The sequence below is a fragment of the Brenneria tiliae genome (assembly GCF_023347575.1).
GTDB lineage: Bacteria > Pseudomonadota > Gammaproteobacteria > Enterobacterales > Enterobacteriaceae > Brenneria > Brenneria corticis.
This window is the reverse complement of sequence record NZ_JAKPCB010000087.1, coordinates 57,672-114,919: the sequence shown is the minus strand read 5'-3', so window position 1 is coordinate 114,919 and position 57,248 is coordinate 57,672. Positions and strand designations below refer to the sequence as shown.

The 57,248-nt window shown below is 52.4% G+C and carries 49 protein-coding genes and 2 pseudogenes (1 of these 51 only partly in view); 26 read left to right on the top strand and 25 right to left on the bottom strand.

The window, feature by feature from the left end; translation table 11 throughout:
• Together MFP24_RS03245 and MFP24_RS03240 are read right to left on the bottom strand one after the other, a co-directional pair.
• Positions 1 to 304, bottom strand: a 304-nt coding sequence (locus MFP24_RS03245; protein ID WP_249229063.1) for a transposase, incomplete at its 3' end; no start/stop codon positions are given.
• 88 nt (positions 305 to 392) lie between these two features.
• On the bottom strand, positions 393 to 590 hold the full coding sequence (locus MFP24_RS03240) for an ATP-binding protein (RefSeq protein ID WP_407061969.1): 198 nt from the start codon (positions 588 to 590) through the stop codon (positions 393 to 395).
• Positions 591 to 843: 253 nt separating this feature from the next.
• On the opposite strand from MFP24_RS03240, the gene MFP24_RS03235 reads away from it, so the two are divergent.
• The 9 genes and pseudogenes from MFP24_RS03235 (at position 844) to MFP24_RS23975 (ending at position 17,350) form a co-directional block, all read left to right on the top strand.
• Entirely contained in the window at positions 844 to 1,461 is a 618-nt protein-coding gene (locus MFP24_RS03235) for a DUF6088 family protein (protein WP_136165675.1), read from the top strand.
• On the top strand, positions 1,461 to 2,528 hold the full coding sequence (locus MFP24_RS03230; protein WP_136165676.1) for a nucleotidyl transferase AbiEii/AbiGii toxin family protein: 1,068 nt from the start codon (positions 1,461 to 1,463) through the stop codon (positions 2,526 to 2,528). The genes MFP24_RS03235 and MFP24_RS03230 overlap by 1 nt, the downstream gene beginning before the upstream one ends.
• Before the next feature lie 179 nt (positions 2,529 to 2,707).
• Entirely contained in the window at positions 2,708 to 5,035 is a 2,328-nt protein-coding gene (locus MFP24_RS03225; RefSeq protein ID WP_249229064.1) for a tellurite resistance TerB family protein, read from the top strand.
• A 3-nt stretch (positions 5,036 to 5,038) separates the two neighbouring features.
• A complete protein-coding gene (locus MFP24_RS03220) occupies positions 5,039 to 6,355 on the top strand; it encodes an ATP-binding protein (RefSeq protein WP_136165678.1) in 1,317 nt (438 codons plus the stop codon).
• Positions 6,352 to 8,550 (top strand): DEAD/DEAH box helicase, encoded by a 2,199-nt coding sequence (locus MFP24_RS03215; protein WP_249229065.1) that lies wholly within the window; start codon positions 6,352 to 6,354, stop codon positions 8,548 to 8,550. The genes MFP24_RS03220 and MFP24_RS03215 overlap by 4 nt, the downstream gene beginning before the upstream one ends.
• Positions 8,551 to 8,560: 10 nt before the next feature.
• Positions 8,561 to 13,261, top strand: coding sequence for a hypothetical protein (locus MFP24_RS03210; RefSeq protein ID WP_249229066.1), 4,701 nt, complete (start codon positions 8,561 to 8,563; stop codon positions 13,259 to 13,261).
• Positions 13,258 to 15,489: a hypothetical protein gene (locus MFP24_RS03205; RefSeq protein WP_249229067.1), complete on the top strand. Its 2,232-nt coding sequence runs from the start codon at positions 13,258 to 13,260 to the stop codon at positions 15,487 to 15,489. Before MFP24_RS03210 ends, MFP24_RS03205 begins: the two co-directional genes overlap by 4 nt.
• A gap of 445 nt (positions 15,490 to 15,934) precedes the next feature.
• A pseudogene (locus MFP24_RS03200) lies at positions 15,935 to 16,582 on the top strand (tyrosine-type recombinase/integrase); the annotation flags it as partial.
• 645 nt (positions 16,583 to 17,227) lie between these two features.
• Positions 17,228 to 17,350 (top strand): hypothetical protein, encoded by a 123-nt coding sequence (locus MFP24_RS23975; RefSeq protein WP_263458389.1) that lies wholly within the window; start codon positions 17,228 to 17,230, stop codon positions 17,348 to 17,350.
• A 47-nt stretch (positions 17,351 to 17,397) separates the two neighbouring features.
• Here MFP24_RS23975 and MFP24_RS03195 read toward each other — a convergent pair whose 3' ends face one another.
• The 7 genes and pseudogenes from MFP24_RS03195 to MFP24_RS03170 form a co-directional block, all read right to left on the bottom strand.
• Positions 17,398 to 17,730, bottom strand: a complete 333-nt coding sequence (locus MFP24_RS03195) for a type II toxin-antitoxin system PemK/MazF family toxin (RefSeq protein WP_121588643.1) — start codon at positions 17,728 to 17,730, stop codon at positions 17,398 to 17,400.
• Positions 17,731 to 17,988 (bottom strand): AbrB/MazE/SpoVT family DNA-binding domain-containing protein, encoded by a 258-nt coding sequence (locus MFP24_RS03190; RefSeq protein ID WP_121588677.1) that lies wholly within the window; start codon positions 17,986 to 17,988, stop codon positions 17,731 to 17,733.
• Between the two features lie 367 nt (positions 17,989 to 18,355).
• Positions 18,356 to 18,457 (bottom strand): annotated as a pseudogene (locus tag MFP24_RS24460) (transposase); the annotation flags it as partial.
• Positions 18,458 to 18,603: 146 nt separating this feature from the next.
• Positions 18,604 to 19,092, bottom strand: a complete 489-nt coding sequence (locus tag MFP24_RS03185) for a GNAT family N-acetyltransferase (RefSeq protein ID WP_249229068.1) — start codon at positions 19,090 to 19,092, stop codon at positions 18,604 to 18,606.
• Positions 19,089 to 19,394, bottom strand: coding sequence for a type II toxin-antitoxin system TacA family antitoxin (locus tag MFP24_RS03180; RefSeq protein WP_249229145.1), 306 nt, complete (start codon positions 19,392 to 19,394; stop codon positions 19,089 to 19,091). The genes MFP24_RS03185 and MFP24_RS03180 overlap by 4 nt, the downstream gene beginning before the upstream one ends.
• A 153-nt stretch (positions 19,395 to 19,547) precedes the next feature.
• Positions 19,548 to 20,462, bottom strand: a complete 915-nt coding sequence (locus MFP24_RS03175; RefSeq protein ID WP_249229069.1) for a LysR family transcriptional regulator — start codon at positions 20,460 to 20,462, stop codon at positions 19,548 to 19,550.
• 195 nt (positions 20,463 to 20,657) lie between these two features.
• Entirely contained in the window at positions 20,658 to 21,395 is a 738-nt protein-coding gene (locus MFP24_RS03170) for an SDR family oxidoreductase (protein WP_249229070.1), read from the bottom strand.
• A 530-nt stretch (positions 21,396 to 21,925) separates the two neighbouring features.
• Here MFP24_RS03170 and MFP24_RS03165 point away from each other — a divergent pair.
• From MFP24_RS03165 to MFP24_RS03155, 3 genes are read left to right on the top strand one after another with little or no spacing between them, the layout of a single operon-like run.
• A complete protein-coding gene (locus MFP24_RS03165; protein ID WP_249229071.1) occupies positions 21,926 to 22,339 on the top strand; it encodes a GNAT family N-acetyltransferase in 414 nt (137 codons plus the stop codon).
• A 28-nt stretch (positions 22,340 to 22,367) separates the two neighbouring features.
• Positions 22,368 to 23,057 carry a helix-turn-helix transcriptional regulator gene (locus MFP24_RS03160; protein ID WP_249229072.1) on the top strand — a complete coding sequence of 230 codons (690 nt, stop codon included), beginning with the start codon at positions 22,368 to 22,370 and terminating at the stop codon, positions 23,055 to 23,057.
• 19 nt (positions 23,058 to 23,076) lie between these two features.
• On the top strand, positions 23,077 to 24,348 hold the full coding sequence (locus MFP24_RS03155) for a cytosine permease (RefSeq protein ID WP_249229073.1): 1,272 nt from the start codon (positions 23,077 to 23,079) through the stop codon (positions 24,346 to 24,348).
• 61 nt (positions 24,349 to 24,409) lie between these two features.
• On the opposite strand, the gene MFP24_RS03150 is transcribed toward MFP24_RS03155, so the two are convergent.
• Both MFP24_RS03150 and pcaB read right to left on the bottom strand, forming a co-directional pair.
• On the bottom strand, positions 24,410 to 25,831 hold the full coding sequence (locus MFP24_RS03150; RefSeq protein WP_249229074.1) for a DASS family sodium-coupled anion symporter: 1,422 nt from the start codon (positions 25,829 to 25,831) through the stop codon (positions 24,410 to 24,412).
• Between the two features lie 40 nt (positions 25,832 to 25,871).
• Positions 25,872 to 27,224 (bottom strand): 3-carboxy-cis,cis-muconate cycloisomerase, encoded by a 1,353-nt coding sequence (pcaB, locus tag MFP24_RS03145; protein ID WP_249229075.1) that lies wholly within the window; start codon positions 27,222 to 27,224, stop codon positions 25,872 to 25,874.
• Positions 27,225 to 27,466: 242 nt separating this feature from the next.
• Here pcaB and MFP24_RS03140 point away from each other — a divergent pair, with 242 nt between their 5' ends.
• Complete coding sequence (locus MFP24_RS03140) at positions 27,467 to 28,201, top strand: GntR family transcriptional regulator (RefSeq protein WP_249229076.1); 735 nt, start codon at positions 27,467 to 27,469, stop codon at positions 28,199 to 28,201.
• A 17-nt stretch (positions 28,202 to 28,218) separates the two neighbouring features.
• Here MFP24_RS03140 and MFP24_RS03135 read toward each other — a convergent pair whose 3' ends face one another.
• Positions 28,219 to 29,103 carry a LysR family transcriptional regulator gene (locus tag MFP24_RS03135; RefSeq protein WP_249229077.1) on the bottom strand — a complete coding sequence of 295 codons (885 nt, stop codon included), beginning with the start codon at positions 29,101 to 29,103 and terminating at the stop codon, positions 28,219 to 28,221.
• 108 nt (positions 29,104 to 29,211) lie between these two features.
• Here MFP24_RS03135 and MFP24_RS03130 point away from each other — a divergent pair, with 108 nt between their 5' ends.
• From MFP24_RS03130 to ydfZ, 3 genes are all read left to right on the top strand, one after another.
• A complete protein-coding gene (locus MFP24_RS03130) occupies positions 29,212 to 30,291 on the top strand; it encodes a tartrate dehydrogenase (protein WP_249229078.1) in 1,080 nt (359 codons plus the stop codon).
• Positions 30,292 to 30,408: 117 nt separating this feature from the next.
• A complete protein-coding gene (locus tag MFP24_RS03125) occupies positions 30,409 to 31,770 on the top strand; it encodes an esterase-like activity of phytase family protein (RefSeq protein ID WP_249229079.1) in 1,362 nt (453 codons plus the stop codon).
• Positions 31,771 to 32,019: 249 nt separating this feature from the next.
• Entirely contained in the window at positions 32,020 to 32,226 is a 207-nt protein-coding gene (gene ydfZ, locus MFP24_RS03120) for a putative selenium delivery protein YdfZ (RefSeq protein ID WP_136167047.1), read from the top strand.
• 117 nt (positions 32,227 to 32,343) lie between these two features.
• Here ydfZ and MFP24_RS03115 read toward each other — a convergent pair whose 3' ends face one another.
• The 10 genes from MFP24_RS03115 to MFP24_RS03070 form a co-directional block, all read right to left on the bottom strand.
• A complete protein-coding gene (locus MFP24_RS03115; RefSeq protein ID WP_249229080.1) occupies positions 32,344 to 33,030 on the bottom strand; it encodes a GntR family transcriptional regulator in 687 nt (228 codons plus the stop codon).
• A 180-nt stretch (positions 33,031 to 33,210) separates the two neighbouring features.
• On the bottom strand, positions 33,211 to 34,494 hold the full coding sequence (locus MFP24_RS03110) for a TRAP transporter large permease (RefSeq protein WP_249229081.1): 1,284 nt from the start codon (positions 34,492 to 34,494) through the stop codon (positions 33,211 to 33,213).
• Positions 34,491 to 34,970 (bottom strand): TRAP transporter small permease, encoded by a 480-nt coding sequence (locus MFP24_RS03105; RefSeq protein WP_249229082.1) that lies wholly within the window; start codon positions 34,968 to 34,970, stop codon positions 34,491 to 34,493. Before MFP24_RS03105 ends, MFP24_RS03110 begins: the two co-directional genes overlap by 4 nt.
• Before the next feature lie 69 nt (positions 34,971 to 35,039).
• Complete coding sequence (locus MFP24_RS03100) at positions 35,040 to 36,068, bottom strand: C4-dicarboxylate TRAP transporter substrate-binding protein (protein ID WP_249229083.1); 1,029 nt, start codon at positions 36,066 to 36,068, stop codon at positions 35,040 to 35,042.
• An 88-nt stretch (positions 36,069 to 36,156) separates the two neighbouring features.
• Positions 36,157 to 37,647 carry a mannitol dehydrogenase family protein gene (locus MFP24_RS03095; protein WP_249229084.1) on the bottom strand — a complete coding sequence of 497 codons (1,491 nt, stop codon included), beginning with the start codon at positions 37,645 to 37,647 and terminating at the stop codon, positions 36,157 to 36,159.
• 54 nt (positions 37,648 to 37,701) lie between these two features.
• Complete coding sequence (yiaK, locus tag MFP24_RS03090) at positions 37,702 to 38,715, bottom strand: 3-dehydro-L-gulonate 2-dehydrogenase (RefSeq protein ID WP_249229085.1); 1,014 nt, start codon at positions 38,713 to 38,715, stop codon at positions 37,702 to 37,704.
• A gap of 151 nt (positions 38,716 to 38,866) precedes the next feature.
• Entirely contained in the window at positions 38,867 to 40,237 is a 1,371-nt protein-coding gene (locus MFP24_RS03085) for an MFS transporter (RefSeq protein ID WP_249229086.1), read from the bottom strand.
• Positions 40,238 to 40,452: 215 nt separating this feature from the next.
• A complete protein-coding gene (locus MFP24_RS03080; RefSeq protein WP_249229087.1) occupies positions 40,453 to 41,472 on the bottom strand; it encodes a Zn-dependent oxidoreductase in 1,020 nt (339 codons plus the stop codon).
• An 11-nt stretch (positions 41,473 to 41,483) separates the two neighbouring features.
• Entirely contained in the window at positions 41,484 to 42,698 is a 1,215-nt protein-coding gene (gene manD / locus MFP24_RS03075) for a D-mannonate dehydratase ManD (protein WP_136167038.1), read from the bottom strand.
• Between the two features lie 204 nt (positions 42,699 to 42,902).
• Entirely contained in the window at positions 42,903 to 43,814 is a 912-nt protein-coding gene (locus tag MFP24_RS03070) for a LysR family transcriptional regulator (protein ID WP_249229088.1), read from the bottom strand.
• Positions 43,815 to 44,051: 237 nt separating this feature from the next.
• Here MFP24_RS03070 and MFP24_RS03065 point away from each other — a divergent pair, with 237 nt between their 5' ends.
• The 6 genes from MFP24_RS03065 to MFP24_RS03040 all read left to right on the top strand — a co-directional run bounded on the left by MFP24_RS03065 (position 44,052) and on the right by MFP24_RS03040 (position 50,679).
• Positions 44,052 to 45,029 carry an alpha/beta hydrolase gene (locus MFP24_RS03065; protein WP_249229089.1) on the top strand — a complete coding sequence of 326 codons (978 nt, stop codon included), beginning with the start codon at positions 44,052 to 44,054 and terminating at the stop codon, positions 45,027 to 45,029.
• Positions 45,030 to 45,632: 603 nt separating this feature from the next.
• Positions 45,633 to 46,337 carry a 4Fe-4S dicluster domain-containing protein gene (locus MFP24_RS03060; protein ID WP_249229090.1) on the top strand — a complete coding sequence of 235 codons (705 nt, stop codon included), beginning with the start codon at positions 45,633 to 45,635 and terminating at the stop codon, positions 46,335 to 46,337.
• Positions 46,330 to 47,289 carry a cytochrome c nitrite reductase subunit NrfD gene (nrfD, locus tag MFP24_RS03055; RefSeq protein ID WP_249229091.1) on the top strand — a complete coding sequence of 320 codons (960 nt, stop codon included), beginning with the start codon at positions 46,330 to 46,332 and terminating at the stop codon, positions 47,287 to 47,289. Before MFP24_RS03060 ends, nrfD begins: the two co-directional genes overlap by 8 nt.
• Positions 47,290 to 47,296: 7 nt before the next feature.
• On the top strand, positions 47,297 to 48,673 hold the full coding sequence (locus MFP24_RS03050) for an MFS transporter (protein WP_249229092.1): 1,377 nt from the start codon (positions 47,297 to 47,299) through the stop codon (positions 48,671 to 48,673).
• A 77-nt stretch (positions 48,674 to 48,750) separates the two neighbouring features.
• On the top strand, positions 48,751 to 49,104 hold the full coding sequence (locus tag MFP24_RS03045) for an FMN-binding protein (RefSeq protein ID WP_249229093.1): 354 nt from the start codon (positions 48,751 to 48,753) through the stop codon (positions 49,102 to 49,104).
• A 48-nt stretch (positions 49,105 to 49,152) separates the two neighbouring features.
• Positions 49,153 to 50,679, top strand: a complete 1,527-nt coding sequence (locus MFP24_RS03040) for an FAD-dependent oxidoreductase (protein ID WP_249229094.1) — start codon at positions 49,153 to 49,155, stop codon at positions 50,677 to 50,679.
• Positions 50,680 to 50,754: 75 nt separating this feature from the next.
• Here the strand turns inward: MFP24_RS03040 and alkB are convergent, their stop codons facing one another.
• Together alkB and ada are read right to left on the bottom strand one after the other, a co-directional pair.
• Complete coding sequence (alkB, locus tag MFP24_RS03035) at positions 50,755 to 51,411, bottom strand: DNA oxidative demethylase AlkB (protein WP_249229095.1); 657 nt, start codon at positions 51,409 to 51,411, stop codon at positions 50,755 to 50,757.
• Entirely contained in the window at positions 51,401 to 52,495 is a 1,095-nt protein-coding gene (ada, locus tag MFP24_RS03030) for a bifunctional DNA-binding transcriptional regulator/O6-methylguanine-DNA methyltransferase Ada (RefSeq protein ID WP_249229096.1), read from the bottom strand. The genes alkB and ada overlap by 11 nt, the downstream gene beginning before the upstream one ends.
• Positions 52,496 to 52,697: 202 nt before the next feature.
• Between ada and MFP24_RS03025 the strand changes: the two genes are divergently transcribed.
• Positions 52,698 to 53,378, top strand: coding sequence for a DNA-3-methyladenine glycosylase family protein (locus MFP24_RS03025; protein WP_249229097.1), 681 nt, complete (start codon positions 52,698 to 52,700; stop codon positions 53,376 to 53,378).
• A 40-nt stretch (positions 53,379 to 53,418) separates the two neighbouring features.
• Here the strand turns inward: MFP24_RS03025 and MFP24_RS03020 are convergent, their stop codons facing one another.
• Positions 53,419 to 53,883, bottom strand: coding sequence for a multidrug/biocide efflux PACE transporter (locus tag MFP24_RS03020; RefSeq protein ID WP_249229098.1), 465 nt, complete (start codon positions 53,881 to 53,883; stop codon positions 53,419 to 53,421).
• Between the two features lie 140 nt (positions 53,884 to 54,023).
• Between MFP24_RS03020 and MFP24_RS03015 the strand changes: the two genes are divergently transcribed.
• The 3 genes from MFP24_RS03015 to tehB all read left to right on the top strand — a co-directional run.
• A complete protein-coding gene (locus MFP24_RS03015; protein ID WP_249229099.1) occupies positions 54,024 to 54,902 on the top strand; it encodes a LysR family transcriptional regulator in 879 nt (292 codons plus the stop codon).
• A 436-nt stretch (positions 54,903 to 55,338) separates the two neighbouring features.
• Entirely contained in the window at positions 55,339 to 56,982 is a 1,644-nt protein-coding gene (gene fumA, locus MFP24_RS03010; RefSeq protein ID WP_249229100.1) for a class I fumarate hydratase FumA, read from the top strand.
• 205 nt (positions 56,983 to 57,187) lie between these two features.
• Positions 57,188 to 57,248, top strand: partial view of an SAM-dependent methyltransferase TehB gene (tehB, locus tag MFP24_RS03005; protein ID WP_249229101.1) — the 5' end (the start) only. It continues 800 nt past the right edge of the window; 61 of the gene's 861 nt are visible here — the first part of the coding sequence; it begins with the start codon at positions 57,188 to 57,190; the stop codon falls past the right edge of the window.

Here is a 57,248-nt window from a genome sequence, read left to right as displayed (position 1 = left end):
TCTGCTCAATCTCGTCCGACAGGGTGGTCTGGTGCTTTTTGACAAGTTGAGGCTCGAATGTGCCGTTGCGGTCACGCGGGGTGGCCAGTTCAAAAGAGCCGGTAGTGGCTTTGACGGTTTTCTTTCCGGAGCCATTTTTTCGATTAGCTTGAACATCCTGAGCCAGATGGGAGTCAAGTTCCGCGGCCAGCGCCGCTTCGGTTAACTGTTTGATTAATGGCGTTAAGATGCCATCTTTCCCGGTCAGCGCCTGACCAGACTGGAGCGCTTTCAGCGCTTTGTCGAAATCGAAAGGTTGGGTCATGTATCATTCCTTTTTTGAATATATTACTGGAATGACACAGAATTTCTAACACTCCCGATTTTGCAGGCGCGGGTAAAAGATATCGCGATCAATAATTGACAGCAAGAAATTTTACATCCAGCGGAGGTTGCAAACCACATTGACCATAATCTGATCTGCCATGTTTATAAAAATACCCGGAAACTGTCGACTTACCTGAGCCGTTTTGTCCATAGATAAGAGTGACATACTTCCTCAAATCAAACTCTACTGGTTTTTCGCCCTGGTAGCTGCGAGCGCCGTGGATAGAGAGATAGTCATGCTGTACCCGTCATACTTCAAGCTGCAGGTGCGTTGGCTACGCTCAGTCACCCGAATCACTTACTTGAGGTATGCCCTATGCCCTACAACAAGCCGATTGGCTGACAGTTGCTGCCCGATACATTCAAAAATTATAATCATATTATAATAGCTACTGACATCATTATCCTTGTATTCCATGTTATACAAGGAGTATGATAAATTCACATATAAATTAAAACGTCAGTACAGGATAATAAATGTCCGTTGCCGCCCTGGCCCGCCAGCGGGTACACCGCATGAAGCGTGGTGTACCATTTTCCATCAGCGGATTTTATTCGCTGGGAAGCCGTGCGTCGGTGCAACAGGCAATGAGTCGTCTGGTAAAAGAAGGTCTGCTGGTCCGGGTTGAGCGCGGTTTCTACTCACGGCCGAAACCGTTGAGGAACATCCCCTCTGTTAAGGTTGTTGCCAGCGCCAATGATGTTGCCGCAGCATGGGCAAAAGAACGCGGCTACAAAATCGCCCTTCAGGGACTGGAAGCCGCTTACCGGTTGGGGCTGCAAACGCAGGCTCCGGTTAAACGCATCTACTGGTCCAACGGTCCTACGCGAGAATTCCGTGTCGGCAATGAGTTAGTACGGATCCAGCATAAATCAGCAAGCCGGTTACGTTGGCTGAACCGGCCTGAAGGAGAGTTGATGCGCGGTTTGCTGAGTCTGAATCAGGAACATACCCTCCCGGAAACGCTGAAGAATGCTTTCCATCGGCTGAGCATCCCGTCCGCTAAAGCGCGACAGATTGCCGGAAAATTAATGAATGAGCCTGCGCTTCATGCGTGGCGCTTGCAGCTTATGACGCTGCAAAAGGCGCTCTGATGAACATTTTCGATTATTATCGGAGCGCATCACAACGCCGCGAGCTTCAGGAAATCCTCTCTTACGCTGCACAGCAGCATCCCTCCGGGCTGGGAGCCAGCTTTCTGGAAAAGGATCTCTGGGTAACGGAGATCCTTCGGCTGCTTTTTAATAAGGATCTGCTGGGTGGTTTATCTGTCGCGTTTAAAGGCGGAACGGCGTTAAGCAAATGCTGGAACGTGATCGAGCGCTTTTCTGAAGATATCGATCTTTCTGTTCACTGGGCAGATCTGGCGGGTCACTCAGAAGAGGAAGAACAACAGGCTTGGGAGCAAAGCACGCGGAATAACAGCCAAAATCGTCGGTTCAGAGAGCAGCAGCAAGCTCGCTTAACAGAATGGACAAGAGCTCTGGTAGAACGGCTAAATCAACGCCTTCAGGTTTATGAAATTCCAGGCCTTGAAGCAGAAATAGAACCCGACAGCGGCGGTGAAAAAGTAGATATCTATTTTCCACGGGTGAAGGAAGATAGTATGGCTTATCAACGCGATCATATTCTGCTGGAATTTGGCGGGCGAAATCGTGGTAAACCAACCGATCTGATGCCTGTAGTGAGCTACCTGTCCGCGATTGTAGGAATGGATGCACTTCAGCTACCTACCGCGACCGTAAATGCTTATGACACCGGTTATATTCTTTGGGAAAAACTAACGGCGCTGCACCAGTTCTGTACGCAAACCAGAGCACCAAACCCGGAGCGGCTGGCGCGCCACTGGTACGATGTGGATTGTCTGCTGCGTAATGATTTCGCCAGTCCGTATGAAACGCTGGAGGCAATGCATGATGTGGTTGAGATGAAGCAACGCCGCTGGTTTGTTCCGGGCGTTGATTTTACTCAGGTCACTGTCGGAAAATTGCTTCTGGTGCCTGATGACGCTAAACGGTTCGCAGCAATCTTAGGGGATCACCAGACGGCTGTTGAAGGTGGGATGTTTTTTCGTCAACCTGATGGATTTGCTGAAATTGCTAACCGTCTTCGCCATGTTCAGGATGAAATCAATTATTTTATGCGAGATTCGCGGACGTAACCTCTCATCTTCAGTTCCCCTGCCGTATGGCATAATCCTGCTGAATAATGCGTTTTTTATGCTTGTACTCCAGCCCAGTCGCGCTATGATTTTACGATCTATCTTCCAGTTTTATGCTTGCCGCCTTTGCCGATGGTAGAATAATGCCGGGAAGCGTCATCAGCGATTAAGGGCACGGAATGGGCTTCTGGATATTTGTTATTGCACTGGCTGTTATCTGGTTTCTGTTTTCCAAAAAGAAAAAGTCGCCGCCCGCCAGAATAAACAGCAAAAACATCAGCCCAATAAATAATACGTCACGACAAAAATCTCTCAATAAGCCAACCAATAGCGTAGCAAGTATGCATTCTCAGGCATCCGATGATGACGAACTGGCAACCTTTACTTTCGTTAATGGGCAGACCGTTGAATACAGCACCAGCCGCGAACAGTCACGAGAAACCGCAGCCCGGCGCAATATCACGCCAGCGCGATGGGTCAAACCGGGAGAAAGCGTTACAATTCAAAATGTCGTCATTAATCACGGTAATTTTTATTTCGGCGGACAGTTAAAAACATATTCATCAGGAGAATATGGCTATCTTTATAACGATGGTTCCGATGCTTCTCTGGTTAATGATGCTTTACCCATCGAGTATATTTCACGACATTATCAGGATGGGTCGCTGGGATACTGGCCCAGCTTTGCCACTCTCTCTCCTCGCTGTCGCGGCGCCTATCTTGACTGGCTGGCAAGCGACCGCAGCGATGCAAGCAGTCCTGTTGGTTATGTTTTTATCTATTTTTACGGTCTTGAGCGCCGCATACTGGCAGATGGCACACAAGAAGCTATTTCTGACAATGAATTCAAAGCGTTATTTGAAGAAATATCCCGCCTGAGAACCGTGTTTCAGGCGAGCGGTTCCTTCCGGCATTATGCAACACAGTTGCTGGAAATGATGATTATTCTCAGACCAACGCTCCTTTCGATAAACAGTGAAAACGAATATTTCTCGTCGAGGAGTTCATTACTATTCAGACTTAATCTGTCTACTACGGTTGATAAAGGACAACCTGTTTCCGCCGATCTGGCACTGGCATGGCTACACTATTTTCCTGACTACACACTGCGCACGCCTGCCCGTCGATGTCATTCTGAATTTTCTGCGTTATTCAAACAGCGCTATACACAAAAATATGGTGACGGTATTGTCGTCAAAGCCAATAAAACACGGTTGCATTTAAGCTATACACCAGCCAGCGGTACGCTCCGGGAGATCCAAGTCAAAAAACAGATGGACCTCCCCGATCCAAGCGTTTTAAAAGCACCGATTCAGAAATTGATCCCCATTGCAGAATCCTGCATCAACGCTCTGGATGCCTATAGCCGCTATCTCGGTAAAAAAGATGCATCAGGAAGCGATGTCGCCGCCATCATGCTTCTCCCCGATGAAATCCTGACCGAAGATGCAGAACACATGTTCGCTGAATTTAAACACTGGGCAGATGAGAGGATCCGTGAGAATTCAGGGCTGGCAACAGTTGCTGGTTTCTGGGCCAGACTGGATATGCCTGTGCCAGATAAGATCAATAAAAAAGAAGCCGAGCTGATGCAAAATTTCGCCAAGCGAGCAGGCTACGGCATTGCACCGGATATGCGCTATCACCTTGTCAGGCCAGAGCCAGAAGGTAATCTTGTTTTATTTCCAGAAGGGCACGCTGAATTCTACATACCATCTGCGGAATTTACGTCAGTCTCCGTGGCGCTTCGGTTGGGCGCAATGATTGCACAAATGGACAAGCGTGTGGACGTCGCTGAACAGGCTGCACTGGAGAGAACGATTGATCATAACGACACGTTGTCGCCGACTGAAAAACGCTCGCTGCACGCCTACCTTACCTGGCGACTCAATACGCCTGCAAGTCAGGCCGGTCTGAAAGGCAAAATCGAGCAACTCAGCAATAAAGAAAAGTCCACTATTGGCAACGTTATTATTAACGTCGCCTGTGCAGATGGAAAAATCGATCCGGCTGAGATTAAGCAACTGGAGAAAATTTACGCCAGCCTCGGTCTGGACAGCAGTACCGTCACCAGCGATATCCACCGCCTGTCAACCGCAGAAACAACCTCGACAGCTAGGTTACAAACCACATCAGAGACGAGCGGCACGTTTTCTCTTGATGAACGGACCCTTGCCCGTCACGAGTCCGACACAACGGACGTACGTCAGTTGCTGAGCACCATCTTTGCCGAAGATGAACCCGCAAACGAACCACCAGCAGAGATCCCGTCACATACTGGCACGGGTCTCGATGAAGCACATCACCAGCTCTACCTGCGTTTGCTGGAAAAAGAACGCTGGGCGCGAAACGAAGTCGCTGAGCTATGTCAGTCGCTTAATTTGATGGTGAGCGGCGCGATTGAGGCGATTAATGACTGGTCTTATGAACAGGTTGATGCCCCGGTACTTGATGATGACGGTGATATTTACGTTGACCTAGAAATAGCACAAGAACTCAAAGGATAACTTATGTCTGGCATTCGCATTCGTCTCAAAGAAAGAGACGCCATTATTCAATCACTAAAGTCAGGCGTTACGCCTAAAATCGGCATTCAGCATATTCAGGTTGGCCGGGTCAACGAGATAAAAGCACTGTATCAGGATATTGAGCGCATCACCGATGGAGGCGCGGGATTCCGTCTGATTATCGGGGAATACGGTTCAGGTAAGACGTTCTTTTTAAGCGTTGTGCGTTCGATTGCGTTAGAGAAAAAGCTGGTAACGGTCAGCGCGGATTTATCCCCGGATCGCCGTATCCACGCGACCGGCGGACAGGCGCGAAACCTCTATTCTGAGCTGATGAAAAATCTATCCACCCGAAATAAGCCAGATGGTAATGCTTTATTAAGCGTGGTTGAGCGCTTTATTACAGAAGCCAGAAAAGAAGCAGAAACGACAAACACACCGGTTCCGGCAATTATTCACCAAAAGCTCGCAGCCCTATCCGATATGGTTGGCGGTTATGATTTCGCCAAAGTCATTGAATGTTACTGGCAGGGCCATGAGCAGGATAATGAGACGCTAAAATCGAATGCTATCCGTTGGCTGAGAGGTGAATACACGACGAAAACCGACGCACGTAACGATCTGGGTGTGCGCACAATTATCTCTGATGCCTCTTTCTACGATTCGTTAAAGCTGATGAGTCTGTTTGTCCGTCACGCCGGGTATGCCGGTCTGTTGGTGAATCTGGATGAAATGGTCAATCTGTATAAGCTTAGTAATACGCAGGCCCGGGTTGCTAATTATGAACAGATACTGCGTATTCTGAATGACTGTCTACAAGGAACGGCTGAATATATCGGCTTTTTACTCGGCGGCACGCCGGAGTTCCTGTTCGATCCGCGTAAAGGGTTATATAGCTACGAAGCGCTCCAGTCACGGCTGGCGGAAAACAGCTTTGCTCAGCGAGCAGGGGTGATTGATTACTCATCCCCTTCCTTGCATTTAGCCAGCTTGACGCCGGAAGAGCTCTACATCCTGTTGAAAAACCTTCGTCACGTTTATTCCGGCGGCGATGTAGATAACTATCTGGTTCCTGATGATGCGTTGACGGCATTCTTACGCCACTGTAGCAATACCATCGGCGATGCCTATTTCCGTACGCCACGGAACACGATTAAAGCATTTCTGGATATGCTCGCCGTGCTGGAACAAAACCCGTCCATTGAATGGTCACAGTTGATTACCGGTGTCGCTATCGCAGAGGAAAAACCCAGCGATATGGATGAGATTAGTTCTCCAGAGGATGCCGATGAGGACGGACTGACCGATTTCAGATTATGATGAATGAATACCAGCGGCTGGATCCATGCATTCGGAAGTGGATATATCAGCAGGGATGGGCAGACCTCAGGGAACTGCAAAAAAAAGCCATTCCACCGATATTAGCGGGCGATCGGGATGTATTGATCAGCGCCGCTACTGCCGCTGGTAAAACTGAAGCTTTTTTCCTGCCCGCCTGTTCTGCTATCGCGGATGTTCAGGGAGGCTTTGGTATTTTATACATTAGCCCGCTTAAGGCCCTGATTAACGATCAATATCGACGGCTGGAAAGCCTCGGAGATGCGTTGGAAATGCCGATCACGCCCTGGCACGGAGATGTTGCGCAGAGCAAAAAACTAAAAGCGAAGAAAAATCCTGCCGGTATTTTGCTTATCACCCCGGAATCACTGGAAGCAATGCTGATCCGCAACGCGGGATGGTTAAAGCAGGCTTTCACTCCACTGGCTTATATCGCCATTGATGAATTCCATGCCTTCATCGGTTCTGAGCGGGGTATGCAGCTTCTTTCTCTGTTAAACCGGGTCGATCACCTCTTGGGAAGAATCAACAATCCAGTACCCAGGGTCGCACTAAGCGCAACGCTGGGAGAACTGGAACAGGTACCTTTATCTCTGCGGCCAAATCAACGTCTGCCCTGCGACATTATTACCGACAGTCAGACTCACGCTACATTAAAAGTGCAGGTAAAAGGTTATCTGGAACCGCTGGCCACCTCGGGCCAGCAACCCCCACTGTCGGCAGAGACGCAAATCTGCCATGATATCTTTCGCTTCTGTCGCGGTGACTCCCATCTGGTGTTCGCTAATAGTCGCAAGCGGACCGAAAGCATTGCCGCTACGCTTAGCGATCTTAGTGAAATGAACATCGTTCCCAACGAGTTCTTCCCCCATCACGGCTCGCTGTCCAGAGATCTACGTGAAACGCTGGAACAGCGGCTTCAGAAAGGCAACTTACCTACCACTGCGATCTGTACGATGACGCTGGAACTGGGTATCGACATCGGCAAAGTCAGTTCTGTCGTGCAGGTTACCCCCCCCCATTCCGTTGCCAGTCTGCGCCAACGAATGGGACGTTCCGGCAGGCGCGACTCTCCTGCCGTACTGAGAATGCTGATTGCCGAACATGAACTGACGCCAACGTCGGGCATTGTCGATCAGCTCAGGCTCCAGCTTGTTCAGTCGCTGGCCATGATCCGCTTACTTATCGGCAGCAAATGGTTTGAGCCTGCCGATACCCGGCAGATGCACTATTCCACCCTGTTCCATCAGATCCTGGCGATCATTGCACAGTGGGGAGGCGTACGTGCGGATCAGCTCTGGTCGCAGCTATGTCAACAAGGGCCATTTCAGAAAGTCAGAATCGATGATTTCAAAACGTTGTTGATGCATATGGGAGAACTCCAGTTTCTGACTCAGCTATCAAGCGGCGAACTGGTACTGGGCGTGGAAGGTGAGCGTCAGGTTAATCAATACACCTTCTACGCCGTGTTCAGCACGCCGGAAGAGTTTCGTATTGTGGCGGGGAGCAAAACATTGGGCTCTATCCCCGTTGATTCTCCACTGATGCCTGACCAACATATTATTTTCGGCGGACGACGCTGGAAAGTGATCGATATCGATAGCGATAAAAAAGTTATTTACGTCGAGGCGACAAAAGGCGGGCAGCCACCTTTATTTGGCGGGAAAGGGATGTCCATTCATGATGTCGTCCGCCAGGAAATGCTCACCATTTATCAGGAAGGTGACTACCGCATCACCATTGGCGATCGCAAGGCCGATTTTGCCGACTCCACCGCCAGAAGCCTGTTTGATGAAGGGCTACACTGTTTTCGCAACAATAATCTGGCTTCTGAATACTTTATTCAGCAGGGGCAGCATGTCTACATTCTTCCCTGGCAGGGCGATCAAATCGTAAACACGCTGTCGGCATTACTTATCCAGCGCGGTTTCAAGGCGGGCTCATTTGCTGGTGTGGTTGAAGTGGAAAAAACCACGGTCACAGAGATTAAACAAGCGTTAGCCTGCGCTCTTCAGGAAGGTTTGCCATCCGAATCTCGTCTCGCCGAAAGCATCGCTGAAAAGTGTCTCGAAAAATATGATGAGTATTTACCGGAAGGATTACTGACGCAGGAGTATGGGTTACGCGCTTTTAATGTTGAACGCGTTACGGAGTGGCTGCGGGGGCATTTACATTAAGGGGAAGAAAATGAGAAAGAACTGGACTATTGAGGAAGATTGTAAGCTGCTAACCCTTGTGCGTCAGCACTTTTCCGAACTGGTCAGCCATGAGCGTCTAAATGCCACGATGCCGTTTAGTCAGCAACTCCACACAGCATTTGACTCACCTGACCGCGATGCAGCAGCGCTGCTACATCGCTTCAGACTAGCTGGAATATTGGAGTTTGCCGGACGTCCGGGAGGCGATCCCGCTAAACAGCCGTTCCGCTGCCTGATAAACAATGATTTGGCGCTATACGATTACAGTCTCACCTTTCCGACGCTCAGGAAAGCATTGCATCCAGAGACCGTTGCAGCAGCGCTAAACTACTTCACGATTAGCAATCCGCACGAGCCACTATCCAATACTATCAATGAAATCGCAACAGCTCTGCATCTTGCCCCCATGCAGATAGAAAAGGTGCTAATCGAAAGCGACCAAATCACCCTCAATAACTATCGTCAATATGAACGCGTTGGCGAGAAAACGACGGATAATAACCTGAAAACTCTCATCTCCAGCCAAACGCCAGATACGACGCTGATTGAAGAGATTAACTCCTGTCGCGCCAGGGTTTCCCAGCTTTACGACGCCCATGAACGCGATGGCGCGGAGGTTATTTTCAGCTCAGACGGCACGGGGTTCGGCAAAAGCTATGGCGTAATTCAGGGATACGTCGACTATCTGACGCGCTTCGCCCAAACCCAGAAGCCAGATTACCTGTTTCCCGATGGTGGCTTTACCAACCTGCTGTTCATGTCACCGCAAAAATCACAAATCGACCTGGCCAGCAGCCAGAAAAATAACATTCTGGCTGCTGGCGGTGAGTTCATTTGCGTTCTCTCCCGTAAAGATATTGCCGACCTCGACTTTATGGACTGGGCCTCTGGCCTGAAAAACCGCAACCGCTATATTCAGTGGTACGAAGGGGCGAAAGGCAGCAAATATATCGGCGGCGCTATGCGTTCGCTCAATTATCATGTCTCGCAAATCGATCGTTGTGAAGAACAGCTAGCAAAGCTGGCGACATATAGCACCCAGGATACCCGCTACGACAGGGAAATGCTCGACGAGCAACTTAAAAACAGCCGTCACAATATCCGCGATGCGATTCAGTCAGCCTGTAAAGCACTCTTTGGGCCGGACAGTGAAGACACCTCCATTCAAGAATATATTCGCCGCGGACTGCTTGCTCGCAGAAAACGAGAGCTTAACGCGATGCAGGGGAAACCTGCAAAAATAAGCGTACACGAAGTCTACTTCGAGCTTATCAAGCAGGTATTGCCTTTCGAAGTTTGCCAGTACCGCCCGTCGGTGCTGTTAATGACCACCAACAAGTTTGACACATCAACTTACCGCCTGACGCCTCGTCAACGAGGCGAAGGCGTGCGTTTTGAGCCCGTGGATTTTGACCTGCTCCTTGGCGGCAAGCTGAAACCCAAAGATCCGCAGATCAGCACCGTTGCGGCAGCAGGTCACTCCGAACAGGCAGCTTACCTTCGCAATGAACATTTCAGACGCAATCCAGACTGCCCTTTTCGCCGCAAGAATATCCGCTTCACGGTGATAATCGATGAACTGCATGAAGCCTACACCCGCCTTGAAGAAACGTGCCATGTGAAACTGGTCACACAGGAAAATAACCTGGCGCACGTTATCTCCGTTGCAGGACGCATTCACAACGCGGTACTCAGCCTGGAGCGCCGAAACAAGCCTAAAGAAGCACAAACGACCTTTGAGCAAGAGATGGTCAAATTCATCTCCACTCTGCGCAATTTACTGGCAGAAAAGTGCGAACTCTCATCCGGTACAACGCTGGGATCGATACTGGAGATGTTTCGCGACCAGTTGGGGGCATTTGAAGTCAACGGCGATGCCGCCGAACGCATCATTTCAATCACCCGCAACGTCTTCAGCTTTAACCCCAAAATGTACGTCAATGAAGAGGGGCTGAAACGCATTCGTATGCGCAACAGCGAAGGCGACATAACGCGTACCGAGTTGTATTACGAAGTTGAAAATGATGCCAGCGACACTAACCCCACCCTGCATGATCTGTTCCAGTTAGTCTCCGTCATCCTTGCCGCCTGCTCTGAAATCACCAACCGCGACTTTAAGCGCTGGGTAAAAAATGGCGGCCAAGATAACTCCAGCAGCCAGAATACGCCTTTGGGCCAGTTTGTCGACGCAGCCAATAACGTGGCCGGCGTAGTGCGCCATATCTTCGATCGCACCACCGATGAAAACTTGTTGATTGATCATTTCTACACTTACCTGCAGCCCAAAACTGTATTCACGATGACGCCGATAGCTGAACTCAACTACGTGAACAGGGGAGCCGAGCGCACAATTATTCTGGCGTTCGAGATGGATCTGGTACAAGAGTTGCCCGAAGTCATGCTGCTGCGTTTATTAACCGGCACGCACAATAAAGTGATTGGGCTGAGCGCCACCAGCGGTTTTAGCCACACCAAAAACGGTAACTTCAATCGTCGTTTCCTGGCGCACTATAGCCGCGACTTTGGCTACCAGATCGTTGAACGCGAAACAGCAGATATCGATACGCTTAAGGCATTACGCGAGCTGAGGGCCCGTATCCGCAATGTCAATTTCAGGGTGTTTGATGATAGGCAGCTAAAATTGACCGATATCTGCCAGAACAGCGACACTTTTCATAAGGTGTATAACGACTTTTTCAAAGCACTAAAAGAATCGCTGGAATACGACCTGAACAATACCTACAAACGGCGTCAGTACTACCGGGAGTTGGAAGCATTATTGCTTGCCGCCTACGAGGGTAAAAACAGCCTGATTCTGTCACTTTCAGGGGCGTTTAAGCGGGCCTTTATCAGCGCCTGGCGCACGCATCAAACAGCATGGCGCAAAGAGTACGGTATGTACTCCCGGTGCGACGAAAAAACGGATAATAGTAAGAAACATGACCAGATCCTGACCTTTACCCCATTCAAAGGGCGTCACACTGTCCATTTGGTCTTTTTCGATTCACCGTTGGCCAATATCGAAGATATCAGGCGCGAAACCTATATCGATAGCAGCAACACCGTACTAGTTTTTATGAGCAGCTACAAAAGCGCGGGCACCGGCCTCAACTACTTTGTTAAATACCATGACGGCGATATTAATGATACAAGTGCGCCGCGTCTGGATGTCGATTTTCAACGCCTGGTACTCATCAACTCCTCGTTTTATAGCGAAGTAAAGGACAACAGCGCTAACCTTAATACATTACCCAACTACGTCACCGTGCTTAAACACTACGCCGATGACGATATTACCGTCCACAAGCTGGCCGATTTCAGCGTTAATTTCGCCCAGGGTGAAAATTATCGCCTGCTGATGGCCGAACATGATATGAGCCTGTTCAAAGTCGTCGTGCAGGCCGTAGGTCGGGTCGAGCGCCGCGATACTCTATTGAAAACAGAAATCTTTTTACCCCGCGACGTATTCCGTAATGTCGCATTCCAGTTCGCCACCCTCAGTGAAGACAGCGGCAACGAAGTGGTATCAGAAAGCATGTCCTTGCTTAACCACCGCCTCATGGAGGAGTGCGAAAAACTGAGTCAGAGCCAGTCATTTAGTGATGCAGAACAGCGACATGTGTTTGAACAGGCTATCGTAGAAAATGGTCGCCGCATCGATGCGGTTCACAAACGAGTCCTGAAAACCGACTGGATAAATCAGGTACGCGTGGGCAATGTCGATTATCTCGCACTGTGTAATTTATTCCGTGATCCTGACTCCTTTAGCGATCCCCAGCGCTGGCTGGAAAAACTCCAGGCTAATCCCTTGTATGCCGCCAATCGACAAATGCAATCTATCCACAATGCCCTGTTTATCGATCGCCAACAGGGCAGCCAAACTATTTTACTTTGCCACAAACGCGGCCCAGATGGACTTGCCCACGGCGATTATTCCGCTCTATCGGACTTTGCTGGCGGTGCCAGAGTATATCAGCCAGAACTCACCCTCTTCCCGCAGTACAGAAACGATGTCGATTATACCCCCGGCAACCTGGTGGGTGAGCTGATTAGTGAATGCGACAGGATTCAGAAAACGGCATTCGAAAAATGGGTGCCCAACCCCAGGCTGGTTCCGTTGCTCAAAGGCAATGTCGGCGAATTTCTTTTTGATAAGGTGCTGAAACATTATGGTGTACCCCCTCTTACCGACCAGCAGGTATTTGAGCGCCTTGCGCCGTTGGTCTATGAGTTTTTTGACCGCTTTATTGAAGTGGGTGACGACCTGCTCTGCATCGACGTTAAACGCTGGGCGACGCAGTTGGACGATTTGACGCGAGCAGAAGAAACGCTTGAGAAAAGCGGCAACAAGATTCGCCAGATCCGCAATATCGCCAACCAAAAGGCGGATACTGAGGGGCAGAAACAGATCCAGGCGACGCTGGCAGGTCGTTACGAACGTATTCGATTTATCTATCTGAACGTCGCCTACAGCCAGAACCCCAATAATCTGATGTGGCAGGATAACGTGGATCACACGATCCACTACCTTAATCTGTTGCAGACTGACTACCAGTATTATCAGCCCAAAAATCGAGAGAGCGGACGTTCTCAGGAAAGATCGAAACTGCGCACTACGCTGGACATTAACCCGATGTTACTAACCCTGCTGGGTATAGAAAGATTGCCGACTAAAGGAAAAGCGTCATGATCCCTAATCTGAATGAGCTGACAGATACCCCGATTGCCCGCACTAATTTGATCAAGCTTGGAGAAGATCAGCTGACGACCATCCAACGTCTATTGGCTCCGGTATCTAATATATATACGATAGACTTTATGGTTCAGGGCTTTACTAAAGAGCGAAAAGAAAAATCCGCTGATTACTATGCGCGTATCCATCAGGAGGTTAAATCCTGTGTGCGGCAGAAGCTTGGTCTGGATGCCGGGCAGGACGTAAAATATGAGCTACATCTCTTACCCAATTACCAGCACGTCTATTTTTTCCTGGCGCCTGCCGCTGCACCGAACAGCCCGGCTCATCGGACTTTGGCAGAACGCATTGAAACGCTTTGTCAGCAGCTCACCGCTGAAAATTATGACTTGTCTCGCCTGATTCAGGGATTGTTCAGTCTGCATTTAAAAATGGTAATGCTGGAACAAGCCAATGAACGCTTTTCGGTATCACCGACCTACTTCAACTCGACGCTCTATCTCAACGCTCGCCTGAGTCAGCCCGTCACGCAGAAAAGCGGCACTGGAGTGATGGAGGCATTCGAACTCGATATTTACGCATCAGAATATAACGAACTCGCCTTTACCCTGCACAAACGAAAATTTCTGGTTGAACCAGCGGATGAGTTGCATCTCCCTCTGGAAGATACTCACGTGTGGTTTAACATCGATAATCGTCGGCTCAAAGCCCGGCGTAAACTTGATGCCCGGGATAGCAAGCTGGACTTTTTCCGTGAACGCAGCGGCTATGGCGAATGCCAGGCCTACACCTATAACGTGGTCATGAATGCTGCCTGCGAGCAGCTCAGTGTACTAGAGATCCCGCACCAGCCTATCCCATTTCAGGCCACCCACGAGGTCAATCAGTTCACTACCGACCTAGATCAACAGCTGACTAATACGCTGTTGGTGGTTAATAACGGCGTCGAATTCAGCGCCACGCAAGAAGCTTGTTTCTTTGACGCATTAACCTGCCAGTTCCCCGGATATCAACTCTGGCCGCTGGAGTCGCTTATACATTCTCAGCAAACCGGCTTTTCTGAGCTGCCTGCCAATACGTCCATTCTGGTTCTCAACGCGGTAGATGAAGAACGAAGCAACAGTATCCGCCGGCAAGATAATGAATCTGTTGAGTATGGTGATTTCTATGCTGCCTTTGTCGACGCTCGGAAACAACCTGAACTCAACTGGGATACCTACACCCAGCTTAAGCTGGATCGTTTGCAAGGATGGTTAAATCAGCAGCCGCTGCCTGTTGTCTTGCAAGGTATGAATATTGATCGCAAATTACTGGATGCGATTGATTTTATTAATGAACGATCGGCTAACAACCCTGCTCAATACGAAATCGATCTTACGAAGCCTCGCAGCCATCTCAAGTCAGCAGTTACCTTACTAAACAGTAAGGTACGCCGAACAAAAACCGAACTATGGTTCAAAGAGAGCTTACTCAATCAGCACCATATTCCACTGTCAGACCTGACGGACGGCCACTATACCGCCTATGCGGTACGTAAAACGAAAGGCAATCTCCCTTTGCTTGGATATGTTGAACTGAAAGTAGAGCACGGCCAGCTTAGAGTGGTAAGTACCGGGATCGCTGAAGGTAAATTAGATTGGTTATCGGTTGATCATCCCCCACTGGGACGGCTAAAAAAAATATTCGACAAAAGCTTCTATCTCTACGACCACGCCGCAGACGTCCTGCTTACCACCTACAACAGCGCGCGCGTGCCGCGCCTGATTGGCCCTGCTCAACTTAATATCGTCGATTCATACGCTTATCAGGAGCAAGAAAAAGCGCTGACGGAGCGTAAAGGGGATAAATTTAACGGGTATACCATTACTCGCTCGGCAAAACCGGAACAAAACGTACTGCCCTATCTGATATCACCAGGCCGTTCGAAACACGACTCGCTGACCAAAGCGCAAAAGATGAAGCACCACCATATTTACCTGCAACCGCATGAGAACGGGGTGTTTGTTCTGGTGAGCGATGCTCAGCCTACAAATCCTACTATTGCACGGCCTAACCTAGTGGAAAATCTGCTGATATGGGATGCCCGGGGCAAAGCCGTAGATGTATTTAGCCACCAGTTAACTGGCGTTTACCTCAATAGCTTCACCCTGGATATGCTCAGGAGCGGCGAAAGCAGTAAGAGTTCGATTTTTACCAAGCTTGCCCGGTTGATGGTGGAGAACTAACGAATGTGGGGCGGTAATTCGTTATCGACGCCGCTCTGCCCCGGAGCTCCTGTGGATGTACAAGCAGGAAGGTATGTTCTTTTCATTTTTAGGACCCGCTATGTGGACATGACTCTACATATAACGAAGCCAATTCACTAAATGACTATTTTTCGTGATAACCATCACAAAAACAAAGCGATTTTTTATGGGGGCCTTAGTGGGGGCGCTGTTTCAAGAATTTCGCAATTAAAACAATAACAAACAGCATGTTAATCGTGGATATGATCCCGAGTCCGGCACCACCTTTCCTTTTTTATGCTTCCTTATAAATCCCTATGTGTATGTAATTCAATAGGTTGGCGTAAAAATCTTTCCCGATGCGTTTTGATTTATCCCTTCGTATCCGGAAAATTTGGGGTCAGATTGCGGGTCGTTCAGTTCGATGAACGAAGGAGACCCTCACATGGCCCTGAATGATAGTAAAATCCGCTCAGCCAAACCTCTCGCAAAATCCTACAAACTTACCGATTCGCAAGGTCTGTACCTGACGGTATCCACCAGCGGCGCTAAGTTATGGTATTTCCGCTATCGCTTCGGCGGTAAGGAAAACCGTCTGGCTTTTGGCCCCTACCCGCAAACTACGCTGGCGGAAGCCCGTGAAAAGCGCGACACGGCGCGTAAGCTGCTGGCGTCCGGCCTCTGCCCTTCCCTGATGCGCAAAACGGATAACACCGCCGTTGATGAATCCCGCACCTTTCAGTACATCGCCACCGCATGGCACACCAGTTGCCTTAAGCTCTGGTCGGACGCTCACGCCGATAAGATCCTCACCTGCCTGAAACGCTACGTTTTCCCCGCGATCGGTGCGATGGATATCGCGCAGGTTGAGACCCGACATCTGGCGCAGTTGGTTAAAACCATCGACGATAAAGGCGTGCATGACGTCGCCGGACGGGTGCGTCAGCATCTGACCAAAATCATGCGCCACGCCGTCCAGCACGGCGTAATCAAATATAATCCGGCTTACGATTTGGATGGCGTCGTGACCCCGGTGGTGACCCAACATCATCCCGCCCTGCCGCGCCAGCGTTTTCATTTCCTGCTCCAGAAAACTCATTTTTTTCATTTCCCCCTTTCATGATTGCCGCAACTCCAAAATCTGATACAACTTTTCCCCGGCGCGTAGGCCGATAGCCCTGAATGATGGGTCTGGCTACGAACGATACCTGAGCGCCGGGGCGGCAGCCGTTGAGGTGTTGTGGGGCTTCGGTTGTGCTCTCTGAGCAGCCGCCCGCTGGCGCGGGTTATCCCCCGGATCGTCCTGATCCCCCTCCGGTATCGGTTCAAGTTCTCCTGTGAGTGAAAGTGGGTGAAATCACGGTGTCAGAATCCCGCCGTGCGTTGGCGCAGTTGAATTGTCTGGTGCAGTGAAAGGACGTTGGTGCGTCACTTTCCCGCTCTACGCGGTTAAAGTGACGCACTGGACTGGCGCAGTGATTAAAAATTGGAATTCTGGTGCAGGATTGCGGCCACGCGACAGCAAAGCCGCTGTCTTTGCAGGCCGCAGTTCATAAAGGTTAGAGGCGCTGATAATCAGTTGGTCCGGAAATGTTCGGCAGCGTTAAGCCGTGGCAATAAATTGTCGTGTGTAACGTATGACCCCGACCGCGATGCGGTTCGGCAGTTTTCAGGGGCATTGCCGTATCCGGCGACCAGCCTGCATGTCAGGCCGCTTCTTGCAGGTCATGAAGCGTAGGTGTTGTCCGCAGACAACCTGTTGCATGGCAGAGCCTATATCGTCGCCACGATTGCTGAAAGTAAAAACTATCTTGGGGAAGAAAAGGTTATTCGCTGCCGGGACATCATTCAGTCCAAATAAGCAAGGGCGCTGTTGCAGCGCCCCCGTATAGTTAACATAAAACGCCATCAGCTAAGGATTGTTCCCAGTCGGGCCAGTACCTCGTTTACGATACTGTCAGGGATACGCTCCAGCCTTCTGCCGTTTCTGGCCCCCATATCAATGGTCCTGGGCTGGTCGCAGCGAACAACACCTGTCGTTTTCGTTCCCGCGCCATCCAGTGAAACGGCAAAACCCGCCGTTCGGGCAAAGTTTCCACCGCTGGTGACGGGAACAACCACCGGCAACCGGGTGATCTTGTTAAACGGCGCCGGTGAAACGATAAGCACCGGGCGTTTTCCGCTTTGCTCATGTCCGGCTGTGGGATCTAGTGAAACGAGCCAGATTTCCCCTCTGTCCATTTACAGGATCTCCTTCCCTGTGGCAGGCGCGTCAATCCATTCCCGCTCTTCATCACTTATTTCAGCATGTGGATCGCACTGCGCCAGTAGTTCGGCAAGCGAATAGTGAGGCCGTTTTTGAGGTTCAATGATGAGGCAGCCATTATCAACGGTCACGCCGACCTCGCTATCCGGCGACAAATCCAGCGTTTTCAGCACAGCGGGAGGCACTGCCAGCATGACAGATCCTCCGACTTTTTTCAGACGAGTGGTATACATTGAACACCTCCAGATATTATATTTTAATATAACATCCATGATTGTGGATGTACAATTATCAATCAGATTCATCATAAACTCCTTAACGTCACGAACAATGAAGCATCAACAAAATGCACCTGTTGGTTAAAGGGTGGGTTCGAATGCGGTGTTGATTACAAAGTAATGAAGTATGAGGAAGCCTTAATCCATCCAGCGACAGACCCGGCAGTTTTCAAAGGCGGCATTGCCGGTAAAAGGCGACCATCCTGATATATCAGGCGCTTCTTGCAGGTCGTGAAGCGCGGGCTGTCCATGGCCGCCTTTTAGAGAATAATAGCCAACTCCTGTTCCCACTCGGAAACGGTGCTTGCTAACGCAGGCCGCACCAGGCATAGAGTTGGGAGTCATGCAAACCTCGCTCACGGACGGCTTTAGCGACGCCGACACGGTCAGCGAAGGACAAAGCTTGCTGGCGGAACTCCGGAGTTTACTTATTACAAAATGCTGTCTTCACGGATTTACTTGCGTCATGGTTTACCTGTTAACGATTTTGCTCACTTAACAGTGTGTCCACTATTTGTAGATAGGACTAGCGCGGATTGCCACCAAAATTTCAGCAATACACAAGCAAATCTAAACGCTCCCCGCCAAATCCCCCAACGTCACCATCAGCATCATCGGGTCAATCGGCGAAGGCTCGAACCCCACCCGCAGATAAAATTCCTTAGCCTCATCAGACAGCGCGTGAACCAACATCCCACGAATGCCGATAGTTTCCGCTACCTGAATAACCCGTAGTCCGGCATCCCGCACCAGCGCCCGTTCGACGCCCTGACCGTGCAATGATGTATCCACCGCCAGACGGCCCAGCACCACCTCCGGGATCGGATCGGGCATATTGCGGCGAAAACGACCAGGCGCGCTGTTTGTCGCCACCGCGCTGGACGCCAGCGAGTAATACGCCATCACTTTCAAGCCGACACAGCAGACGAACGTTCGGGACGATCCGGTTAGCTGATTTTTCATCGCCCGCTGTTTCAGCCAGTTGTCCATAGAATCCACGCCGCAACACAATGAAGATAGTACATGTTCGGCGTGGATAGGCTCAGGGGCGGAGATCATTTTTTCCGTTCCCACGGCGCGGGCGTTTGCATGGTTTTACGCAGCGCGGCGTGTGGCGCAGGAGCCTGATCCAGGCGGACAAGAAATTCCTGATAGGCGTCAGGATCCGCCATAATGATGCGCTGCTCGATCAGCGCTTCTTCTGCGGCGGCGCGGGCGGCTTCCAGTACGAAATCAGTGCGGTTTTTCCCTCTGGCTTTCGCCGCCCGATCGATAAGCTCGCGCTCGGCGGGTTTGATGCGTAAATTCAATGTCTCACGTTTGACAGAAACGCGGTTCGCCGCCCGCGCGTGAGATCGTATCGGCAACGCCTTCCAGACGGTGTCGAGCGTGGACTGAGGATCAACAAATGCGCTCCGCAACTTGCGCTCCAGAATGGATCAGAGAGCTATCGGCAATTGATCGTCCTCGCAGCTGAGCACGTCCCGGGCGCCTAATGGGACGTGCGGTCGTCGCTAACCATTTCTCCCCGCGTTCAGCTCCTTGATATAGTCAACGAAAGCGCGCAGGGGCGATGGCATGTGCCGCCGGCTGGGGTAATACAGGTAAGGGCCATCGAATTCCTGCCACCACTCTTCAAGCAGCAGCACAATCTCTCCAGATTCGAGATGCGGGCGCAAAAAATCCTCGAAGGTATAGACGATACCCGCGCCGGAGACGGCGCAAGCGAGTTGCAGATCGATGGAGCTGGAAATCAGAGGGCCATCCGGCATAATGCGCAGCAGCTCGCCATCGCGCTCGAACACCCAGGGCCATATGGCTCCGCTGGAAAATCGGTTGCCGATAAGACGATGCTGAACAGGCAATGTCCGCGGGTGATCGGGCAGGCCGTACTTCTCGATATAGGACGCCGACGCCGCGGCAACAAAGCGCTGACGCCTTGGCCCGATGGGGATGGCGATCATGTCCTTGGCGATTCGCTCCTCGTAGCGAACACCGGCGTCGAACCCGCGCCCGATCACATCGCTGAAGTCATTCTCCATGACGACATCCAGGCGGATGCTGGGAAACCGTTCGAGAAATCCCGAAGCAATACCGGGCAGAACATGGCGGGCGATGGGTACGGGCACGTTTAGCCTTAGCGTGCCCAGCGGGCGGTTGGCGTCGTCCTGCAGGTCGTTGAAGGCCGCTTCGATCTCTGAGAATGCCGGTTTCAAACGTTCGATCAGCCTGGCGCCGGCTTCGGTTGGCGTGACGCTCCGCGTCGTGCGATTGAGCAGTCTTATGCCGAGGTCGGCTTCGAGCCGGCGGATCGCATCGCTGAGGGAAGAGGCGCTTGAGCGCCGCACCACGGCAGCGCCCCGGAAGCCGCCTGCTTCCACTACGGCGATAAGATCGCTCACATCTTTGAGATTTGGTACAGATTTCATGGTCGCCGCCGAAAGTCTCGCCCCTCGTCCCGTTCGCGAATCCTCGCTTACCGCCTTAGGGCTTTTTTTAATCTATCATGCAGTAATATATCCGACAACACAGCCCAAATCGAATAGGCTGTACGGTTGCCCGTACAATGGGAGCGAACGAAACCCGCGAACTCGCTAGCGGCAATCGGCCTCGGAAGGCGAGGCTCAGTTCATGCCGCCGTTCACAAAGATCGTCTGTCCGTTGATCCAGCGGGCGGGGCCGGCGAGGAACGAGATCACTTCGGCAATCTCGGGCGGCTGCCCGATCCGATTAAAAGGATTGAAGCTGGCGATCCGCTCGACGAGCGCCTCGTCCTTGCCGTTGAGGAACAGCTCGGTGGCCACGGGACCGGGACCGACCGCGTTAACGGTGATGTCGCGGCCTTTAAGCTCGCGGGCAAGGATCAGGTTCAGGCCCTCGACGGCGCCTTTCGACATGGCGTAGGGACCATAGGCCGGCAGGGCCTGGCGTTCGGCCGAGGTCGAGATGTTAATGATGGCGCCTCCCGCGCGCATCCGCCGGGCCGCCTCGCGCGACACGAGGAAGGTTCCGCGCACGTTGACGGCGTGCATACGGTCGAACTCTTCCATGGTGAAATCGACGACGGGCTTGGTCGTCATGAGGCCCGCGCTGTTCACGGTGACGTCCACGCCGCCGAATTCCTGCTCGGTGAAGTCAAAGAGCGCCTCGACCTGCGCCTCATTTGCGACATCCGCCTTGAAAGCCTTCACCTCGCCGCCGGCGGCCGCGATGGCGTCCACCGCCTCCCTGGCCGCTGCCTCGTTGCCGGCATAGTTGATGATGACGGCGAGCCCGTCCCTGGCGAGCCGCTCTGCCGCGGCTCGGCCAATGCCCCGCGAGGCGCCCGTGACGATTGCAACTCTCTTCTCGGTAGTATTCATGGTTGTTCCTTTGTCGAATAAGAGGGGCCTAGTGCGAATACCGGGAGCCGATGACCGTGCTTTTCAGGTCGCTGGCTAAGGTTAGGCTCGGTATCCAAATGGAATGGTAATGGAAGATGCCGTGTACGATAAGCGGGGTTACTCCGAACGGGGCGTTCGCCATTCCGCACAATCGAAGCGCGGGGGGTTATTTATGTTTTTGAAATGCGCGCCTATACGGTTAAAGTTGGTCAATTAGCAAATTATATAAAAATTGTTTGAAGAGTCTGGGATTCGGCGACACGGCATCCCCTTGTATCACATCTGAATATGTTCCCCTGGTGAAGGACATTATTCACACACTCAGGTTAATCTGACACTATATAAATATCTCTATCTTTGTATTTATAGCGCTGCTTACCATAGCGCAATACGCGAGCGTGAGAACGAGTGAAAAACCCTCTTGTTTCAGAAAAATATTTATGTTATTAGCCAATTCTGAAATTTGAAAAGATAGTTTTATATATTAATAATAAGGATGCGAATAATAAATGAATTTAAATATTACCGACAAGCCGGATCAAAGCGAACAAGACTTCGTTATTCAAAGCCTGTGGAAACACAATGAAAAATATGACGCCGTAGATATTCATCCATTATTTTTAAACTTCAGGGACGAGACCGGCGCCATCGTGGCCGGCCTGGTGGCCAGAACCTGGTGGGGAGGCCTTGAAATTCAATATCTGTGGGTCGGCGAAGAATACCGAAAAACCGGATTAGGCAGCCAACTGATGAAAAAAGCCGAAGAGGAAGCGCTCAAACGCGGTTGCCATCTGGCCTATGTCGATACCTTCAGTTTTCAGGCGCGAGGCTTTTACGAAAAACTGGGGTATCGCGAATACGGAAACCTGCCGGGATATGCCCACAGGCACACGCGGCACTATTTAGCAAAATCGATCCGCTGAGTCAGCATTAGCCTAAAAGGAGGACAGGATGCCATCGTCGCCTAAAAGTATGAATGATTATATCCGCAGTCTTATTACCATGATGGAGTGCTTGAATGAGCCATGGGGTATTAAAGACTTGAAATCCCGACATATTTATATGAATAAAGCGGCGTATCTTTATACCAACACTCCCCTGAATTTTGATGTTGAAGGGAAGTTTGATGACGAGTTTCCTGCCGATTGGGCTGAGTTATCCGATGACCTGAAAGAGCATGACCGCCGTACGGAAAATAGCGCGCAGCGCGTTACCGTTATCGAAACCCACTATTGGTATGGCAAAAAAACGCTAACGCCGTTCATTAGCGAGAAAATCCCCATCTTTAATACAGAGCGGATTTGCATCGCAACCATGTGGAACGCCAGGCAGCTTAATACGCTGTCGCCCTTGGTTTATATTAACCACGAAAAGCCCTCCACGCTGAACACCGAATTAACCACCAACATTTTCACCAAGTCTGAACTTGATATTGTTTTTCTGATATTGCAACGATTTAGCAATAAAGAGATCGCCAGAAAAATGAACGTTTCATATAAGACCATCGAGAACCGGGTATATAGCATGTATCAAAAGGCGAACGTCCATTCGTTGAATCAATTTGAAGCGTTTTGCCATCATCTGGGACTGGATAATTACGTTCCCAATTCACTCATAGAGAAAGGCATTCAATTTATTTAAATATAAGGAATATATTCAGATGGAAAGAATAGATGATTACCCGGTCAGCCGGGTGCCGATGAATGTACGGCTGCCCTTTTTTAATGTGGCATTGGTCCATATAGGGATGCTGACCGCGCTGGATCAATTTATGTTGGGCGCCGTACTGGGCAACGCCATGACGCTACACGATGCCTTTATCGCGATTTTTATCGGCAGCGCGATTTTCGGGGTGGTAACGCTGGGCCTTGGCTATGCGGGTATGAAAGAAGGATTATCCGGCAGCCTGCTGGCCAGATGGTGCGGCTTCGGACGCGTTGGTTCCGTATTGATCGGCGTGGTGATCGCCGTCAGCCTGTTAGGCTGGTTCGGCGTGCAAAACGCCGTATTTGCCAAAGCCCTCAACTTCGCCCTCGACGACAGGTTAGGTTTCGGCTGGTCGGCGGCCCTGTCCGGCGCCGCGTTGACGATCCTGGTCGCCTTTGGTTTCAAGGCGTTAAAATTTACCGCGAAAATAGCCGTTCCGCTGTTTATCTTTATTGTCGGCTATATCTCCGTTATGACCCTCACCGGGCACAATATCGCCGAGTTGCTGCGTTCCGCGCCCACCGGCGCGGCCGTTTCCATCAGCGCCGGAGCCACCATGGTGGTCGGCGGCTGTATTGTGGCAAGTTTAATTACCCCCGATATGACCCGCTACTCCCAAAAAGGCAACCACGTTTTCTGGATCACCATTATGTCGATCATCGTGGGGGAATTTATCGTCAACGGTTTGGCGATATTAATTGCCCGGGCGCTGAATACCGCCGACGTGGTGACCATTATGTCGCAAACCGCCGGGGGAATCGGGCTGATTGCGGTTATTTTTTCCACCTTGAGAATCAACGACATCAATCTTTATTCGTCATCGCTGGGCATTGCCAACGCCATAGAAGGCGTGACCGGCAGAAAGCTCAGCTATATGTCGATCACGTTGGTGATTGGGTTTATTGGCACCTCTCTTTCCGTGATGGGTATTTTAGACAGGTTCGTGGATTTTCTTACCCTGCTTGGCGTGCTGTTCCCGCCGATTATCGGCATTATGCTGGTCGACTATTATATTTTAGGTACTCATCGGCAGTTGCTCGCCGCCAGCAGAAAAGAAGGCAAACTTCCTGAAATCGCCGATACACCGTTGATCGGTTGGGCGGCCATCGCCGCGAGTATTGCCGGCGCGGTGGTAGGTCTGTACATAGAATGGGGGATCCCGGCGCTTAATTCGCTGTTGGCGGCCAGTATGCTGTATTGGCTGATTAAAGCCCGCCGGATATGATTTTCGGCTGAACGTTAAACAGGCCGCCCCCTATGCTGGTGCGGCCTGTTTATAACCTCGCTTAATAATATCCAAGCAATTTCCACCAGGCCAGGCCGACGGCGAAAATCAGGATAACGTTGACGGTAACCACGACGAAATTGATCTTGTAGAAACGCGCGCGTTCAAAATATCCCTGGGCGAAATAGATCGGTCCCGGACCGCCGCCGTATTCGGTGGTGCTCCACATCAGGTTACTGAAAATGCCAAAGCAGATGGCGACCATCATGGGGGGAGCGCCGGCGGCTATTGCGGTGGCGGCGAAGGGAACATACAGCGCCGCGACGTGTCCCGAGGCGGTGGCGAAGAGGTAGTGAACATAAATATACAGCACGCCCAGCAGGACAAATGTCTGCATGGCGCCGAAGCCATGCACCGAATTGCCGAGTATCACCGCCATCCATTTAATAAAGCCCAGGTCGGATAACCCGCCGGCAAGGCTGATGATCACGCTAAACCAGATAACGGTATCCCAGGCGGCGTGATCCTTCAGCAGATCCTTCCAGTCAACGGCGCGAACGGCGAACAGATAGGCCGCCAGCCCGAGTCCGACCGAGGTGGCGGATAAACCGGTAATCAGGCTGGTTCCCCATCCGGCAAGGGCGAGAATAAAGCCAAGCGTCACCTTTTTCTCCACCGCGGTCATGGGGCCCAATTCCTGCAGAGAACGACGCCCCATTTCTTTGGCTTCGGGAGTGCGTTTTAGCTGCGGATTCAGCATTTTGTAGACCAACAGCGGCATCAGGCAAAAACAGACCAATGCCGGAACCACCGCGGCGATAAACCACCCGCCCCAGGTAATGTCCACCCCCAGCGAATTTTTCGCCAGGCTGCTGACCAGCGGGTTGGCCGCCATGCCGGTCAAGAAGATGGCGCCGGTGATCGGCGTAAACTGAAAGCAGACCATGGTGAGAAAATCACCGATCTTTTTCCCGCTTTCGCCGGGCGCCGATCCTAAAACGCCGTTAATCGAACGGGCGATGGGGAAGATTATCCCGCCGGAACGCGCGGTGACCGAAGGCATCGCCGGGGCCATAATCAAATCGGAAACGCCCAGTGAATAGGCGATGCCCAGACTGCTGCCGCCGAACAGCGAGAGCATTTTATAGGCGATGCGCTTTCCCAGACCGGAAGTCACAAACCCCAGGGAAAGAATATAGGCGCAGAATATCAACCATACGGTTCCGCTGGAAAAACCGGATAACGCCTTGGCTTCGATTAACGTTTTGGTGAAGATGGTCACGCAGAGCGCAATTAACATCACCGCGCCGGAGGGCAACGGCTGCGTCAGAATTGCCGCGATAGTCGCGGCAAAAATGGCGAACATATGCCATGCCTGGGGCGTCAGTCCTGTTGGTATTGGGGAAAACCAGATAATTAACCCGATGGCAATGGGAATAACCGCCGCGGTTATCTTTTTCCCCCTGGATGATTCAGATGACATTATCATCTCCTCAATCGCTAGGTAGCTTGATTACCAGGGGTTAATTCCGACCGGCCGAACTTTTCAATACCTGGTCGACCATGGCGGGGGCCATGCCAAGGTAATTGGCCGGATTGGTCAGCTGTTCAATTAACGCCGGATCAAGGCGGCTGGAGACGCTGGGCATGGCGTTGAGGACATCGGCAAGCCGTCCGCCCTGCTCATTGACGATGAGGCAGGCGTCATAGACGATATCGTGCGCGTCCTGACGGCCGATATACGGCGCCAGCCCCATCATCACCGCTTCGGCGACGATCAACCCCTTGGTCATATCAAGATTTCTGGCCATGGCTTTTTCATCGACAATCAGGCCGCTTAACATGAATTTGGCCTGATGCAACGCGCCGGCGGTCAGCACGAAACTTTCGGGGATGGCAATCCACTCCGCGTGCCAGGGTCCGGTGGCGCGCTCCAAATCCTGCACCATGGCGTCCAGCATTAATCCCGCCTGTTGACGCACGCCTTTGGCGCAGGCCAGCATTAATTCGCTGGAGATAGGATTACGTTTTTGCGGCATGGTGCTGCTGGCGCCGCGGCCCTTGACGAAGGGTTCATACAGCTCGCCAAATTCGTTGGACGCCATCAGCATGACGTCGTAAGCGATTTTGCCCAGTGAACCGGTGATAAGCGCCAACAGGTTTACCGCTTCCGCAAAACCGTCGCGCGCCACGTGCCAGGTTGAAACCGGAACGCCCAGGCCGAGCTCTTCCATCATGGCCTTTTGCACTTCCAGCCCTTTATCGCCCAGCGAGGCCAGCGTACCGGCGGCTCCGGCGAATTCGCCGACCAGAATTCGCGGACTGGCCTGCGCAAGACGCTCCTCATGGCGGTCGAAAATATCGAGCCAGATAGCGGCCTTATAGCCAAAGGTAATGGGCAACGCCTGCTGCAGGTGGGTGCGGCCGGCCATCGGCGTATCCCGGTAACGCCGAGCCAAATCGGCCAGCGCTTTACGCAGCGTTTTAATATCGGCCTTGATAAGCGCGAAAGCGTCCCGTATTTGCAACACCACGGCGGTATCCATAATGTCCTGGGTGGTGGCCCCCCAATGAACATATCCCCCCGACTCTCCGGCCTGTTTAGAGATTTGGTGCACCAGAGGAAGAATCGGATAGCCGACGATTTCCGTTTCATGGCGTAATAAATCAAAGTCCAGCGTGTCGGCATCGCATTTGGCGGCGATTTCCTGCGCCGCCGCCTCGGGAATAACGCCACAGCGCGCCTGGGCCTTGGCCAGCGCAATTTCCACTTCCACGTATTTGCGGATCAGTTCGTGGTCGTCAAAAACAGCGCGCATTTCCGGGGTGCCGAAAGCATCACGAAATAAAATGGAATCAAGTACATTGGAAGCCATAAAAGAATCCTTAATAAATGATAAGAGTGATAAAATGCGCCGGTCTTGGTCCAGAATACGGCGTATGGCCTGTCGAATGCCGTCTGGCGAGAAGACGCACGCAGCTCGATAAATGTACGGACACATGCAAATGTCCGTACATTTAACTCACTTGGGAAAATAAATATCCGGACATTTAAAGGGAAGTTTTTTTGGGCTTCTTTGTGATGCGGATCATTAACATTTATCGAAAGCCGTTACTTATGAAAGAATCGTTGTATAAGCGCATCGCGCGCGAACTGGTTCAAAACATAGCGTCCGAACATTTTCCCGCCGGTTCGCTGCTGCCTTCCGAGCTGGAACTGTGCGAGCAGTATCAGGTAAGCCGCCATACGGTGCGCGAGGCATTGCGCGAGCTGACGGAACAAGGATTGATCCTGCGGCGCAAGGGGATCGGCACCCTCGTTGCCGACAAGCCCGCGGACAAAGGGCTTAACCATCCGTTGGAATGCCTGGAGGATTTATTCTTTCTGGCCAAAAACAATCTGCGTGTGGTGAAAAAGATCGACGAAGTGGTCGCCGATTATGAGCTTTCGCAGATCATCGGCTGTAAACCGGGATCGCGCTGGCTGCATATCGCCAGTATCCGTGAAGACAGTGAAAAGAAAGACGCGCCGATTTGCTGGACGGACAGCTATGCGAGCACCACTTACGCCAAAGTGCGCCGGCTGGTGCGCAGCGATCCCTTTGCGTTAATCAGCGACTTAATTGAAAAGCATTACGGCGTGCAAAGCGAGGAGGTCCGGCAGACCATTTCCGCGGTCACTGTTCCCGCCAAAATCGCCAAATCGCTTGGCGTGGAGAGCGGATCGCCCGCGTTGAAAATTGTGCGCCGCTATATCGATCGCCATGGCAATACCTTTGAAACGACGATATCGATCCATCCGGCCGACAGATATACCTGCTCCATTGTGCTGAAGCGCCAGAGCAGCAGATAAAAGAAAAACAGCGCGCATCACCGCAAACACTCGGTTAAATAATCAATAAACGCAATAATTCGCGCCGGCACGTGTCGGCGCTGCTGGTAAACCGCGTGGATATCCGCCGCCGGGGTGGCGAAATCGGTCAATAGCGCCGCCAGTTCGCCGCGCGCGAGATAATCTCTGACGTCCCAGTACGAACGCAAAATAATGCCGTGCCCGTCAAGCGCGTAGCACATAATCACTTCGCCATCATTACTCGACAGACTGCCGCAGACTTTATGGGTAAATTCCTTGCCGTCCTGGTAGAAGCGCCATAATGAATAATCGCTTTCAAACTGCCGCAGCACAATACAGTTATGTTCGGACAGATCGGCCACCGTCTTCGGGGTGCCGGCGCGGGCAATATAGGCCGGCGACGCGCACAGCACCCGGGGATTATCCAGCAATTTCCGCGCAATCAAACGCGAATCGGGCGGTTTCCCCACGCGGATATCAATATCGATTCCGGCATCCAGCATGTTGACCGGCTGGCTGGAGAGCTGGAGCTGCACTTCAAGGCCGGGATGCAGGCGTGAAAAAGAGGAAATCAGCGGCGCAATGTGTCGACGGCCAAAGCCAAAGGAGGCATTCACCGTCATCTTGCCGCACAGCGAACGCTGATTTCTGGCGACGGCGCTTTCCAGTTCGGTGATTTCTTTCAGTATCGGCGCCGCCCCTTCGGCATAAAGAATCCCTTCCACCGTCAGGTCTAAACGTCGGGTGGTGCGTTGTATCAGCTGCACGCCAAGCCGCTTTTCCAACTGCGTCAGCCTCTTGCTGACCGCGGGCAGGGAAAGGCCAAGCTCGCGGGCCACCGCCGTCAGGCTGCCTAACGCTGCAATACGGCTGAAAAAGAACAGATCGTTAACCGATGACATGGATTCTTCTCTTAAATTCAACAGTAACTTGCCATTTAGGCTAATTGTTCACCATTTACCAAAGAAATACACTCGATTAAACCCTCTAATAGCAACAAGGAACCTCTGATGGCGCTAAAACAGCACAGCATCGCCGTAATACCCGGTGATGGCATAGGTAAAGAAGTGATGCCCGAAGGCGTGCGCGTGATCCAGCGTGCGGCGGAAAAATTCGGCATCGACATCCGCTGGGACTGGTTCGATTTCTCCAGCGCCGACTACTATCTCAAGCATGGGAAAATGCTGCCGGATGACTGGTTCTCCACCCTGAAAAATTATGACGCCATCTATTTCGGCGCGGTGGGCTGGCCTGAAATCGTGCCGGACCATGTTTCTTTATGGGGCTCGCTGCTGCAATTCCGCCGGGAGTTCGATCAGTACGTCAACCTGCGTCCCTGCCGGTTAATGCCCGGCGTCAAAGCGCCGCTTGCCGGGCGCGAACCGGGCGATATTGATTTCTACGTGGTGCGGGAGAACACCGAAGGCGAATATTCCAGCGTTGGCGGAACCATGTTTGCCGGCACCGATCGGGAAATCGTTATTCAGGAAACGGTGATGACGCGCGTGGGGGTCGATCGCATCCTCAAGTTTGCCTATGAACTGGCGATGAAGCGCCCGAAAAAACACCTCACCTCCGCCACGAAATCGAACGGTATCGCCATCACCATGCCATACTGGGATAACCGGGTGGCGGAAATGGCGAAACAGTATCCGCAGATCAAGGTCGATAAATTTCATATCGATATTCTGACCGCCAATTTCGTCCTGCACCCGGACTGGTTTGACGTGGTGGTCGCCAGCAATTTGTTCGGCGATATTCTGTCGGATCTGGGGCCGGCCTGTACCGGCACGATCGGCATCGCCCCTTCCGCCAACATCAACCCGGAGCGCCGTTTCCCCAGCCTGTTCGAACCCGTTCATGGCTCGGCCCCGGATATCGCCGGCAAAGGGTTGGCCAACCCTATCGGCCAGATATGGTGCGGCGCGATGATGCTGGAGCATCTGGGCTATGCGCAGGCCGGCGCGGCGGTACTGCACGCCATTGAAAGCGTCTTGTCTGGGGGCCCGCAGACCGCGCCGCTCACCCGCGATCTCGGCGGCAGCGGCAATACGGAAACCTTGGGAAGAGCGATTGCCGACCGGCTGTAACGCCGCGGCGCCTGTTTTTCATCACCGGCGGGCCGGTCGCCGTTGTCACCTAACTGTCACGTCCGTTGTTTATGCTGCGGTGGATTTCCCCATATCCACCGCATAAGAGCTAATACGATGAAAAATAATATGTTGTCGCTGCTGATGGCCGGACTGCTGCCGCTGAACGCCCTGGCTTCCGGCGAAAATGTCACTCGTTATGTCATCGCCTTTCCTGCGGGCGAACGCGTCGCTTACCAGGGAAGATTCGCCGGCCATTTCCCCAATGGTTTACCGGTTGGGGTGGGCTCAGGCCTTTATTTCAGTGGAAAACAGGGGAACGACCTGCTGTTCACCACGCTGACCGATCGCGGCCCCAACGCCGATGCCCCGCAGGTTGGCGATAAAGAAGCCAAAATCTTCGCCAGCCCGGATTATACCCCGTTAATCATGGATATCCGGATAAGCGCGAACGGCGCGCAGGCGCTCAATCCACGCCCGCTACACGACGAGCATGGCGCAATTAGCGGCCTGCCGCTGCCGGATAATTTGATTGGCACCACCAATGAAGTGCCGCTCAATGATGCGTTACGTCCTCTTGATACCGATACCCGCGGTCTGGATCCCGAAGGGATCGCCCCGGATGGCAACGGCGGCTTCTGGCTGTGCGATGAGTATGGCCCGTTTCTGATTCACGTTGATGCCAAAGGGAAAATCTTGCAGAAATTTGGCCCGACGCCCGCCGGCGCCGAACAGTCTATTGCGAGCGGATTACCCAATATCATCAAATGGCGTCAGCCTAACCGTGGCTTTGAGGGGTTAACCCGCCTGCCGGATGGCACCATGGTGATGGCGGTGCAAAGCACGCTGGATATCGACGGGAAAAGCAAAAATAAGGCGCGCTTCACGCGTCTGGTGATGTTTAACCCGAATACCGGCGCCAGCCGCATGCTGGGCTACCCCATCAATATCGACGGCTACAAGAAGGCTAAAGACGCCAAAATCGGCGATATCGTCGCGCTGGACAATCAACGCATTCTGCTTGTTGAGCAGGGAAACGACCAAAACAAGCAGATGCAGAACCGCATCTATCTGGTGGATTTTAGTCAGGCCACCGATCTGACGCCTTTTGACGCCGACGGAAAATCGCCGGAATTTGACGATGACGACCAGTTGGCTAAACGCGGCATTCGCCTGGCGCAAAAACGGGAACTGGTGGATCTGCGTAAGCTGGGCTGGCGGCAGGAGAAAGTCGAAGGGCTGGCGATGGTGGATAAACAAACGCTGGCGGTTATTAACGATAATGATTTTGGCCTGCAAGCCGTGCTGAAATCGCCGCGCAAAGAAAAGGACGAGGTTGCTGACTATCAGGTGATAAACGACGGCAAGCTGGCGCGAGACGGCAAGGCGGTCGATACCACGCTGGAAATTATACCGCTCCCTAAGCCGCAGTCTGAAAACGAACTATGGCTGATCACGCTGCCGCAGCCGATACGCTAACCGCTTGGAATTCCGGGAGTTGCCGCGCTATCCGACTGAAAGCTCGGCGCATTCCAATTGCCGCCGCCGGTGTTAACACAATATTGTCGCCAGGATAAAATAGTGATCTATATCTCATTTTTTAGCAAAGCCTGTTAATAGCGCCGGGATTCATAGACGGATTTTCTATAAAAACCGCAATCCGCTGGTGGTTACTTTTTGCGAGCAGTAGGATCGGTGCGGTTTTACCGTCAAACGAAGGAGGTTAGTGTGTACAAGGCGTATGACAGATATAGAAATCCGCTCGATCTCGGCTGCCGCGTTATGCAAAGCGATTCACGCCTGGTCGGCACCATTGCGGCCATTCATGCGGAAAATCTGAAACGTGAAGAAGTCCGGCGCGCCAAGTGCGTTGAACTAAAAGGCGTTAATGGGTACTTTGCCCCTCAGGAGCTGATGCGTCTCGGCCGTTCCTGATTTTCAGGACAGGCGGTTTTTATTACGCATAATTCTGATTATTCGGGCGTCGCTCCGTCGCCCGATATTGTGTTTCCCGTATAGGTTTTCTTATTCCAACCCGGCAAGCGCCGCGGCTCACGAATGCTCGAACCAATCGCTGTTCTGCTGGGCGATGGGCGTAATCGAGTAAATCAATTCCTGTAAGTGCGCACACACCGCCCACTCGGCCGCATCGGGATCGCGGGCCTTCAACCCATTGAAAATAAGATAATGCTGCTGAATAAGGCTCTCCGGCGGGGAGACCTGGCTCAAACTGAGGAAGCGGACTCTGTCCATGGTCGCTTTAATCGACTCAATGGTTTCCCACGCCAGCGGACAGCTGGCAATCTGGGTTAAAAACTGATGAAAACTATCGTCAAGGCTGAGAAACTCGCGCATCTGTTCATTCTGCGCGGCCAGTTCCTGGCGGCGCAGGTTATGTTCCAGCTTCAATAATTGCTCGTCGGTGACCATTTCCGCCGCGCGGCGAACGATGGCGCACTCCAGCGCCTGACGAATAAAACGGGCGTCGGCCACCCGTTTTTCGGAAATTTTCATCACGAAGGTGCCGCGCTGCGGCAGTATCTGCACCAGCCCGGCCTCGGCCAGCTTGATAAACGCCTCTCTCACCGGCTGGCGAGACACCGCAAAACGCATTGATATCTCTTTTTCGGACAGCAGTTTACCCGGCGGAATGGTGCATTCCACGATGTCTTTGCGCAACACGCGGTAAATTTGCTGGTTTACAGGTTCATTGTTGTTGATCTGAAAAGGAGTGTCCATACAGCCGCTTTTTTACTCAGAATAGTTATTGATTATGATACATGCATACTCAAGGCCGTATCTATCTTCTTTTCCCTATTGAATCTGGCGTAACGCCCGGCGATGGGGGTCATTACCGATAGCGGGATGCGCCATAATGCCGCAACCGGCAAGTATGGCGCATACGACGTTTCCCCGTGCTTATGGCATCAGCAGATTAGGCAAAAACATCACCGTCTGCGGAAAAACAAACAGAACGGCGACGAAAATCAGAAACGCGATTAAATAGGGGACCGAGGCTCTCATAAAATGCAGCGTGTCGCATTTCAGAATACCGCAGACCGTATACATACAGATCCCGACCGGCGGCGTATTCGCCCCAAGCAAGGTCAGGGTAATAAACATAATGCCGAAGTGAATCGGGTCATAGCCAATCTCCGTGACAATAGGCAGCAGTATCGGCGTCAATAATAAGATCAGCGGGCTGGCATCCAGAACCATGCCGATGATCAATACCAGAGCAAAAATCAACAGCATGATCCCCATCGGGCTCTCGGTAAAATCCGTAATCACTTCGGTCATCGCCTGGGGCAACTGATCCAGTACGCTGATATGTCCGAGAATAAAGGCGGCCATCACCAAAAGCATAACGATACCGAGATCGCCCAAGGTTTCCGTCAGCGTATCAAGCATGCCCTGCCAGGTGAGTTCCTTGTAGATCAGCCCGCCGACAATCAGCGCATAAAGCACGATGAAAGCGCCCGCTTCCGATGTGGTAAACAATCCCAAGCGAATCACGACAATCAGAATAACCGGGAACATCAATGCCCAGAAACCACGACGGAAACTTACCGCAACCTCTTTGAATGTCGGTTTTGACAAGGTTTCCGCCTGGATCTTCATTCTGCGGGCCATGATGTAGTTGGTGATCATCAGCGTAACCGTCAGCAGAAAACCGGGAATAATACCGGCCAGGAACAGTTTACCAATCGACACATTCCCAACAAAACCGAACAGAATCAGCAGGATGCTAGGCGGCAAGGTTGCGGTGATCAATGACGCGAAAGCGATAACCACCGCGGTGTAGGCGCGCGGATAACCCCGATCAATCATGGAGAAACCCAGCATGCGCGACTGCATGGACGCATCAGCCACCGCCGATCCCGCCACGCCCCCCATAAGCATGGCCAGTAAAACATTGATTTGCGCCAGCCCGCCGATCATCCACCCCGTCAGCAAACGGGCAAAATCCAATAACCTTTCGGTAATACCGGTGCGCGTCAGTAAATTCCCGACAAGAATAAACAAGGGCACGGCGACCATGGGAAATGACTGGGTAGGCGCGGCGAATTTTTGAAAAGCGATTCCCAGCGGCAAAAAGTCGGAAGTAAAAAAATAGGCCAGGCTTGAGATGGCGATAACGAATCCAATCGGCATGCCGATCAGCATAAACAGGACAAACAACAAGCCGGTTAACCACATCATGATAAGTTTCCTTCTGCAGAAGAGGTTCTGGCGGAATTTACTTTCTCAATCAGTTGTTCAATGCAGGTAACCATAATCAATAAACACCCCGTCGGGACCGCGGCGCTCAAAAAAACATGATTGATTTCCGAAACCGGCAATACGTGGGCTCGCGTATCCCAGGTAAAGAGATACCCGGCGTAGGTGCCAAAACCAAGAAAGGAAATAATCAGAATCTTATTAAGATAATCAAGCGCGTTTTGTATTTTTTCCGGCAGGCGTTTTGATAAAAAATCGATCCCCATATTACGATGATTCGCCTGAGCATAATGAATGGAGAACATACTGACCCACGCAAATAGTACCATCGCTATTTCAATAGACCAGATTAACGGGTAGCCCACACAACGTCCAATAGCCGCAACCAGAATAAGTATTACCATGGCGATAAACATGATTTTGGCAACGGCTATTTCTATTTGGATGATTTTTTTCATCTGCGATCTCTCAAACGGCGATCTCTCAAACAACGTCCCGCCGCCAGGGCGGGACCGGGACTACGGACATTATTCGGACTTAAGCGCCTGTTGCAGACTTTCCCTCGCCTGTTGCAACCCAAGTTTATTAGATACGTTGGCGCAGGCTTTAACAAAAGGCTCCAGGTCGATGGTGGCAATCGTCGCTCCGCTTTTCGCCATTTTATCCAGCACCGTATTACTCTCCTCGATGATCTTCTGGGACGCGTAGGCGCCGGCATTATAGGATTCTTCGTGGAGTATCTGCTGAAACTCGGCGGGAAGCTGGTCGAACCATTTACTGCCGACAACGATGGAGGTCATTAAATGGTAGTGGTCGGTCCTGGTGATATATTTAGCCACTTCATTGAGTTTGGAGCCATATAGCGCCGTTGGGTGCGCTTCCGCGGCATCGACAACGCCGGTCTGGATGGCGGAATAGACCTCTGACCAGGCCATCGGCGTCGGCGCTCCCCCCATGCAATTGATCATTTCAATCACAATAGGCGCGTCGGGCACCCTCACCCTGACGCCCCGCAGGTCCGCCGGCGTGGAGAAAGGCTTTTTGGTGATCATCATCCGCGCGCCCTGATACCAGTTGAACGAGAGGCTTACCAGACCCGACTTACTCTGCAAGCGAGATTCCCATTCCTTGAAAAGCGGCGTTGCGACAAGCTTTGAAGCCTCTTCATAGTTCGATAACAAGAAGGGAGCATTGAGTATCGCCAACTCGGGCACAAATTGCGCCAACCGGCCGCCGTCGGTCAACACGCCCACGTTGCTTCCAACCTGAGCCTGTTGAATCAACTCGCCGTCAGCCCCCAATTGACCGCTGGGAAACAACCTTACCCTCACCTGTTTATCGGTGCGTTGCTCGACGTTTTTCTTAAACTCCTTAAATCCGGCATAAATAGGGTCATCAGGAGCCAATGCGGTACTTAAATTAAATTCATATGTTTTGGCTGCCAGCGAGGAGAAGGTAAAGAGTGAAAGTAATGTTCCCAATACGATTGTTTTAAACATTCGCCCAGGGGACAAACGAATGATTTCATTTTTTACTCTTAAGGTATTTTTTAACATATTGTTCTATTCTCCAAAGGAAACGTAATGGATTTAAACAGACAATGTTGCTTCATCCCTGATTACCGCTCCCCGCCGGGTTATTAACTCAGCGTTTATTTATTTTCTGTAACGCCAGAGCGACGGACTTTTTGGCGCCATGGGTCTGCAATAACCGATAAGCCTCAGCGAGCTGTTGCATAAAAACGGGGTCGGCCGGCAAATCGTTGCCGAATACGTCGCGCAGGCTTAATAACGCCCGGACTCTGCCCTGCCCGTCCTCGCTCTGCGCCACCAGCCGCGCCAGTTTTTCCCGCAGCGGATCGCTGACGTCGATGGGTTGTCCCCGATCGTCCACGCCGCCGACGTAACGCATCCACCCCGCCACCCCTAACGCCAGCAGATCGAAAGACTCGCCTCTGGCCAGATGGACGCGAATGGAATCCAGCATGCGTTGCGGCAGCTTTAATGTTCCATCCATGGCGATTTGCCAGGTGCGGTGTTTCAGCCCGGTATTGCGATAGCGCTCCAGCAAGGATTCGGCGTAGGCCGCCAGATCGACATTCTCGACGCGCAGCGTGGTGGCCTGCTCATCCAGCATAAGCTGGCGCGCCGCCCGGACATAGTCGCTATCCTGCATACACTCATCAATGTACTGATAGCCGGCCAGATAGCCCAGGTAAGCCAGAAAGGAGTGGCTGCCGTTGAGCATTCGCAGCTTCATCTCTTCATAAGGCAGGACATCCGTCACCAGTTCGGCGCCGACCTTCTCCCACGCGGGACGTCCGGCGACGAAATTATCTTCAATGACCCATTGTCTGAAGGGTTCGCAGGCGATGCCCACCGGATCCTGAATCCCGCCGATAACCTGCGCGATCTTCTCCAGCGTCTCCGGCGTAACGGCGGGAACAATCCGATCGACCATGGTGGAAGGAAAGCTGACATTGTCCGCTATCCACGTTGCCAGGGCGGCATCCTGCGCCTGCGCCAGTGCGAGAACCACATTGCGGGTGACGCTGCCGTTATTCGGCATATTGTCGCAGGACATCACCGTAAACGGCTTGAGGGATTTTTCCCGCCGTAGCCGCAGCGCTTCAACGATCGCGCCGGGCGCGGAGCGGGGTTGCCGCGGGTGAGCCAGATCGTGCTGAATCAACGGGTGATTCGTATCAATGGATGCGCTTGACGGCAGGTAGCAATACCCTTTCTCCGTCACCGTCAGCGAGACAATGGCAATATCCGGCTGCGCCATCGCGGTCAGCACGCTATCAATCCCGTCCTCCTCGCCATGAAGAGCCTGACGCACCACCCCGACAATACGGCCATGCCAGTGGCTGCCGCTCATTTCGCACACCGAATAGAGTAAATCCTGTTGCCGCAGATCGGCAATTTGCCGCTCGCCGCCGATCAGGTTAACTTCGCAATACCCCCAGTCGCTGCCGTGCCCGGCGGCCAACTGGTCGGCGTAAACCGCCTGATGAGCCCGGTGGAAAGCGCCGAAACCAAGATGCACGATGCGGGTTTTCAGTAAATTGCGGTCATATTCAGGGATAATCGTTCCCTGGGACAGCCGGTGAAGATTGCTTGGTGAAAGATTCATCGAAAGAGTCTCATTTAAAATTTTGCCGAATATTGCCCATCGTCATTTGCTTATCTATTTCGCCAGTTGCAGCACCTCAGCCCATACGCCGTCGTCTACCGGGATCCCCTGGCGCAGATTCTCATGGCGGTTTTCAGCCGAGCGTTCTCCCGGATAAAGCACCTCCTTTTGCCCCTCGGCCGGCGCCGAGGTGTTGACATAATCCGCCACGCTATCCGCCATACGCTCGCTGAATTCGCGGCCGCCAAGCTGGGCCGGGTCGAAAACGATAAAAATCTGACTGGCGCCGGTACAGCTACCTTTTTCGACCTTATCGATGGCGTTCGTCGGATTACCGGCGGAAAGCAGCGCCGCCATCGCATCCAGCAGCACCGCCAGACCGGAGCCTTTCCAATATCCGGTGGGAAGAATGCGCATGGATTGTTCAATCGGACCGGGCTCATCCGTCAGATTGCCCGCATTGTCGTAACCGCCGGGGAAAGGCAGACGCTCACCTTTCAGGCGCGTCACCTGCAACTTGCCGTATGAGTATTGCGACATGGCCATATCCAGCACCAGCGGCCCTTTTTCGCGCGGCACCGCCATTACAAAGGGGTTATTACCCAGGCGGGTATCTTTAGCGCCCCATGCCGGCATACAGGATTCGGTATTGGTCCAGCAGATCGCCGCCAGCCCTTTTTCCGCGGTTTTCCATCCATAGGTGCCGCCCCGCATCCAGTGCGTGGTATTACGCAGCGCGACAATGCCAATAGCGTTTTTACGCGCTATCTCGGCGGCTTTATCAGCGGCAAACAGGGCGTTGGTTATGCCAATACCCTGATTACCATCGTAAATTTCAATAACCCTCAATGATTTGACCGGCGTCGGCTCGGCATCGATATCCACCCAGCCTCGGCGAACATAATCAACAAACCGGGGCACGCGATTCAAACCGTGTGAATAGATGCCGTCACAGCTGGATTCAGTGTGGATCTGCGCGCAGATTTCCGCTTTCCGTTCACTTAATCCGGCGTTGAGAAAGGCTTTTTTCACCGTCTCTTTCATGACATCAAAATTGACTCGTTGCATCGTCTTTATCTCATTCGATCTACAGGCTAATGGCGATATGTATGCCTGTTTCAATATGATGAAACTACAGATAACACTGTAATTCCCCAGTCACAGGCATCATCCGGGCCGATAAACTTACTTCTATTCTCCGGCTATTCTTTGCTGACGTTTACGCCGCGTCTTCCAGCTCGTCCAAATCACGATCTTTTACTTCAGGCATGCAGATGGCCGAGAACAACCCTATCAGTGAATAGACAATGACCATCACCGCAATCGGCCACCATGAGCCGGTGATATTGCAGAAAATACCGGCCAGGACGGGACCGAACCCAACGGCGACCAAACCGCCGGTCTCTTTGGAAATAGCCATTTGAGTGAAACGATTCCGCGCGCCGAAAATTTCCGCCATGGTGATATTTTCCAGCGCGAACAGGCCCAATACGGCGAAATTATGGATAACGATAATGCAGGTAATAATGATATTAACATCCGTATTTTTATCCACGATAATTGAGAGCATCGGGTACGCCAACAAAATCGCCGATATATTCAGAATGATATAAGGCGTACGACGGCCAATTTTATCAGAGAGCCAGCCCAGTAATGGAATGGTGATAAAGCCGATAATAGAGCTGATCATCAGTGCGTCGGTGGGAATATATTTATCGAATAACAGCGTCTGAACCAAATATCCCGCCAGGAATGTCTGAATCAGCCCCGAATTACCGGCTTGCCCGAAGCGCAATCCGGTTGCCAGCCAGAAGGATTTGCTGCTAAACATTTCCAGTAGGGATTTCTGTTCATTTTGCGCGCTAATAATATTTGATAATGAACCATCGTCGGCAGCCTCGTTATTCACTTTTTCAAACACCGGGCTCTCTTTCAGATTCAACCGCAGCCAGATGGCAAACAGCATCACCACGACGCTGGCCAGGAAAGGAATACGCCATCCCCACGCCAATAATTCTTCTCTGTCGAGGGCAAAAAACATAACGGCCCAAATCGCCGTCGCGCTGAGCGTCCCGCAGTTGGTGCCCATCGCCACCAGGGAGGAAATAATGCCGCGCTTACCCTTTGGCGCATATTCGGCCAGCATCGTCCCGGCACCGGATATCTCCGCGCCCGCGCCCAGTCCCTGAACGATACGCAATGTCACCAGCAGGATCGGCGCAAAAATACCGATCTGGGCGTAAGTGGGTAACACACCGATTAATGTGGTACAGATCCCCATCATGGTGATGGTAATAAACAGCACTTTCTTTCTGCCTACCGCATCCCCCATTCTGCCGAAGATAAAGGCGCCGACAATACGCGCCACATAGCCTGCGCCGTATGTTCCCATGGCCAGAATTAACGCCATGGCGGCCGACTGTTCAGGGAAAAATATTTCATGAAACACCAGCGCGGCGCCTAACGAGTACAACTGAAAATCCATAAATTCCAAAGCAGTGCCCAACCATCCGGATACGGCCGCTTTTACCAGGTCGGTCGTACTCCGCACAGGCTTATTCTGCCCGGCATCTATTTGTTTGTCGTTCATCTTTATACTCTCTACGGTTTGTAGTTATGCGCATAGCACAGCCGCACAATAACGTTAAATTGTGCGACACCTTGCCTAAGCCTTGGCAAATAAGACTTAGGACGATACAGAGGAAGATTATTATTAGAATAAAATTTCCGATGTTGTATGGATTAGTCGTTATCTCCTGTTAAATAAATCATATTGCCAGCAGGCACTGATAGTTATTAACCAGACTACTGGTTAAACTTCAGTAATACCTTGCAACAGCTTTTTTGATCCTTTTCGAATATATCAATCGCTTCCACCACCTGTTGATAATCAAATCGGTGGGTGATTAATTTTAACGGGTCGATCTTTTTCTTTTGCAGCCATTCAATAACCAGCGGAAATTTATTCGCATTGAGCCGCGAAGAGAAAATAGAGAGCTCTTTGCTGGTAATACCCTGTTGGGTTATCTGACAAGGGGCACTGGAAAAGCCCATAATCGCGATGCGGGCGGCGGGAGAGGCTATGGCTATCGCCTCTGATAAAATTGACGGATGACAGGCCGCATCAATAATCAATGTGGGTTTGATATTCAGCTTGTCCAGTTCATCTTTTAATGACAGTGAAGCGTTATTAATCACTTTATCCGCCCCGCAACGCTGCGCCATGGCTAAACGTTCGGGGATGCGATCGACGACGATAACCTCTTTTACCTGATAAACCCCTTTTAAAACCTGAACGGAGGTCAGCCCCATCGGCCCGGCGCCGTAAATCAGGGCAATATCCCGTTGCGTTGGTTTAACCTGGCCGGCGACATTGGCGGAGATGGTGAAAGGCTCCACCATTACCGCAAATTCATCCGCTATGTCGTCCGGAATAGGATACGCATTTTTAGCCGGCACCACGCCGTACTCGCTAAATCCGCCATCGCGATGCACGCCCAGCACCACCAAAGACGTACAGACGTTTGGTTTGCCGACGGAACAGGGGTAACAGTGTCCGCAGCTGACCACGGGATCGACAGATACTCTTTCACCGATACGCGAGATATCCACGCCTTCGCCGACGGCGTCAATGACGCCAAAAAACTCATGACCAATCACCCGCGGGTATTTGGCGAAAGGATTGTGGCCGCGATAAATATGGCTATCCGAGCCGCAAATTCCGGCCAACGCCACCTTAACCCTGACATCGCCCTTGGCCGGCCGAGGCAGGCCTCGTTCCTCGATCGCCAGCTCATTCGGCTGTTTTATCACCACGCTTTTCATAACAGGTTCCTTTACCAATTCCACAGTGTGCCGTCTTCCAGGCGCGCGACCGGCAGATAGGCGGGTTCATAGGGGTATTTGGCCGCCAGCTTTTCATCAAACTCGATGCCCAGTCCCGGTTTGTCGCCAGGGTGCATATAACCCTTGTCAAACACCCAGCTATGGGGGAACACTTCCAGCATTTGTTCGGAATAGCCCATATATTCCTGTACGCCGAAGTTGGGCACCCAGAGATCGAAATGCAGCGCCGCCGCCATGCAAATCGGCGACAGATCGGACGGGCCGTGCGAGCCGGTGCGCACCTGATATAAAGAAGCAAAGTCGGCGATGCGCCGCATACCGGTAATGCCGCCCGTATGGGTAATGGTGGTGCGGATATAGTCGATTAGCTGCTCTTCAATCAGCTGCTTGCAGTCCCAAATGCTGTTAAAGACTTCCCCGACGGCAATCGGCGTAACCGTATGCTGCCGAATCAGGCGGAAGCACTCCTGGTTTTCCGCGGGGGTGGGATCTTCCATCCAGAACAGGCGGTAATCTTCGATGCTTTTGCCGAAGCGCGCGGCCTCTATCGGCGTCAGGCGGTGGTGCATGTCGTGCAGCAGATGTTCCGCGAAGCCGAATTTGTCACGCACCGCCGCAAACAGTTTCGGGGTGAAATCGAGATATTTTTCCGTCGACCACAGCTGCTCTTCCGGCCAGTTGCCCTTGGTTGCCGGCTCATAGGCCAGGCCTTTGCCTTTCGCCATCCCGTAGGTGGTTTCCATGCCGGGCACGCCGCACTGCACGCGAATCGCTTTAAATCCCATATCGCGGTGTTTGGCGTAATCATCCAGCACTTCATCGATGGTACGGCCGGTGGTATGGCAATAAACCATCACCCCGGTGCGCGATGCGCCGCCCAGCAGCTGATAAAGCGGCATATTGGCCGCTTTGCCTTTGATATCCCACAGCGCCATATCCACGGCTGAAATGGCCGACATGGTCACCGGACCGCGACGCCAATAGGCGCCTTTATAAAAATACTGCCAGATATCTTCAATCTGTTGCGCATCACGCCCAATCAACTGCGGGCAAATATGATCCTGTAGATAAGAAGCGACCGACAGTTCACGCCCGTTAAGCGTCGCATCGCCGATACCGGTCACACCGCTGTCCGTGGTGATTTTCAAGGTGACGAAGTTACGCCCCGGGCAAGTCACAAATACTTCTGCGCTGACAATTTTCACTTTACCTATCCTTCTCTACTGATGATCGCTAACGCCCTCTGCGCCAACTACCATACAAGTATATAAAGAGAGATAAATTGAGTCACTTCACACTTATGTCATCGGAATAATAAATGGCGGACGATGGCGGGCTAACGAAAACGGACGCGCAAAGGCAGCGGCATTACCCGCTTGTTTACGATAAAAATGAGTTAATACATAAAGTTAATCGTTTGGCAATTTAAAAGAATCGTCGTGTTTTTCCAGAAAATCCACAAATAGACGCACCATCGGTATGTTGATGCTGCGTTTCAAGTAACTTACCGCAAAGGTTCTTTTCAGTTGCTCTTCCAGCGGAACGATGGCGATGTCATATCCCTCCAGGCTCTTGGCGACGGAAGAGCAAAGAAATACCACGCCGGACTGGTTCATCACCAGATCCATGATGATGTCGATATTGCTGCACTCGCGAAAATAGCTGGGATTGATGCCCAATTTGGTAAACGTCTCGGAGACCATCGCATGCTCGCCGGTCCCTTTCTGCGGCACAATCAATTTATTATTCGCCAACCGCGTCAGGTTTAACGCTGTGGATCCGGCTAACGGATGCGACGCGGCCATAACCACCACGATGTCATCCACCAGAAAAACCGAATGATTGAACAGCGGATCGTTCAGATACTCGTCAAAGGGCGTGGAGAAAGAAATATGAATCTCGGTATTGCGCACCTTTTCCAGTAAGTGGGTGCTCACACCATCAATAAAAGAGATTTCTATATTGGGATAGCTTTTCTGAAACAGGCTAAAAACGTTGTAGTAGTCCAGGCGGTTGAAAATCGGAATGACCCCCACCAGCAAGGCGCCCTCGGAGCTTTCCTCATAGCTGCTGACAAACTGCTCCAGCTCATAATGCTCTTTAATCAACGGGCGAATTTTCTCGGCGAAAATCCGGCCGAACGGCGTAAGGGAAAATTGCCGGGTAGTGCGGTTTATCAGCTTTCTCTGGGTTTCAAGCTCTAATCTGGCGATCTCCTGGGAGAGAAAAGCCTGCGATATATTCAGCGCCTTTGCCGCTTTGGTAAAACTCCCGACCCTGATGAGTTCCTGATAATAGATGACTCTTTTTATACTAATCATGCGCTATGAATTATTTATAATATATTAATATAACAATTATATTGATATGCAAAAAAACAAATGTGATGTAATGCACACTTACTTTCCCGCCCCCCTGATTAAATTAGCAATATAAAATAAATTTTATATCAATTACATATCGTTGATAACCGCTATCCGGCGATATGGTTTGCTTTGCATCCGCTTTGCGCTTGTCTGGCATTTCCGCCGCGACCAACTACAGGATTAGACCAAATCATGATCCACCCAAACGCTAAAAAAATATTGCTGACCGCCCTGATGGTCGGCGTCTCCTGCTTGAGCAATACGGCGGCCGCCGCCTCCGCTGCCCATGAGCTGACCGTTAATCCCGCCGCCGTCCCATCGGTAAAACTGATTTCCGATGTGGTGTTTTCCCAGGTTCCGAGCCGCGGCTTTCCCAACGTGGCGCTGAAAATGGATATCCTGCAGCCTGAAGCGAAAAAACCGCTGCCCGTGGTGTTGTATATTACCGGGGGCGGTTTTATTCATGCCAACAAAGACAACTACCTGCAACAGCGTCTCAAAATCGCCGAGGCCGGCTATGTGGTCGCCAGCATGGAATACCGCGTCGCCCCGGTGGTGCTTTTCCCCTCGCCGCTGGAAGATGTGAAATCCGCGATTCGCTATCTGCGCGCCAATGCCGAGAAGTTTGGCATCGACGGCGGGCGCGTCGCCGTGTTCGGCTCTTCCGCCGGCGGCTATCTGGCGGCGTTTGCCGGTACGACAAACGGCGACGCGCAGTTTGATAAAGGCGAAAACCTCGATCAAAGCAGCCAGGTCCAGGCGGTGATCGATTTCTACGGCTTGTCCGATCTTACGTTGGTCGGCGAAGGGCTGGCGGACAGCATTGTCCAAAAGCACACCTCCGCCTCGGCGACCGAAGCCATGTGGGTTAACGGGACCGCCGTATTCGATGAGGGCGGCGCCATCACCAGCAATCCGGACAGGGCGGCGGCGGCCAATCCGATTAACTACATCAGCAGCGCCACGCCGCCGTTCCTGATTATGCACGGCGCGGATGATGAGATTGTATCGCCACGGCAAACCGCGCGGCTACACCAGGCGCTGACCGAGAAAAACATCGCCTCCAGCTATTATATCGTCAAGGGGGCGGTACACGGCGGCCCGCATTGGCTGCAGCCGGATATCATGCAAATCACCATTCGTTTTCTCGATAAACATCTGAAACCCTGATAGCGAATTAACATCTTTGCAATATTTATTGTCGGCGTTAGCGCCATAAAGGCGCTAACGATTTTTAACGGGATAAATAAATTTCCGATCGTGGTCTCAATTTAGTGAAATAAACGCTTACCGATCACAAATCAATTACCTTATTGTTGAACCCATTAACAAACGCCAATACAAATAAAAATCATTCGCTAAAAAGTGATTCATTATGTTGCAGATGATTCAGCCCCTATCGAATTGAACAGTCGGGCGACTTATCTAAATAACAGCTATTTATAATAGATTGAGATGAGTTTTATATAGATATACAAAGAAATAAATGTGACTAAGAGCACAACTATACTCGTGGCCCTATGGTCAAATAAAAACAATAAAAAGAATATGGATTACGGGTAAGTAAGCTATCGGAACCGGAATATTTTAAGTCAAAAATTTACCTCTGATGCCAAATCGGTACCACTTTCCCCAATAGGTTTTTTGTCGCATGGCGCAGGATTGTCTCGTTTACCGTCAGGATGACGCGAATCCGCCAGAAGCCTATCACGACGATTTTTGATATCGGTACCGCTTTCAGAATGGCTGCAGTTTCAATGTGAAGGTTATGTTATGGAAGAATTCTCTCGTCGTCGTTTTATCGCTTACCTGGGAAGCGCTATTGTTGTAACCGGGAATTCCAGCCTGGCGCTGGCGCAGACCACGGATGAACCCGCGAAAACCGCCAAATCCACCGCCGTCAAATATGGTCTGCTGCACAATGAGCAACGCTGCATTGGCTGCAATGCCTGTATCGGCGCCTGTAAAACCACCAACAGCGTGCCGGACGGCGTCACCCGGCTGGAAATACTTAAAACCGTCGATCTCCCGGCCGAAGGGAAAACCCGGGCATTCAAGCAATATTTCCGCAAATCCTGTCAGCACTGCGAAAACCCGCCTTGCGTCTCCGTATGTCCGACCGGCGCTTCATTTAAAGATGCGTTAACCGGCATCGTCGACGTCAATGATAAACGCTGCGTCGGCTGCCGCTACTGCATCGCCGCCTGTCCGTATCATGTGCGTTTTATTAATCCGGTCAGCAAAACGGCGGACAAATGCAACTTTTGCCGGGAAACCAATCTGGCCGCCGGGAAACAGCCCGCCTGCGTTGAAGTATGCCCGACCAAAGCCCTGGTGTTCGGCGATCTGAACGACCCCGAAAGCGATATTTCGAAAATGATCAAGAGCAATGCGACCTATCGGTCAAAAGTTTATCTCGGCACCGAGCCGCAACTTTATCGCGTACCGGGCAGACGGGGAGAAGTAGACAATGCATAACGCCTTTTATTTTGATTCCCTGGTATGGGACTGGCCCATCGCCATTTATCTGCTGCTGGTGGGCATCTCCGCGGGAATGGTGTCGCTGTCGATTTTGATTAAATACTATGTGCCCGCCGAATATAACGGCGGCAACAACATTATAAAATCCACCGCGATCGTCGCCCCACTGGCCGTTATTATCGGTCTGCTGATTCTGATTTTTCACCTTACCCGTCCGCTGACATTCTGGTACCTGATGGTTTTCTACAGCCCCACCTCCATCATGTCGCTCGGGGTGATGTTATTTCAGGTCTACTTTGTGGTCATCGCCCTGTGGATTATCAACCTCTACCGCGAGCCTTTACTCCGCCTGATTGAAAGCAAAATCCGTCGTCCGGCGCTCACCGCGCTGGCGCAAAAGGTCACCGGCGCGATCGCCGGTAAAGCCGGCCTGATTGAAAAAACGCTGCTGGTGCTGGCCGTGCTGCTCGGCTGCTATACCGGTTTCCTGCTCTCCGCGCTGAAATCGTTCCCGCTGTTAAACAACCCGGTGTTACCGGTATTGTTCCTGGCGTCCGGCACCACCTCCGGCATTGCGGTGGCGATGCTGGCCAACGCCATCAGCCGTAGCGCCTCCGGCAATACCGCCACCATGCACTTTATTCATAAAATAGAAAATCCGGTTATCTATGCCGAAGTGTTTCTGCTGTTCGCCTTCTTTATCGGCCTTATTCTGGGCGGCGGGCAAAAAACGGTGGCGGCGCATACCGCGCTCACCGGCTTCTGGGGCGGCGTGTTCTGGATCGGCATCATCGGGCTGGGGATTGCCGTTCCGTTAATCGCCAGCTTTATGCGCAAAAACCGGGAGCCAGGCAGAGGCAGCCTCGCGGCGATGGCTGCGTTAAGCCTGCTGGGCGTTTTCCTGTTGCGCATGTTCGTGCTCTATGCCGGACAAATGACGGTGGCCTGAGGCGATGATGAATACATCATGGGTCCTATTCTGGATTGCATCCATCACTTTTTTTATGCAATCCCTGGATACCACCATGCTGTATATCGCCATTCCGGCCATCGCCGACTCCCTGCATCAACCGGTGTTGCGTATGGAAATGATCGTGATTTCCTACGTCATCACCGTGGTGGCTTTCACACCGGTCAATGGCTGGCTGTCTGAGCGTTTAGGCGAAAAGAAAACCTATCTGCTGGCTATCGGCATATTTACGCTGGGGTCGCTGCTGTGCGTAACGGCGAATTCCATTATCAGCCTGAGCGTCTTTCGTTTTATTCAGGGGATCGGCGGCGCGCTGATGCTGCCTATTATCAGAACCGTGATATTAAGAACCACGCCGCAGGCTATGAAACTGATATTTCTTAACCGCATTACCCTGCTCGGTTTATTGGGCACCATGATTGGCCCGGTATTAGGCAGTTTTCTGGTTAATCTGTTTTCATGGCGGGTTATTTTTATGGCCAATATTCCGCTATCTTTTATCTGTCTTTTTTTGGCGAAAAAACATATTCCCGACGAAGCGGTCAGCGTGGAGCGCCAGGCCGATCCTTACGGGCTGGTATTGCTGGTATTAATGCTTTTTCTGGCCGCGTTCACGCTCACGGCCATGCCTAAAAACATTATTCCCACGCCTGTCGCCATCCTGTTCTGTTTGTCCGCAACCGGTTTGGCGTTTCTTTATTTCAAACGGGATATCACCAAAAGAGAGACCCTGTTTCCCGCCGCGCTGTTTGAAATAAAAACCTTCTCCATCGGTATCTTCGGCGGAATATTAACCCGGGTGCTGCTGTCCTCCACGCCCGTGGTGCTCTCATTGATGTTGCAAACGACGCTGGACTGCAAACCGGTGGAAACCAGCATTATCCTGCTGCTGTTTTCCACCGGAGCCTTACTGTCGAAAGTACTTTTTGAGCCGATAATCAAACAGATAGGTTACCGCCGGCTGTTGATGGCGACTACCGGATTTACCTCGTTGTTTATTCTGGCCATGAGTTTCGCGGTGCAGGAAAAATCGATGATGCAAATCGGCATTATCGCCACCATCCTGGGTATATTAATATCGACGCTGCATTCCGCGGAAAATACCCTGGCATTCAGCAATCTGAGCAATTCCACCTATAATAGCGGCAATAATGTGCTGACCATAACGCAGCTAATTTCGGTAATGGTAAGTATGGCGCTCACCTTTCCGGCATTACGCTTTCTGTCCCAATTTGAAGTTATCTTTAATTTAAACAGCTTTAGCCTGCTGTTTTTATTACTCGGCATTGGATTACCCATTTGTTGCTTAATATTCAAGCATCTCAACGAAGATGACGGACATCACTTTATTCACGGGAGATAACAGAGAAAAAATTATTATTTTTTGCGGTAAATAACCAATGACTTTTATATAAAACCTAACCAAATGGAACCGTTGATATGAAAACATCACCAGGTGCGCTCTCTCTTTGCCTTTTTTTAACCATCGGCAGCGCCGTCGCACAAGATACAGGCAATTTTAAAGCCGGAACCTATTCCGCGGCAAAACCAGGGCTCGGCGGCGATGTCACCGTAACCATTGACGTTGACGATAAAGGGAAAATAACCAAATCCACCATTGACGCGCCGGATGAAACGCCGGAAGTCGGCGGCGAAGCGGCAAAAGAACTGGCCAAAGCGATGACGGAAAAACAGAGCATCGACGTTGACGGCGTATCCGGCGCCAGCATTACCAGCGGCGCGGTACTTGAAGCCGCCGAAGAGGCCTATTCACAAGCAAAAATCGGCAAATAACGAATCACTCCATTACCACGGCGTTTTAATGATTCCAAGGAAAACACCATGCAAAGATTCAGAAAAAATCTGCTCGCGGCCCTATGCATATCAGTAATGGGGCTGTCCGCCGCGCATGCGGAAAGCGCAAAACCGGTCATCCCCAAAAGCGCGGATGTGGTCATCATCGGCGCGGGGGCGGCGGGCACCGCGGCGACCATGGCCGCCGCGGAGAAAGGCGCCAAAATCGTCCTGCTGGAAAAACAGCCCATTGTCGGCGGCACCGGTAACTTCGCCGAAGGTATTTTCGCCGCCAACAGCGCCATGCAAAAACGTCAGGGCATTATCGTCACCCCGGATATGGCCTTCAAAACCATTATGGAATACAGCCACTGGCTGGCGAATCCGTTTGTGGTGCGGGCGTTCGTCAACCGCTCGGCGGATACCATCGAGTGGGTAAAATCCAAAGGCATCGAGTTTGAATATATCGGCCCCGGCGGCCCCGGCGGCATGCTGACCTGGCACGTTATCGACGGCCCCGGCCACGGACGCCATTTAATCAAGACTTTCCATGAGCAGTTCAAAAATATGGATGTCACCACCCTGGTCAAGGTCGCGGGTAAGGATCTGATCGTTAAAGACGGCAAAGTGACTGGCGTCACCGCCGAAGACAGCGAAGGCCATCAGTTCCAGATCGAGGCCAAAGCGGTCATCATCGCCACCGGCGGCTATGCCAACAACAAAGAGATGCTGCAGAAATACGCCGCCTTCCCGGACACCATCATGGTCGGCAACGTCGGTAAAGACGGCGACGGGATTAATATGGCCTGGAAAGCCGGCGCCAAACCGGACGGCATGGGCTTACTGCAGGCCTATCGCCCCGGCCTGCCCGACTATACGCCAAGCTCGCATCTGTTGGCCGCCGCCCGCCAGCCTTATCTGTGGGTCGACCAGCACGGACGCCGCTTCACCGACGAGTCCAACGTTATTGTCTGGCCGCACTCGGGGAATGCGTTATCGAAGGCCGGCGGCATCATGTATTCCATTTTCGACGAACAATCCCGCAAGCATTACGTCGAAGACGGCATTGATGTTCCCATTGGCGAATGGGTTATCGCCAATACCAAATTAACCAAGTTCGATAACGAGTTTAATAAAGAAAGCCAGAAAAACCGTGGTTTTGTCTTCCAGTCGAAAACCATCGACGGGCTGGCGAAAGCCATGGGCATGGATGCCGACGTATTGAAAGCGACCATCGAACAGAACAACGCGTTCGCCGCCCAGAAACGGGATGAAGTGTTTAACAAAAACATGGATTACCTGCGCCCGGTAAAAACCGGCCCGTTCTATGCGGTCAGAATGCAACCGGCCGCACTGGGCACGCTGGGCGGGGTTAAAATCGATGAAAAAATGCAGGCCATCGATAAAACCGGCGCGGCGATCCCCGGGTTATACGTCACGGGCAACGACGCCGCGGGCATGTACGGCGACACCTATGATTTGCTGCTGGGCGGCGGAACCTTCGGCTTTGCGCTGAATTCAGGCCGTATCGCGGCGGAAAATGCGCTCGACTATATCCACTTCAGCAAGAAGTAACCGGCGTTAAATCGCGGACCGGTATGGCGCTCCCCAGGCATGGGCGCGCCATACCGGCTCCCCGGCGATTTGCCGCTATCCGGCTTTGCGAAACGTCAGGTTAAAACGATACTCCCCCGGCAGGCATGCCGGCACCGGTCCGCCCTTCAGCGGCGAAATGCCGTGATAACGCAGCCTCGATTCCCCGCCCCACACCACCACATCGCCGTGCGTCAGCGGCAAACGCCGTACCCGATCGCCGCGCGTCATGCCGCCAAACAGAAACACCGCGCTTAACCCCAGAGAGAAAGAGACGATGGGCTGCCGATAGTCATGTTCGTCCTTATCCTGATGCAGCGATAAGCGGGCGCCCACCGCGTAGCGGTTGATCAGGCAGGCATCCGCTTCAAAATCGGCAAAACCGGCCTCGCGGGCGGCGTTTTGCGCCAGTTGCGCAAATATTTCCGGCATCAGCGGCCAGCGCTGCCCGCTGAGCGGATCGACGGCAGAGTAACGATACCCCGAGTTATCGGTTACCCAGCCAAGCGGTCCGCAGTTGGTCATGGCGACCGACATGGTATAGCCGCCCGGCGTCACCATATGGCGGAAAGGCGCCCGCCCGGCAACCGCGTTAACCGCCGCCATCAGGTCCGCGGCCTGCCGATAAACAAATCCCCGCAGGATAACCGCGCCGGGCGCCAGCGATTCCGTCCAGCGTCTCGGCTCTTCCTGCTCAAATAAATCAAGATTCATGACGCGCCGGCTCCCCCGCGGCTTTTGCCAGGGCTTCTTTGCTCAATAGCGCGCTCTTGCGCGCCACTCCCCAGCGGTAGCCCGACAACGAACCGTCGTGGCGCACCACCCGATGACAGGGGATCGCCACCGCCAGCCGGTTCGCCGCACAGGCCCCCGCCACCGCCCGCACCGCGGCGGGAGAACCGATCCTGGCGGCAATATCGCTATAGCTGGCGGTTTCCCCGACCGGAATATCGCGCAGCGCCTGCCACACCCGCTGCTGGAAGGCCGTTCCCCGAATATCCAGCGGCAACGCCAGTCCGATTTCCGGCGCGTCGACAAAGCCGACGACCTGCGCCACCCGTCGTTCAAACGCCGCATCCCCGCCCACCAGCTGCGCGTTGGCGAACATCTCCTGCAACTCATCGACCAGTTGCTGAGGATCTTCGCCTAACAGGATGGCGCAAATCCCCCGTTCGCTTTCCGCCACCAGAATATCTCCCAGCGAACAGGCGCCAACGGCAAAATATATCGTCATGCCCCGTCCTTTATGTTGAAAGGTTTTCGGCGTCATGCCCAACTGCGCATCGCTGGCGGCGTAGAAACGCCCGGCGGCGCTATAGCCGTTATCCAAGATCACGGCGGTAACGGCGTCATTTTTCGCCAGTTGTCGGCGCACCTGCCGTTGGCGATGTGCGCCGGCATACTGCCTGGGCGTAACGCCGGTTATCGCCTTGAACAAACGGTGAAAATGGAAGGGACTCAGCCCTACCGCCTGCGCCAGCGCACGCAGCGCCGGGGGCTTCGCGGTTTGCTCGATCATCCGGCAGGCGCGGGTAATCTGTTCCGTCTGCTGCGCCTCCCGCGATAGCCTGCCCTGACGGCAACGCTTGCAGGGGCGGAATCCCGCCGCCTGCGCCTCGTCGGCGGAGGCGAAAAACAGCACATTCTCACGCCTCGGCCGGCGTGATGCGCAGGATGGGGAACAATACACGCCGGTGGTTTTCACCGCATAAATAAAGTCGCCATCCGCCGCTTTATCACGCGTAAGTACCGCCTGCCAGCGCGCATCGTCATCCTGATGTTTATCGCCGGATTTCATTTTTCACCTCCCGCGTAATTAGAGTAGCAAAACCTGTTTAACGGCCGGCAACCACCATAAGATGAAAAAACATCGCCGACAGGCCCGAATCTTGCTTTTTAATTCCGCCCTCCCGCCCGATGCCGCATATAACATAGCCGATCGCCATACAATCGCTTATGCTCGGTTTTCTGACGCTTAATTTTATCACCGGGCGGGTATTATGACATTCGAGCAGCAGTGGAATTTTGACCGTCAGGCCAGGGAACATCTCGGCGCGATTAATGATCGATGGGCCGATCTGATAGCGCAAATCGGCGACTGCCGTCATCAAACGTCGCCGCACCGGGAACCCTATGAGGCGTTGATTCGCGCCGTGGCCTACCAGCAGCTCACCGCCAGAGCCGGCGATGCGATGATAGCCAGGCTGCTGCGACTGCACCAGGGCGCAGAACAAGCCTTTCCCAGCGCGGCGCAAATAGCCGGCTGTTCCAGCGAAACGCTGAGACAGTGCGGCTTTTCCGCCCGGAAAGCCGAAACGCTGCGCGCCATTGCTCAGGGCGCGCTTAGCGGAACGGTGCCTACCCTGGAACAGGCGCTGACAATGGATGACGAAACCCTTATCGAACGGCTTTGCGCGCTAAAAGGCATCGGCCGCTGGACGGTAGAAATGTTTCTGATTTACTCCCTTGAACGCGCCGACGTTATGCCGCTGGACGATCTGGGGATTAAGCAAGGGATGCGCTATGTTTACCGGCTGCGGGAAACGCCGACCCGGCGGGCGCTGCATGAACTGAGCCATTCCTGCCGGCCCTACCGTACCGTCGCCTCGTGGTATTTATGGCGCGCTCCGTCGCTGCCGGCGTATCAGGAATTTAAAGCGACGTGGCGGCAGAAACGCTGACGCCGCGGCTTGCGGCCGTACATCCGCCGGCGCGCGAGCGTCAGCGCAGGCGAGAATGCGCCGACATGCGGCAGGCATGGATAGCGCGCCGGCGAATAATGCGCCCGCGCAGAATATCGTAGCACCAGTTGTATGCCAGGGTATAAGGCAGGAAAAATAGGAAAAAACCGATCTCCACCATCAGCGCCTGCCACAGCGTAATATTCAGCATCCACGCCGCCAGCGGCAGGCCGATAAAAATAAATCCGCCCTCAAATCCCAGCGCATGGGCCATCCGCAGCGGCAGGCGCCGTTTAACCCGGCCGGCGGGCCAAAGCCCGTCAAATACCGCGTTATAAATCATGTTCCAGATCATCGCCACGCTGGATAACAAAATCGCCAGCGCCCCAATATCAAATAGCGGCTTATTCAGCACCCAGGCCCCGACGGGCGCGCAAATCAGCAGGGCGATAATTTCAAATCCCAGCGCATGAAAAATGCGTTCGCGCAGCGTTTTCTTTTGCATGGCGCATTCATTTTTTATCTTCATTCGTAACGACCTCTCTTAATCGTTTATTCCTCTCTTGTGGCTGAATCCGGCCATTTTCATCGTATTAACTGATAGAATAAAATTAGAATCCATCGATAAAAGCGATAGAGCGAGATATGCGCTATTCCCCAGAATCCTTGCTGGCCTTTATCGCCGCCGTCAATACCGGTTCATTTTCGGCGGCGGCGCGGCATCTGCATAAAAGCCAGTCCACCGTCAGTACCGCCATCGCCAATCTGGAAGCGGATTTGGGGCTGACGCTGTTCGACCGCGCCAAGCATCAACCCGCATTAACGCCGGCGGGCAAAAAAATACTGGCCTACGTGCAGGCAATCCTTGCCGCCAGCGACGCGCTGGATGAACTGGCGATCCGCCTGGCCGACAATATTGAACCCCGGCTGACCTTTGTACTGTCCGATACCTGGAAAACCATGCATTACGAACCGGTGCTGCAACGCTTCGCACGGCGCTTTCCCGATATTGAGTTTGAATGCCTGATTGCCGAAGATGACGATGTAATTGATTTGCTGCAATCCCAGCGCGCGCACGTCGGGCTGGTGCGGGCGCAACCCGCTTATCCGCCGGACATCGCGGTTTCCCGATCGCAGATAAAAACAGAAATGGCGATATTCGTTGCGGCCACCCACCCGCTGGCGGCCGAAAAAAACGTCACCCGCAGCCAGCTTGCCACCGTACGCCAGCTTTATCTCAACACCTATAAACGCGGCGATAGGCTACAGGCTGAGGGCGCCGTCTGGTCGGCGCCCTCCTATCTTATGCTGCTGGAAATGGCGGAACAGGGTTTCGGCTGGAGCATTCTGCCGCGCTGGCTGGTTTCACAGTTCGGCCACCGGCTTTTAGTCGAGCTGCCCGTCGCCGGCTGGCCGCATCTGATTGAAGTGGATATCGCCTGGTCTAAACCCCATCCGCCCGGCCCGGCAGGCTTATGGATGATTGATAACCTGCTGGCTCAGCAGGACAGGGCCGCTATTTAACCGGCAAAATCACCCCCGTGAAATAATAAAGCGCCACGCTGCAATGGCGATTCCGCCGCGTTTCGCTTATATTATTTTGCGCTCAGGCAATAGATTTAAAAAATTAACCGCGCGCATTAAGGCGTTATTTTGCTTAAACCCCCATTAAATTAATTAAGTAATTTAAATAAATTACTTAACCCACCTAATTTCACTAATTAAAGCTATTTCATTACAATGATTTTACTTTTCCCATGAGGTTGTAAATAAAAAGTATTTTCCCAATTTTCTTGCCAATTATGTGATGCAGCAAAGTGGTTCTACCCGGCGTAAAACCATACTATTATAGGGATTATTTCTTTTGCATTTGTGCCCGATGCGTATGCAGCCAGTCAAGCCTTATGCAAATCATGCAGGATATAAACCCACTAATAATGCAAACGCAAGTGAGAAAAAAATGTCGACTAAACCCTTTTATTACCAAGATCCTTTTCCACTAAGTAAGGATGGCACCGAATATCGCCTTCTTAGCAGCGACTTCGTTTCCGTTACGCAGTTTGAAGGCCAGGACATCCTGAAAATCGAACCGGAAGCGCTGACCCTTCTCGCCCAGCAAGCCTTCCATGACGCCTCCTTCTTTCTTCGCCCTTCTCATCAGCAGCAGGTCGCCAGCATTCTTCACGACCCGGATGCCAGCGAGAACGATAAATACGTGGCGCTGCAATTTCTGCGCAACTCTGAAATTGCCGCCAAAGGCATTCTGCCGACCTGTCAGGATACCGGCACGGCGATTATCGTCGGCAAGAAAGGGCAGCGGGTGTGGACCGGCGCCAATGATGCCGCCGCGCTGTCCCACGGCGTTTACAACACATTTACCGAAGATAACCTGCGCTACTCGCAGAATGCCGCGCTGGATATGTACAAAGAGGTCAATACCGGCACCAATCTGCCGGCGCAGATCGATCTCTACAGCACCGAGGGCGAAGAGTATAAATTCCTGTTCGTCAGCAAAGGCGGCGGTTCCGCCAACAAAACCTATCTGTATCAGGAAACCAAGGCGCTACTGAACCCTGAGAAATTGAAATCCTTTTTGCTGGATAAAATGCGCTCGCTGGGTACGGCCGCCTGTCCGCCGTACCATATCGCCTTTGTCGTCGGCGGCACCTCAGCCGAAACCACGCTGAAAACCGTGAAGCTGGCGTCGACCAAATATTATGATGAATTGCCGACCGAAGGTAATGAACACGGTCAGGCATTCCGCGATATCGCCCTCGAGCAGGAACTGCTGCAAGCCGCGCGCGATTTCGGTCTGGGCGCGCAGTTCGGCGGTAAATATTTCGCCCACGATGTGCGCGTTATCCGCCTGCCGCGTCACGGCGCGTCCTGCCCGGTCGGGATGGGCGTCTCCTGCTCGGCCGACCGCAATATCAAGGGGAAAATCAACCGCAAAGGGGTTTGGCTGGAGCAGCTCGAACACAATCCGGGTAAATATATCCCTGAAGAGCTGCGTCAGGCTGGCGAAGGCGACGCGGTCAAGATCGACCTTAACCGCCCGATGCCGGAAATCCTGAAAGAACTGTCGCAGTATCCGGTGTCTACTCGGCTTTCCCTCACCGGCACCATCATCGTCGGCCGCGACATTGCCCATGCCAAACTGAAAGAGCGTCTGGATAACGGCGAAGGCCTGCCGCAGTACGTTAAGGATCACCCAATCTACTACGCCGGTCCGGCGAAAACCCCCGCCGGTTACGCTTCCGGTTCATTAGGCCCGACAACGGCCGGACGCATGGACTCCTACGTGGACCTGCTGCAAGCCAACGGCGGCAGCATGATCATGCTGGCGAAAGGCAACCGCAGCCAGCAGGTGACCGATGCCTGCCACAAACACGGCGGTTTCTATCTCGGCAGTATCGGCGGCCCGGCGGCCATTCTGGCGCAGAACAGCATCAAGAGCCTGACCTGCGTGGAATATCCGGAACTGGGTATGGAAGCCATCTGGAAGATTGAAGTGGAAGACTTCCCGGCCTTTATTCTGGTTGATGATAAAGGCAACGATTTCTACCAGATAATCCAGTCCTCCCAATGCGCAAAATGTAGTTAAACGCCCATTACCCCGGCAAATCACGCCGGGGTATTTTTATCTTGATTTCCCCTGGCGACCTGACTGGAAACATCTCCGCGCTTGCCGCAGCGAAAACGATTCCATATCTCGTCGACAATAAAAGATGCATTTGAAATACATTTTTATGGTCAGCCCGTGCGCGGCTTTATAGAATACGGCAATAAACCTATCCACCGAGGTAACCATGCAAGATCTCATTTGTTATAAAAAAATGCCGCAATGGAACAGCCATACACTGCCGGCGG

What these genes read in the sequence shown, in the direction of transcription:
- MFP24_RS03235 (WP_136165675.1), top strand. Translation starts at nt 844, where the DNA reads ATGTCCGTTGCCGCCCTGGCCCGCCAGCGGGTACACCGCATGAAGCGT.
- MFP24_RS03230 (WP_136165676.1), top strand. Translation starts at nt 1,461, where the DNA reads ATGAACATTTTCGATTATTATCGGAGCGCATCACAACGCCGCGAGCTT.
- MFP24_RS03225 (WP_249229064.1), top strand. Translation starts at nt 2,708, where the DNA reads ATGGGCTTCTGGATATTTGTTATTGCACTGGCTGTTATCTGGTTTCTG.
- MFP24_RS03220 (WP_136165678.1), top strand. Translation starts at nt 5,039, where the DNA reads ATGTCTGGCATTCGCATTCGTCTCAAAGAAAGAGACGCCATTATTCAA.
- MFP24_RS03215 (WP_249229065.1), top strand. Translation starts at nt 6,352, where the DNA reads ATGATGAATGAATACCAGCGGCTGGATCCATGCATTCGGAAGTGGATA.
- MFP24_RS03210 (WP_249229066.1), top strand. Translation starts at nt 8,561, where the DNA reads ATGAGAAAGAACTGGACTATTGAGGAAGATTGTAAGCTGCTAACCCTT.
- MFP24_RS03205 (WP_249229067.1), top strand. Translation starts at nt 13,258, where the DNA reads ATGATCCCTAATCTGAATGAGCTGACAGATACCCCGATTGCCCGCACT.
- MFP24_RS03195 (WP_121588643.1), bottom strand. Translation starts at nt 17,730, where the DNA reads ATGGACAGAGGGGAAATCTGGCTCGTTTCACTAGATCCCACAGCCGGA.
- MFP24_RS03190 (WP_121588677.1), bottom strand. Translation starts at nt 17,988, where the DNA reads ATGTATACCACTCGTCTGAAAAAAGTCGGAGGATCTGTCATGCTGGCA.
- MFP24_RS03185 (WP_249229068.1), bottom strand. Translation starts at nt 19,092, where the DNA reads ATGATCTCCGCCCCTGAGCCTATCCACGCCGAACATGTACTATCTTCA.
- MFP24_RS03175 (WP_249229069.1), bottom strand. Translation starts at nt 20,462, where the DNA reads ATGAAATCTGTACCAAATCTCAAAGATGTGAGCGATCTTATCGCCGTA.
- MFP24_RS03170 (WP_249229070.1), bottom strand. Translation starts at nt 21,395, where the DNA reads ATGAATACTACCGAGAAGAGAGTTGCAATCGTCACGGGCGCCTCGCGG.
- MFP24_RS03165 (WP_249229071.1), top strand. Translation starts at nt 21,926, where the DNA reads ATGAATTTAAATATTACCGACAAGCCGGATCAAAGCGAACAAGACTTC.
- MFP24_RS03160 (WP_249229072.1), top strand. Translation starts at nt 22,368, where the DNA reads ATGCCATCGTCGCCTAAAAGTATGAATGATTATATCCGCAGTCTTATT.
- MFP24_RS03155 (WP_249229073.1), top strand. Translation starts at nt 23,077, where the DNA reads ATGGAAAGAATAGATGATTACCCGGTCAGCCGGGTGCCGATGAATGTA.
- MFP24_RS03150 (WP_249229074.1), bottom strand. Translation starts at nt 25,831, where the DNA reads ATGTCATCTGAATCATCCAGGGGGAAAAAGATAACCGCGGCGGTTATT.
- pcaB (WP_249229075.1), bottom strand. Translation starts at nt 27,224, where the DNA reads ATGGCTTCCAATGTACTTGATTCCATTTTATTTCGTGATGCTTTCGGC.
- MFP24_RS03140 (WP_249229076.1), top strand. Translation starts at nt 27,467, where the DNA reads ATGAAAGAATCGTTGTATAAGCGCATCGCGCGCGAACTGGTTCAAAAC.
- MFP24_RS03135 (WP_249229077.1), bottom strand. Translation starts at nt 29,103, where the DNA reads ATGTCATCGGTTAACGATCTGTTCTTTTTCAGCCGTATTGCAGCGTTA.
- MFP24_RS03130 (WP_249229078.1), top strand. Translation starts at nt 29,212, where the DNA reads ATGGCGCTAAAACAGCACAGCATCGCCGTAATACCCGGTGATGGCATA.
- MFP24_RS03125 (WP_249229079.1), top strand. Translation starts at nt 30,409, where the DNA reads ATGAAAAATAATATGTTGTCGCTGCTGATGGCCGGACTGCTGCCGCTG.
- MFP24_RS03115 (WP_249229080.1), bottom strand. Translation starts at nt 33,030, where the DNA reads ATGGACACTCCTTTTCAGATCAACAACAATGAACCTGTAAACCAGCAA.
- MFP24_RS03110 (WP_249229081.1), bottom strand. Translation starts at nt 34,494, where the DNA reads ATGATGTGGTTAACCGGCTTGTTGTTTGTCCTGTTTATGCTGATCGGC.
- MFP24_RS03105 (WP_249229082.1), bottom strand. Translation starts at nt 34,970, where the DNA reads ATGAAAAAAATCATCCAAATAGAAATAGCCGTTGCCAAAATCATGTTT.
- MFP24_RS03100 (WP_249229083.1), bottom strand. Translation starts at nt 36,068, where the DNA reads ATGTTAAAAAATACCTTAAGAGTAAAAAATGAAATCATTCGTTTGTCC.
- MFP24_RS03095 (WP_249229084.1), bottom strand. Translation starts at nt 37,647, where the DNA reads ATGAATCTTTCACCAAGCAATCTTCACCGGCTGTCCCAGGGAACGATT.
- yiaK (WP_249229085.1), bottom strand. Translation starts at nt 38,715, where the DNA reads ATGCAACGAGTCAATTTTGATGTCATGAAAGAGACGGTGAAAAAAGCC.
- MFP24_RS03085 (WP_249229086.1), bottom strand. Translation starts at nt 40,237, where the DNA reads ATGAACGACAAACAAATAGATGCCGGGCAGAATAAGCCTGTGCGGAGT.
- MFP24_RS03080 (WP_249229087.1), bottom strand. Translation starts at nt 41,472, where the DNA reads ATGAAAAGCGTGGTGATAAAACAGCCGAATGAGCTGGCGATCGAGGAA.
- MFP24_RS03070 (WP_249229088.1), bottom strand. Translation starts at nt 43,814, where the DNA reads ATGATTAGTATAAAAAGAGTCATCTATTATCAGGAACTCATCAGGGTC.
- MFP24_RS03065 (WP_249229089.1), top strand. Translation starts at nt 44,052, where the DNA reads ATGATCCACCCAAACGCTAAAAAAATATTGCTGACCGCCCTGATGGTC.
- MFP24_RS03060 (WP_249229090.1), top strand. Translation starts at nt 45,633, where the DNA reads ATGGAAGAATTCTCTCGTCGTCGTTTTATCGCTTACCTGGGAAGCGCT.
- nrfD (WP_249229091.1), top strand. Translation starts at nt 46,330, where the DNA reads ATGCATAACGCCTTTTATTTTGATTCCCTGGTATGGGACTGGCCCATC.
- MFP24_RS03050 (WP_249229092.1), top strand. Translation starts at nt 47,297, where the DNA reads ATGAATACATCATGGGTCCTATTCTGGATTGCATCCATCACTTTTTTT.
- MFP24_RS03045 (WP_249229093.1), top strand. Translation starts at nt 48,751, where the DNA reads ATGAAAACATCACCAGGTGCGCTCTCTCTTTGCCTTTTTTTAACCATC.
- MFP24_RS03040 (WP_249229094.1), top strand. Translation starts at nt 49,153, where the DNA reads ATGCAAAGATTCAGAAAAAATCTGCTCGCGGCCCTATGCATATCAGTA.
- alkB (WP_249229095.1), bottom strand. Translation starts at nt 51,411, where the DNA reads ATGAATCTTGATTTATTTGAGCAGGAAGAGCCGAGACGCTGGACGGAA.
- ada (WP_249229096.1), bottom strand. Translation starts at nt 52,495, where the DNA reads ATGAAATCCGGCGATAAACATCAGGATGACGATGCGCGCTGGCAGGCG.
- MFP24_RS03025 (WP_249229097.1), top strand. Translation starts at nt 52,698, where the DNA reads ATGACATTCGAGCAGCAGTGGAATTTTGACCGTCAGGCCAGGGAACAT.
- MFP24_RS03020 (WP_249229098.1), bottom strand. Translation starts at nt 53,883, where the DNA reads ATGCAAAAGAAAACGCTGCGCGAACGCATTTTTCATGCGCTGGGATTT.
- MFP24_RS03015 (WP_249229099.1), top strand. Translation starts at nt 54,024, where the DNA reads ATGCGCTATTCCCCAGAATCCTTGCTGGCCTTTATCGCCGCCGTCAAT.
- fumA (WP_249229100.1), top strand. Translation starts at nt 55,339, where the DNA reads ATGTCGACTAAACCCTTTTATTACCAAGATCCTTTTCCACTAAGTAAG.